The following is a 57,671-nucleotide window of genomic DNA, read 5'->3' as shown; positions in this document are numbered from 1 at the left end:
AAACACCGTTTTTAACTCTTATCCCTCCTCCGAATGCTGAACTTGCAGCAGCAGAATCCGTTACAATAGAACTGGCTGATGCAGTATCCATCAATGCACGTGATACTTTTCTCTCATGATACAAATTGAGCCAGTTACTTCCTTTTCCCAAAATATTCCTGGAATACAGATCCGCCATTGACAATGTTCCGGTACTCATACCGTCGCTGATCATGAATATAATATTTTTAGCCTTCCCTGCAGATTGCTTAGTCCCTTTTTGGGAACTCCAGAGATCAGAAGGAGAAAAGGATAATAATCCCGAAAGTAATGCTGAGCTTTTTAGAAATTTTCTTCTGTCCATATACTGTAAAATAATACCGCAAGTTATTTGATCTATCCTTTTATTGCAGTTTTGTTGCATTAATAAAAAGTTAATTTTTAAATATGTACTGGAAAAGGATCTTCAAATTCCTGATTCCGGTCAAATCCATATTTTTCTATATCTGTAAGGAGACAGTCTGTGAGATCTTTAAGCATCCGGGCCTGATCCAGATTCTGCCCGATAAAAACAAGTTCATTAATTCTGTCTCCCCAATCCTTGTCCCATCTGTTCTCTATAAAATCCTGGTTTTCTATAAATGAAGGATAATGTATTCTGTGATGTAAGGGCATACTACACCACCATACTCCTGCTTTTTCCAGACGGAAAGAACCTCCTGCCTGCGAAAAGTTAAGAGCATCATCCGGTCTTGAAGCGAGCCAGAATAAGCCTTTGGCCCTGAGAATTCCCTGAGGGTAAAAATGATTCAGGTATTTCCAGAGCCGGCCGGGATGGAACGGCCTGTTGTTCCTGAATACCAATGAAGTTATGCCATATTCGTCAGTCTCCGGAGTATGATGGGCAGATTGTAATTCCTTCTGCCAACCGGCAGAAGATTGAGCTTTCTCAAAATCAAACAGTCCGGTATTTAAAATATTCTTAGGATCAATCCTCCCAAATTCAGCATAATGAATCAGCGCATCCGGATTTAATTTTCTGATAGCAGCTTTTAAAAATCCAAGTGTATCCTGATCCACAAGGTCTGCTTTATTAAGAATGATAATATTTGCAAACTCAATCTGATCGGTAAGAAGATTCACTATAGTCCGCTGATCCCCTTCCATATCAGTAAGATTCCGGTCCGTCAATAATTCACAGGAAGCAAAATCTTTCATAAAACTGAAGCAGTCAACTACGGTCACCATTGTATCTATATAACTGAACCTTGAAAGATCTGTTCCACTTTTGTCATCCTTGTATGTAAAGGTCTGGGCAACGGGAACAGGCTCGCTGATTCCGGTACTCTCTATCAGCAAATAATCAAAACGATCTTCCCGGGCCAACCGCTCTACTTCAATCATCAGGTCTTCTCTAAGAGTGCAGCAGATACACCCATTACTCATTTCCACCAGCTTTTCTTCTGTTCTGGAAAGAGTATTCTTATTCTTTATGAGGCGGGCATCTATATTTACCTCACTCATATCATTAACAATTACGGCTACTTTCAGACTTTGCTTATTGTGCAGTATGTGGTTCAGTAAAGTGGTTTTTCCGGCTCCGAGAAAACCACTGAGCACAGTGACCGGCAGTTTTTTGATCATTGGTTCCACTAATGTTTATGATTTTTAAAATTGATAATATGTCCGGTGATCAATCCTGCTGCTCCTGCATAAATAAGCGGGACATGAACTTCAAAAATAAGATCGGTTACTACCGATATGGAAATTAGAACAATAGATACCCAAAACAGAGCTTTCAGTCCGTTACTCTCTATCTGCCTCGTTATTCTGGAAACAACCAGCGTTCCTATAACAAGAAACACAAGATCAATATAAGGATTATGAGATATCCCAAAAGGAATGATTATCAACAATGGAAAGATAATACAGTGAATTAAACATAGGACAGCAGCAGAAATTCCGATGGTATCCAGAATTTTTGATTTCATAAAACAGGGATTTTAAATTTCTTATTGTAACTTTGTTGCAAAAGTAAATATAAATTTTTAAATAACGCAACTTTGTTGCATTAAAAAAATGAAACAAATCAGAAATACTCAGGCAAAAACTGAAATTTTAAACCTTATTAATGCTTCGGATGTGGCTCTTACCCACTCTGATATTCAGAAAAAACTGGGTGATTTATGTAATAGAGTTACTATTTACAGAGTATTGGAAAGGCTTGAAAATGAAGGAGCAATTCATAAGATCGTTAATATAGACGGGGTGGTTAATTTTGCTAAATGCAGTGGTAAGTGTACCCATGAACAACATTTTCATAACCATGTTCATTTCAATTGTAAAGAATGTCACTCAGTGATATGTATCGAGAATGCCATTCCCGAAATCAGCCTGCCCGAGCATTTTATTGCACAGGAATATAACTTTATCATCAGTGGACTTTGCCCGAAGTGTACCGGAAATTAAAAAGAAAAGCACCCTGAAGGTGCTTCTCAGTTTTAATAAATATGCTGATGATTTATCCATATGCTGCGGAAGCTTCTTTGGCCGCTGCTACCATTTCAATTAATGCTTTTTCAGTTTCTTCCCAATGTCTGGTCTTTAATCCGCAGTCCGGGTTAACCCATAACTGTTCTGCAGGAATTACCTGTTGAGCTTTAATAAGCAATTCTGTCATTTCATCTTTAGAAGGCACCCTCGGAGAATGAATATCATATACGCCCGGACCGATCTCATTAGGATATTTAAAATCAGCAAAAGCATTTAACAGTTCCATTTGTGAGCGGGAACATTCAATGGTAATTACGTCTGCATCCATCTCCGCAATGTTCTTAATAATATCATTGAACTCAGAATAACACATATGGGTATGAATCTGGGTTGCATCTTCTACTCCACCTGCTGAAAGCCTGAAAGCCTCTACTGCCCACTTTAGATAATCCTGCCATTCTGCTTTTCTCAATGGCAGTCCCTCCCTGATAGCAGGTTCATCAATTTGGATAATTCTGATTCCTGCTTTTTCCAGATCCACCACTTCGTCGCGTATCGCCAAAGCAATCTGCCTGCAGGTTTCTGAACGGGGCTGATCATCACGAACAAACGACCACTTCAGGATTGTAACGGGCCCTGTTAACATTCCTTTTACCCATTTACCGGTTTGTGATTGAGCATACTGTGACCAATATACCGTCATTGGGGCCGGACGTGAAATATCTCCGAAAATAACGGGAGGTTTTACACAGCGGCTGCCATAACTCTGCACCCATCCGTTTCTGGTAAATATAAATCCCTCTAATTTTTCTCCGAAATATTCCACCATATCATTACGCTCAAATTCTCCGTGAACGAGAACATCTAATCCTATTTCCTCCTGCCAGCGGATTGTTCTCTGCGTTTCTTCTTTTAAAAGACTGTCATATTGTTCACCGGTAAGATTTCCTTTTTTAAATCCGGCTCTCCAGCTTCTTACCTCAGCAGTCTGTGGAAAAGATCCTATCGTTGTCGTAGGAAACAGCGGAAGCTGCAAAACTTTATGCTGTTCTTCTTTCCGGATTTTAAATACATTTTTTCTTTGTGTATCCTTCTCAGTAACAGCCAGGGCCCGTTTCTTCACCTCATCATTATGAATAAGGGCGGATGTTTTTCTGCTTATAACGGCTTTCTTATTATTTTCAAAAGCTGATAAAATGATATTGTCCCCTGTTTCTTCCGCCAGTTCTTTAAGAATTACTACCTCAGATACTTTTTGCCTGGCAAAAGCCAGCCAGTTTTTAATCTCAGAATGAAGTTCAGTTTCAAAATCCAGATCGCAGGGAGCATGAAGCAATGAGCATGATGGCGCAATAAAAACCCTTTCCGAACCAAGCCTTTCAACCGCTTTTCTGATGAAGCCCAAAGATTTCTCATAATCATTTTTCCATATATTTCTTCCGTCCACAACACCTAATGATAATCCCTGGCTTTCAGGAATTATATTTAAAACCTCATCAAGCTGTTCAGGATTTCTTACCAGATCAATATGCAGAACAGCAACAGGTAATGAAACTGCCAGAGATAGATTGTCTTTTAATCCGTCAAAATAGGTAGCCAGAATGAACTTCAATTTAGGAAATTGTTTACTAAGCTGCTGATATACGTACAGATATATTCCTTTTGCTTTTTCCGGTAAATCCAAAGCTAAAAAAGGTTCGTCAAACTGAATCCATTCTGCTCCCTGCTCCTGCAGTCTTCTTATAATTTCTATATATACAGGAAGCAGATTTTCAGCAAGATCCAGCTTATCAAATCCGGATTCTTTTTCCTTTCCCAGAAGAAGGTAGGAAACAAGCCCGATAATAACGGGTTTCGCTTTGATTCCGGCCTGAACGGCCCCGGAAAATTCATTAAATATTTTATCCGAACTAAGCCTGAACTGCTGGTTTTTATAGAATTCAGGAACAATATAGTGATAATTGGTATCAAACCATTTGGTCATCTCCATGGCTGTAATATCCAATCCGTCTTTCTGATACCCTCTTGCCATAGCAAAATAAAGATCAAGCTCTGAATTGCTTTTTTTGAGCGCGACTTCATGATAACGTACAGGAATAGCTCCTACCGTGAGGCTCATATCTAAAACCTGATCATAATAGGAAAAATCATTACATGGAATAAGATCTACTCCGGCTTCTTTCTGGATATTCCAGTTCTGGTTACAGATATTTCTTCCCGCAGAAAGAAGTTCTTCCAAAACAATTTTGCCTGACCAATATTGCTCACAGGCTTTTTTAAGTTCTCTTTTACTGCCAATCCGCGGATAGCCCAGAATGTGTGTTTGCATTTTGTATAACTTTTTAATTAAACTGAGTTTCTGCAAGTTCTTATATTAATGCCTCGTAATGCTTTTTGCGGATATAGCTGATAAAAGTTAATGACATACCCGGGACATCCCATTTTATGTTTTATAAAATGTAGCCGAATAGATCATCTTTATGACTCAGGCTTCAGACCGCGAAAGCACTGTCAATTCAGTAAAGGCAGGTCTCCTGACTTGTAACGGTTTTATCGTCCTTCCCGCTGTGGGCAGTGGAACACAGGGACAAAACCTTTGATGTTACTTACAGTTGCGCGACAGTTCGTGATTTGCACACGATTCCCTATTAATTTACCTTAAGTAAAACCTTTTCTGGCTGATGAAGTATTTATGAAGAACTTTATCTTATGCAACTTATAGCTGCCATAAATAAAGATTTTAATTTTGTGTAAAATTACACATACAGAATAAATAAGTAATATATAAATAAAAATATAGAAAATTAAACTTTCATATATTATTTTGGAAGCATATAATCCTGTATATTTGGATAATTTTAATCCTTAAAAGAATAATTTCCTGTGGACTACCTTGATGATAAAGATATGCAGCTGCTGAGACTGCTTCAAAAAAATGCTAAACTTACCGTTAAAGAACTTGCCGGAGAAGTAAACCTTTCCACTTCTCCTGTTTTTGAGAGGGTAAAAAGACTTGAACAGGAAGGTTTCATAAAAAGATATGCCGCAGTTCTGGATCCTGATAAGCTTAACCGAGGTTTTACCGTCTTCTGCCAGATCAAATTAAAAATTCATGACCGGTCGGTAGGATATGATTTTGTAAAAGAAATCATGGAGATTGAGGAAGTGGCGGAATGCTATAATATTTCCGGGGATTTTGATTTCCTTTTAAAAGTCCAGGTCAGGGATATGAAGCATTACCAGGATTTTGTGTTTAATACACTGGGGTCGGTAGATTCTATTGGCAGTACCCATAGTACATTCGTAATGGCTGAAGTAAAAAATACGCATGGCCTTACCATTTAGACTAATACTTCAGACGGCAAAAAATACATTTCAGTAACCTTAATTGACACTTGATTCATAAAATGGTTTTATCCCCCGGAGAAAACCAGTTATTTTGTAAGAAATAACGACCATCTTTATGCCCAAAAGAAAACTAAGATTTAAAGATAGATTAGGATTTTTCTTATTAGGTTGTGGAATAATATGCTTTATAGGAGTTCCTGTACTTTCATTTCAGGACGTTCCTGATAAAGCTGCCACCGTTCTGACGGTGCTTATTATCAGTGAGATTTTCTTTCTTGTTACAATAGCTTTATTAAGATAAAGGAGAGCAATTCTAAAGTTCAGGAATCTTGTCATTGTTATTCAGAATGGATATAAATTCCATGCTGTTCACCTGCATCCGTTGGGTAAAGTAAATAAAAATATTAATTTTATCACCCGATAAAGAAAGACTAATTATGCCGACTGATGCTTCTCATAAGCTGATTCCGATGACCACTTTCGTGCTGGAATATTATTCACACGAAGGATATGCCGATCTTCAGATTTTGAATCTGATGAATAATTATGCCAATTTCTTAAAGAAGCGTTTGACTCTTGGAATGTTTGTTCCCGTAGACCGTAAAGGAAATATTCTGAAAGAACCTAAAAATTACAAAGAATGGAAATCCCTGGACCATAATGACGGGAAAAGAACAGATGTTGTTGGATTTGAAGAATATGCCGAATATCAGAAGGCAGAACAGAACTGTATGTTTGAAGGCTTTAAGGTAGATTATAACGGATATTCAAAAGTGAGGATCATCGCTTCATATGACCCTTCCATTGAATTATCTTTTAATAAAAATGATCTGATTCCTTTAGGATATAATGATGTGGAATCGCTTACCGTTTTTGACGATATTTTTTTAACATCCAGTGCATTAAAAGCGATCGGAATAAAAAGGTAAAACTTGAGATATATAAAAACAAAACGTTTATCAGTATGATAAACGTTTTGCTTTTTTGATATACTACCGTACACATTCTCCTGAATGACAGTGATAGCCCGAAGGACACAACCCGTTAATGCAAGGGCCGGCAGCATCAGGATAGCATCTTTCATCTGCCCGGCAATGAGAATGAGGCGGACATAGAGAAAGCAGGTTTCCAAGGCAAACACCTACCGGAAGAGGAAGATTCAGTTCTATACCTATTTCCCCGATAATGTTCTTCAATGTTTTTCTGTTTAATTTTTTCATGGTTTTTGTTTTAAAGTGTTATTGATTCTTTACTATATTTTCAAGTTGTATAATGAAATCTTTCTGTGCTGTATTAATGCGCTGTTGTGCTTCTTCTGAAGGAAACCATTGCCATTGATCTACTTCCGGGATTTCCATTATTTTACCGGATTTGGGAGGCCATTCCAATGCAAAGGTATTGCTGTAAAGATCTGCAGTGTCAAGATCGCTTTCTAAGGCCCAGGCATAAACGGTTTTTCCTCCTTTCTGCTTAATGGCTGACAGTTCAATAAACTTCCCGTCTATGATTTTACCGGTTTCTTCTTTAAATTCTTTCAACGCCCGATCCAATGGGTTTTCATCGGGAAGAATCTCACCTTTGGGTATAGACCATGAACCCAGATCTTTATTTTTCCAGAAAGGACCGCCGGGATGTACCAAAAAATAATACAGACTGTTTTTTTCTTTTTTAAAAAGCAGAATGCCAGCACTCGTTTTCATGGACGTAAAGATTTGATTATTAAAGATATGAAAAAATATATAATCCGGACGATCAATATGATATACTTTTCTTTTTAAACGCAGAGGGTGACATTTGCTTATACGTTTTGAATATTTTATTAAAGTGGCTGGCATCATTGAAACCCAGCCTGTCAGCAATTTCACTGATATTATAACGGCTTTGAAGCAAAAGCTTTTCAGCAGTTTTTATTTTATGCTGCATAACGTGCTGCTGTATGGAGAAACCTGTCTCCTTTTTGATATAAATACTGATGTAATTGGGAGAAAGCATAAATTCTTCAGCCAGATTCTCAACTTTCATTTTATCCGCATCCAAAGCATTAACGTTGATATAATACAGTATCCTTTCAATTCTGCTGAGATTTTGGGTTATCCATTCTTTAGCAGTAATATTATTCATTGTATTCCGGATCAGAATGGTCATGAGCCCCGAAAAAAGATCAGCAGTGATCTCTTTATTATAAGTGTTTGTATGGCTGAACTCATGTAGAAGTATCCTGGCCAGCTGCAGCAGATGTAGTTTATCCGTTTTACTTTTAATTACCGATTCATATACGAAGGAATGGTCTTCCATCAGAATCTGTACTACTTTTTTAAGCTCATTATTGTTGTGGGACAAAAGGTTTTGCCAGATATACTGTTCGGTAAATTTTATATAAATGAAACGTGTTTTACCTGTAATGGTGAATTCATGGGCATCACTTGGCCTCAAAAGGAAAACATCTCCTTTTTTATATGGAAAAGTGATATTGTTGAGGTGATGATATCCTTTCCCATGCTCTATAATAATCAGTTCATAAAAGTTATGGTTATGATACTCAACGTCCCATATTTCCTTTTCAATACTGAAGACATTAAAAGAATTAAAATTAACGATTCGTTTCATTCAGGAATGGATTTTTACAAATTTACCATTAATTTTTACAATATAAACCGATTGATTATTGATCAATTTTGCCTTATCAATACATTCAAAATGAAATATATCAAACAATCAGTATTGTTGCTGGCTTCAACAATCGTTTTAATGTCCTTTTCTGATCATCGTGACAAGGATAAAAGAGAGAAAAAAGAGCCGTCTCAGATACAGGTTTCGACCAAAAAACACTGGCCTAACGGAGCTCAGCTGGTCATTTCAGTTTCCATGCAGTTTGAAACAGGCGGACAGCCTGAAGGCGCTGAAAGTCCATTCAGCGGAACTCCTCTTCCCAAAGGACAACCTGATCTTCCCGCAGAAAGCTGGTACCGGTATGGTGGAAATGAAGGAATTTACAGGATGCTGGATTTATGGAAAAAATACGATATCAAGGTAACTTCCCATGTGGTAGGAACTGCTGCTGAAAAGTACCCTGATGTGGCTAAAGCTATAGCAAAAGGAGGTCATGAAATTGCCGCTCATGGCATTGCCTGGGATAATCAATGGAATAAAAGTTATGCTGATGAGCTGAATTTTGTAAAACAGGGTGTAGACGTTGTTGAAAAGATTACAGGCCAGAAAGCAGTAGGTTATAACTGTAATTGGCTGAGAAGAGGACCGAATACGCTTAAAGTATTACAGGAATTAGGATTTTTATATCATATAGATGACCTGAGCCATGATGAGCCTTTTATTACAAAGGTAAAAGGGAAAAATTTTGTAGTCATTCCCTATACGCTACGCAACAATGATATCGTTACTATAGAAGGAAAGCATTGGAGTCCGGATCAGTTTCTGGCCCAGCTGAAATTTGAATTCGACCGCCTTTATGAAGAAGGAGCTTCTAAGAGAAGGATGATGAGCATAAGTTTTCATGACAGAATTGGCGGAACGCCGGCAATGGTACATGCCATAGAAGAATTCATCAGATATGCCAAAGAAAAGCAAGGCGTTGTCTTTATGAGAAAAGATGATATTGCCAGAATGGTGATAAATGACCCTGATACTCCGATTGATAACAGTGAAGAAAAGTTTAATAAATAATAAGGAAGGAAGCTGCGGCCGGAAAAAGGGAGGTATTGAAGTCCGTAAAAACAAATTACAGAATAATTGAAATAAATAATAAACACAGTAAAAGTGAATCATAACAGATATATATCTTCCCGCTTCCATCCAAAAAACATCTCTATGAATAATACAAAAACAGCCTATTTTTTCCTTCGTGTGTCGATGGGAATCAATTTTTTAGGACACGGATTGGTCCGACTGGTAAAATTACAGGACTTTGCATCAGGAATGATGAAAGGTTTTGAGAGCAGCTGGCTTCCACAGCCATTGGTACACCTGTTTGGTGTCATTCTCCCCTTTCTCGAATTTACAATTGGTCTGCTGCTGATCATTGGTTTTAAAACACGTGTTGCCACGATGGCTGGAGCGTCACTGATTATCTTACTTCTTTTTGGAAGCAGCACCGTTGAAAACTGGGAAGCAATGGGCATTCAGATGATTTATGCAGGTTTGTTCTACATTCTGATCAGCAGAATTGAGGATAATTACCTGGCCTTGGATCGAAAATAAAAACAGTAAGGCTGAAAAAAGTAAAGAATTACCTGATTATTATAATTTTTTTTACTCTTTATCCAACCACAAAAGTCACAAAAGGTTTCATTTTAATACACTTAAGTTTGTTTAGGTAAAATGATATCGCAGGAAAGTTCACATAAGATGAAAATCTTTGATTTTCACAAAACTTTGGTGTACTTATTACACACAATGTTAGGCTCTGAAAAAATTGAAGTATTTAAAACTTTTGTGCCTTTTGTGGTTAAAAATGATTCAATGCTGTATTTTTATTTTCTCAGCCAAATTATTTCCTGCTTTTTTACATTGTTCAGAGATTATGTTACAACTTCCTTAGATTCAGTTACTCTGTTTTTATAGTTATGCCCGAATTTTGTATCAGAAATAAAAGAAACTGAAAGTATTGGGTTTATTTTCAGTGAAATAGGTAACCCTCAAAATTTAAAAATGATGCAAACTATATTAGGAGCCAACGGCCAGATTGGTGAAGAGCTGGCAAGAGAACTGAAAAGGAATTATACTTCAGATATCCGTATCGTCAGCAGAATGGCAAAAAAAGTAAATGATACAGATACTGTTTTTTCCGCAGATTTATCAGACAGGGAGAAGGCAGTTGAAGCTGTGAAAGGAAGTGAAATCGCTTATTTTACCCTGGGACTTCCTATGGATACCGATTTATGGGAAAAGCAGTTTCTGACCATCATGAAAAATGTTATTGAAGCCTGTAAAATCAATGGTACCAAGCTCGTGTTTTTTGATAACACCTATATGTATCCTCAAAATAATGAAGTTTTAACCGAACAAACCCGATTTGTTCCTGTCGGAAGAAAAGGAACTGTAAGAAAACAGATGGCCGAAATGCTTTTAAAAGAAATGAAAGCAGGAACCATAGAAACCGTCATCTGCAGAGCTCCAGAATTTTATGGTCCCGGAAAAACACAAAGTATTACCAACAGTCTTGTTTTTAATGCCATTAAAGAAGACAAAAAGCTGAAAGTCCCTTTAAGAGATGATAAATTACGAAGCCTGATCTGGACTCCCGATGCGAGCCGTGCCACTGCTTTGATCGGAAATACACCGGATGCATATGGACAAACATGGCATTTACCTGTAGATGATCATAAGCTGAATTATAAGGAATTCATTGCACTGGCTTCAGAGATTTATGGAAAAGAGTTGAAATATTTGGTTATTCCAAAGCTCGCCTTTTCAATCGGATCCTTATTCAATAAAAATGCAAAAGAGCTATTAGAACTGCTTCCTAGATATCAATATGATAACCTGTTTGATGATTCAAAATTCAGAAAGAGATTCCCGGAATTTCATGTAACTTCTTACAGACAGGGAATTGAGCAGATCAAAAAAGAACAGCAATCAGCAAAATAATTCTGTTAAAATAAGTAACTTAGAGACACCATCACCACAACCGAAGGGTAAAATATTCTCTTCCTTCGTGGTAAAAAAAAATAAAATGAAAGCTCCAGAAAAAGTAACCTCTATCACCGCATTACACAGGTATCTGAATCTGAAAAGGCCGTCTAATCCTTTGATCAGTGTGTTTGATTTTAATGAAGTGACTATAGATCCGAAGACTGTTCTGAGTGCTGTGACCACAGATTTTTATGTGGTTTCCCTTAAAAAAGATTGTGCAGGGAGATGTAAATACGGACAGCATTATTATGATTTTGAAGATGGGATCATGTATTTTATTGCTCCCCATCAGGTATTACAGTTTGAAGATATTCTGCTTTCCGAAGTAAGAGGAAGTGTACTGGTTATTCATCCGGATTTTTTACAAGGTTATCCATTGGCCACTATCATAAAGAATTATGGTTATTTTTCATATTCTGCTAATGAAGCTTTGTATCTCTCCGAAAAGGAAGAAAAATCCGTAACGGATATCATGGATAATATCAGCAGGGAGATAGAAGCCAACATGGATAGTTTCACCCAGGATTTACTGGTTTCCAATATTGATTTACTGTTAAAATACTGCGACAGATTTTACAACCGCCAGTTTTTAACGCGGAAAAAGGTGAATCATGATCTTTTGACACAGCTTGAAACTTTACTGGATGATTATTTTAAAAATGAAAAACTACTAATTGACGGGATTCCGACTGTACAATTTGTGGCAGCTCAAATGAATATCAGCCCCAACTATCTGAGTGATATGTTAAGGGTACATACGGGACAGACCACACAGCAGCATATTCAGAACAGAGTGATTGAAAAGGCTAAGGAGCTGCTTTCCACTACCACTTTATCTGTTTCTGAAATTGCTTATAATTTAGGATTTGAACATCCGCAGTCATTTCATCGTTTGTTTAAAAACCAAACCACTGTTTCACCGTTAGAATTCAGAAAATCTTTTAATTAATCGCATCATGATGAAAAAAATATTGCTAATCGTAACAAATATAGATCAGTATGCCAGTGGTAACTTTAAAACAGGTTTATGGCTGAGCGAGCTTACCCATATATATCATGCGGCAAAGGAGAAAGGATGGCAGGTCACCATAGCTTCTCCAAAAGGAGGAAATACTCCTGTTGACCCGGAAAGTCTGAAACCTCTGGTCCTTGATGGAATTTCAAAAAAATATTATGAAAATCCTGAATTCATGAATGAACTGGCCCATACAAAAAGTCTCAATGAGGTAAAGAATGAATCTTTCGACTGCATTTATCTGGCCGGTGGACATGGAACAATGTATGATTTCCCTGATAATACTACTTTACAGACCATGCTCAGAGATCAGTATGAAAACAATAAGATGGTTGCTGCAATCTGTCATGGGGTTGGAGGATTGTTGAATGTAAAGCTCTCAGGAGGAGCATATATGATTAAAGGTAAATCGATCACTGGATTTGACTGGTTTGAAGAAACCCTGGCCAGAAGAAAAAATGAAGTGCCGTTTAACCTGGAAGCCGCTCTTAAAGAACGGGATGTACATTACAAAAAAGCTTTTATTCCAATGACTTCCAACGTTATTGTTGATGGACATTTGATTACTGGACAAAATCCGTTCAGCTCCAGGGAAATGGCTAAAGTAGTAATTCGTGAACTTGAAAAATAAAAACGGGCAATGATATAATGTATTTAAAATTCTTTAGAATATGCAAAAGCAAAACGCAAAGTTTAAAAGATATAAGCTTTTTAAAAAAGTGATCAAAGATTACGACTGTGTCGTTGATTAAGCTTTTGGCTATATCCTATCAATTTATTGATTCCTGTTTTTACTTCCTCGAAATGATAAGTTAAGAAATCAGATTCTTTGTGTTTTTAAAAACATTTAAAAATAAAAAAACGCAAAGTTTTAATGGTTCAGATTTTTACTAAAAATGAGTAATGATAGTGCCAATACACTGCATCATTAATTTTCCCCCTGATGCCTCAAAACAAAGTAAAACATTAAAATCTCTGCGTTTAATACTCTCTTTATAATTTTATTTGTTCTTATGAGAAGATTGATTTTGTTATCGTAATCAGGCTCATGGCAATAACCACCATTCCTACCACCACAAACATTTTCTTTGTTGGAAGTTTTGCCGTAAGCATCGCAGAAAACGGAGCGGTAAAAACACCTCCCAGCAAAAGCCCCAAAACAATATTCCAGTGGTGGATACCTATCGTAAAAATAAAGGTAATAGCACTGGTAATGGTTAGTAAAAACTTTGCAACGGTAGAACTTCCCACTACATATCGGGGAATCCTTCCCTCTTTGATCAGCGTTCCGGTTACCAAAGGTCCCCAGCCGCCGCCGGCAAAAGAATCTATGAAGCCGCCAGCCAATCCTAATATTCTGAGATTGGTTCTTCTTTTGGTTCTGATTAACCCTGACTTTTTATCTTTGAATGCATTTTTTAAAATATTAATTCCAAGATACAGAGTATAGCAGGCAATAATTGGTTTTACAATATGCGCATAATGTTCGCCGTAATGAGACAAAGTTAAAGCTCCGATGACAGAACCCACAATAGCCAATGGAAACAGTACCCAGACCATTTTTTTATTGACATTTCCGAGTTTATAATGACTGAAACTACCGGCTGCAGTAGTAAAAGATTCTGCAGAGTGGATGCTGGCACTTACAACCGGCGGTGGAACATTCAATAATAGAAGAATCGTAGTACATATCACTCCGTAGCCCATTCCCATAGATCCGGCGACAATTTCTGCCATAAAGCCTGCAAACAGCATCCAGTAAAAAATATGGCCATCTTTGTTCAGAAAATGCTGAATATCATCAGATAAATTGAATTGATACACGATAAGGCCAAATAACCCGAAAAGAAGTAAAACACCAATGACGGCAAGATAAATATTGGCTTTTCTCTGGGCTGTTTTGGTGATACTGATCAGCTTTTGAATTTCCATATCCGGTTTTGAAGAAGCTTTTCCGTCGGACAGATATTCTGTTGTAATCTTATTAAGTTCTCTTACTTTATAATTGAAATCGCCTGTTAGTTGATTACGGATATGCTGCATATTGTCCAGTACATGATCCATTTCGTCAGGAATCACTTCGGTAAAGGTTTCTCTTAATCTTTTAGCGATGGTTGGAGATTTTCCATTGGTGGAAATAGCTATTTTAAGACTTCCCTTTTTAACAATGGATCCTAAATAAAAATCACAAAGATCAGGTTTATCCGCAATATTGACCAGTACACTTTTTTGCTGGGCTTTTTCTCTAATTTCCCCGGCCAGATCAACATCATTTACCGCAATAATGGCCAGATCAGTATCGTTAAAATCGTGGTCATGATATGCTCTCTCATGAAGTGTTATATTGGAAAACTGATTTTGTAAAGTTCTGACCTCCGGAATGATTTCTTTGGCTACCAGTCTGATGGAAGTATCCGGGGAGTTTCCCAGTACTGACTCCAGCTTTTCAAGGGCAACCTTTCCGCCGCCAATGATCAGCAATGACAGGTTTTCAAGTTTTAAAAATATGGGATATAATGAATTACTCATCCTGATTACAGTTTTAAGTCATAAGTAAAAGCGAGATAATAAAGCCCTCCGATTTCAGGACCTGCTGCATACTGGAAGTAACGGCGGTTCAGCAAATTGGTAGCTCCAATCTTAATATTGGCATGGATTTCAGGCAGTTTCCATGTTGCCTGTGCATCAATGGTGTAATAAGCGGGAATTTCTCCGGATGCTAAGGGGCTTTCCCACATAAAACCACTCTGCCATCTGGCCACAAGGGTAAACCCTATATTTTTAACAATTTCTCTGTTTCCTACACTTACATTCACCATCCATTTCGGGGTGTTGAAAGCTGTAATAAATAGGTCTGAGTTATTATTGGAAGCAAGATCATTATAAGAAACATTAGTATTTACATTATAATTTCCTGTGATATTATAACGAATTCCTAAAGAGGTTCCATAGCTTTTATACGTACTGTTGCTGTTGGTATACACCCTGTATCGGTCCTGTTTACTTCTGTCGAGCATCGCAAGTACGGCTGCATTGCTTCCTACCTGATTATTTTTAGGAACGGCCACTTCTACCTGGCCAAGGAAACCTTCATAAATATTGTAATAAAAATCCCAGTCCAGCACCAGTTTATTATTGAAAAAAGTAGATTTGTACCCTACTTCAAATGAATTGATCTTTTCCGGCTGTAATTTCTGAAGATTCGCTACCGTTAAAAGCTGCTTGTTATCCTGAGCTGCCTGAGCCTGAGTTTTTCCTGCGTCAACATCAGCGTTTACTGCTGAGGTAAATGTATCGATGGATGCCAGCGTATAAGAGTTTTCCAGATAACCTAATCCGTCATTTACTTTGGACAGGCCTCCTACTCTTCTTACGTTTCCGTTGTTGACGAATGAAAGGGCTTCAAATAACGAAGGGAAACGATATCCGTTTTGAAAAGATGCCCTGAAATTATGCTGTTTTACCGGAGAATAAACCACACTTATCCTTGGATTTAGTTTAGCTTCAAATTCCGGATTTCTGTCGATCCGTAAAGCGGCATTGATTTTTAATTTATCATCAAAGAAAAGCTTGGTAATCTGTGCAAAAGCCCCATATTTTTGATAGATAACATCTTTCCCGAAAGTACCATTGGCTAAAGGAGTGTTTCTTTCATTCACGGGACGGTTAAAATCAACAAAGTTATTTCCATCCGGAGTAATGCTGTACAGGCGGTAATCTACACCAGCCAGAAGGCTGAATATCTTCACAAACCTGCTGAAGTCATAGGTAAGTTCACCCTGGTAAAAGCGGGATTTCTGTTCCAGTTTTGCCCCGCCTGTTGCCGGAGCTCCTGCTACTCCTGCATTGGCCGAATCCCAGTTATTAATTCCGATAATGGTATTTTTTAGCTGTTCAAAGGCCGCCGTTCCTGGAACAACTCTGTTTTTATCAGCTTCCTGACGGGCGAGAATAAATGCTTCGTTAAGATTGGTTCCGGCATTCAGGCTGTTCTGAAGCGCAGTCTGGAATATATTTTTCCAGTTGGCATTGGAAAGATTGGTCAGATCAAGATTATCTGCTAAAGGTTTCAGATTATAGGAATCTCCTGTATTTTCTATGGATACATACGCTCTGAAGGTTAATTCTCTTCCTGTCAGTTCTACTTTATGGTTCTGAACTGTGGCATTCTGCAAACGGATTTTATTCCCTCTCTGGAAAGTTCCGTCCAGCAAGCCGTAGCGATAAACGTAAGATGTTTTCCACTGGTCTCCGAAACGATAATATAAACCTGCATCGAACTTGATATTTTTCACATCAGGGCTTACCAGATCTTTTTCCAGATATCCTGTCCGGGAAACATTGAATGTGGTCGGTTTTCCATTGTAATCCACTTTTACGGCAACGCGGTTGTTTCTTTCATCTCCATACTTATTCCAAAGGTCTTCAGCAGGATTATTGGCAAGAGCAAAATTAGGATTAGCGGTGACTAATGATCCTGAATTCTGATCTGTCAGGTTGTTTGAGATCCAGTCGGTTCCACTGAAATAAGAGGCATTGACTTTAACAGCAAAATTTTTATTGATCACTTTTGCAAAGCGGATGGCACTTTCTCCCAGAGAACTTATTTTATGATTCACATTGTCTACATGATTTACTCCGCCACGGAAATAAACACTTATTCCTTCCGAGGTAAACGGATCTTTGGTCTGTAAACTTGCCAGCCCGTTAATGGCATTCATTCCATACAACGCTGAAGCAGCTCCGGGAGTTACTTCCATTGACTGGATATCCAGTTCCGTTGGCCCAATGGCATTTCCCAATGGTACACCTAATGTTGCAGATTGTACATCAACGCCATCAACCAACTGCATGAAACGGAAATTATTAGGTGAATTGAACCCTCTTGAATTAGGGATCTTTAAAGTAAGGCTTGATGTTAAAAGCTGCAGTCCTTTTACATTTTCCAGTGTTTCATAGAATGAAGCTGCCGGACTTTCCCTGATGGTTTTAATATCAATTTTTTCAATCGCTATCGGTGATCTTAATATCTTTTCCGGAACTCTGGAGGCTGAAATCACCACATCATCAATGATCGTGTTCTGAGGATTAAGTCCTACCGTTATTTTGTTGGAAGGTGAAAGTATTTCAACCGTCTGGCTGGTGAACCCATCTTTCTGAATCACCACCCTGAATGGTATAGTAACCCTTGTTCTGATTTTAAAATTACCTGCCTGATCCGTCAATGCGGTATCCTGTGTATTTTCGATCTGTACTTTTACGGAGTCAAGACCTTTGTGTGTACCTGTATTTTTGATGCTTCCGCTGAGCTCTATGAGTTGCTGCTGTGCTTCTGCCAGGTTAAAAAATAGAAATGTAAATGCGATAATACCTGCTTTTGGCAGAAAATTTCCCTGCTTTTTGTTTTTCATTTTTTCTTCATTTTTAAGGTTGAGAATGAAGCTGCCTGAATTTTTACATTGATTATTTTTACCACAAAAGGCACAAAAGTTTTCATTTTAAAACACTTTAGTTCAATTATGTAAGTTTAAAATGACACTGTAGAAAAGCTCACATTAGATGAAAATCAAAGATTTTTACAAAACTTAGGTGTACTTATTATGCACAAAGTTTGGCTCTTAAAAAGCTTAAGTGTTTAAAACTTTTTGTGACTTTTGCGGTTTTGAATCGAAAAACTTCAAACAGCTTTGTTTGTACTGTTATTTGAGAATCAACAACACATACACATTCGTCCGCTTAAATGAAGAGGTTGAGTTTTTTTGTTTTTTTTCAGATCATAATGAAAATCAGCCATATAATTAATTTAAGGTATGTAAGTAACGGTATGAAAAATCACCAAATGCTTCCTCTGCAAGTCTTTTCTGTACATAAATCCCGAAAAGCTCATCCAGGGTGGTCAGAATTTCTTCTTCACCAATATTTTCTTTAAATTTTGTATTCAGCCGCATTCCTAAGCGGTCTCCTCCGATGTGAAGATTGTATTTTCCATACGCGGTCCCCACAAATCCGATTTCAGCGTTTGGAGATCTTCCGCAGCCGTTAGGACAACCGGTCATACGGATCGTGATATCTTCTTCCAACAGACCATATTTTTCAAGGATAGGTTCTATTTTGGTGACCAGTGAAGGCAGATAACGCTGGGCTTCAGCCAGAGCCAGTGAACAGGTATTTAAAGCTACACAAGCCACAGAGTTTTTACGTAAAGCACTTGCTCCGTCAGTATGTTCTGAAATACCATATTCTTTTAAAATATGTTCAATTTCAGCTTTGTCTTTTTCTTCAATATCAGCCAGAATAAGGTTCTGGTTGCAGGTAAAACGGAAATTCGCTTTTCCTGTCTGCGCAATTTTTAGTAACCCTGATTTTAAAGGATATCCTTCAATATTAAGGATTCTTCCATGCTCTACAAATACAGTGTAAAACCATTTTCCTTCATGATTCTGTATCCAGCCGTAGCGGTCTTTTCTTTGTGTAAACTTAAATTCACGGGCCGGTTCAAAACTGAAGCCTGTTCTTTTTTCTACCTCAGCTCTGTACTGTTCGATACCTAATTTATCAATCGTATATTTTAATCTTGATAATTTCCGGTCGCTTCTGTTTCCAAAGTCTCTTTGTACCGTAATAATTTCATAGACCGCTTTCAGTACTTTTTCCTCGGTATCCACAAATCCAAGGATAGAAGCAAGACGGGCATAGGTGGCTTCATTTCCGTGAGTGGCACCTAATCCCCCTCCGGCGGCAATATTGTAACCTACGATTTTATCATTTTCGATAATCGCAATTAAGGCAATATCATTGATGAATACATCCACATCATTATTGGGTGGAACGGCTATTCCGATTTTCAGTTTTCTCGGAAGATATCTGTCCTGATACAAAGGATCTTCCTCTGCTTTACGGTCTACCAGAAGTTCGTCATCAATCCAGATATCATAATAAGCTTTGGTTTTCGGAAGACACATTTCACTGATTTTACCTGCCAGTTCATAGGCTTCCTGCTGTAAAGGGGATTCCGAAGGATTCGCTGTACAGGTTACATTTCTGTTGACATCTCCACAAGCGGCAATAGAGTCCAGATGCTGAAGATTGAAGCTCTGAATGGTGGGTCTTAAATGAGATTTCAAAATCCCATGAAGCTGAATCGTTTGTCTTGTGGTTACTTTAATGGTTCCTGTGGAATGATCTTCAGCCGTTTCATTCAATCCTACCCATTGTTCCGGAGTTAAAAAACCACCAGGAAGCCTTAGGCGGATCATGTAAGAATACAACCATTCCAGTTTTTTGGCGACACGCTCTTCCCTTCTGTCTCTGTCATCCTGCTGGTACATTCCATGAAATTTGATCAGTGTCTGGTCATCTTCCCTTATGGCTCCGGTAAACTGATCAGCAAGGCTCTCTTTTAAAGATCCTCTGAGCCCGTTACTGTTCGTTTTAATCCTTTCTACCGGGGAAAGGTTTTCTTTATCGTTGTTCATAACTGTTTCCTTTAATTTTTACGACTACTTTTTAATACACATCTTTAGCATATCTGCCGCTCAGTTCCATTTCTTCCAGGTAGGTTACAGCATCTTCTTTGCTGCGTTTTCCTTCATTCTGTATAATCGTGAGAAGCGTTTGTTCTACATCACGGGCCATTGGTTCTTTAGCACCGCATACATACACAGATGCTCCGCCTTCAAGCCAGTAAAATACTTCCTGAGCTTTTTGTTCCAGTCTGTGCTGAACGTATACTTTTTCATTCGTATCCCTGGAAAAAGCAAGATCTAAATGTGTTAAACTGCCCGTTTTAAGAAAATCCTGAAGTTCTGCCTGGTAAAGGAAATCTGAAACAAAATTCCTGTCTCCGAAAAACAGCCAGTTTCTTCCTTCTGCACCTGTGGCATCACGTTCCCAAAGGAATGACCTGAAGGGCGCTATCCCTGTTCCGGGACCAATCATGATGATATCTTTATCAGCTTCCGGCAGTTTGAAGTGTCCTGCATCCTGGATGTAAAACTCCACTTCTTGCCCTTCTTTGAATTCACTCAGAAAACCACTGCATAATCCATTATGTTTCTGATGGTCAATAAAAAATTCTGATTTCGCAACGGTAATATGAATTTCCGTATCACCATGGGCTTCCGGAGAAGAAGAAATGGAATACAGACGGGGTGCCTGAGCGGTTAATATCTGTAAGATTTCTTCAAACTCATCGGCATTTTTTACGGGATAAATTCTAAGAAGATCAAGAAGACTTAATCTGACTTCCGGAATGGAATGTCCTGTTATTTTTGCATATTGAGCCACTACGGATTTAAGCAGATAGCTGATGTTAAGATGCTTGTGCAGGAGTTCTTCCACAGTGTCTGTAACTTTTGTTGTTTCAACCTGTTTTTCAGGATTAATTCCTGTGAGTGTAATAATCTCATGTACAACATCTTTTGAATTGAAAGGGGGCACTCCCAAAGCAGCACCGGGGCGGTAACTAAGCTCTTCTTCTGTTTCAATTTCAATATGATAGGTTTCTTTTTCTGAGGTAATATCGTTCAGATTGATGATGGCTGAAACCTTTCCCTGATATCTTTTTCTTCCGGCAGAAACTTTTGGCGCTGAAATATTTTTTGTACTCTGCCCCGCATTTTTATTGACTGTTTCAAATACATGCTCTATCCAGTGGGAAGCTTCCTGTTCGTAATCAATGTCACATTTCTTTAATGGAATAATACGCTTGGCACCTAATATTTCAAAGCGTGAGTCCACATCTTCTCCAGTCTGGCAGAACAGAGGGTAGCTACTGTCTCCCAATGCCAGAACTCCGTATTTAAGTCCGCTGAGATCAATTTCATTTTCATGAATATAATCGTAGAATTTTTTAGCAAGAGCAGGCGGTTCACCTTCTCCCTGAGTGCTGATGACTACAAAAAAGAACTCTTCTTTGGCAAGATCTTTTGGCTTGTATTGGGAAAGGTCAGCCAGCTTTACCTGAAGCCCTTTTTTCTTCACGATACCTGCCAGTGCAGTAGCCAGTTTCTTACTGTTTCCGGTTTCTGTACCATAAGCCAGCGTTATTTTCTTTACGGCATTCTGTGAAATGCTATTGGTTTCCTGTGGAGGAAGAACGGCTGCTAATGATGATCCTCCTGCAATACCCGCAAGGTACCCGCTTGCCCAGATGGCTTCGTCTCTGGAGAGGTCTCCGGAAATTTGTTTTAATACATTTAATTTAGTTTCAGACAGCATATTCAAAGAAATTTTGAGTTGTAGGAATCAGACTTCCGTTTTCTACTGATTTGAAATAAAGGCCTTCCTGTTCTGCATTTTCAAGCCATGAAAATTCTTCATGCAGATTGACGATTTTGCCAACCACAACCAATGAAGGGGAAGCAAAGTTTTTGTCTCCGAATTTTTCATTAAAATCATCAAATGATGAAGTGTACACCTTTTGAAAAGGAGTCGTAGCCTGTTCAATGACTGCAATTTTTTTATCACCTGAAATCTGAAGTGCTTTCAGTTTTTCCACAAGAGGAGTAAGATTTCCTTTAGACATGTAGAAAACAAGGGTATCTTTGGTTAAAGCAAGCTCTTTCCAGTATTCTTCACTTACGATTTCCGATTTATAATAGGTCAGAAAACGAACAGATGTAGAATAACCTCTTGCTGTTAAAGGCATCCCTGCAAACGCTGCTGCTCCTAAAGCCGCTGTAATTCCCGGAATGATTTCGTAAGGAATATGATGTTGTTTTAAAGCCTGTAACTCATCCAGAATATTCGAGAATATGGAAACATCTCCTCCTTTCAGCCTTACAATCGTTTTATTCTGACGGGCATATTCCACCATTAAAGTATTGATATGAGACTGAGGGGTGGAAGCATTTCTGCTGCATTCTTTTCCTACATAAATGACTTCTGTGCTTTCATTAACGTAGGTTTCCAGAATCTCGGGACTTACAAGACGGTCGCATAAAATGACATCTGCTTCTGCAATTGCTTTTACTGCTTTTACAGTGATCAGTTCAGGGTTGCCGGGCCCTGCACCGATAAGGTAAACCTTTGGTGATTTTATATTTGTTTTCATTGAAGTAGTTGTTAATTAAGGAATTAGAAAAGTCCTTCTACCGACAGATATCTCTCTCCGGTATCGTAATTAATCGTCAGGATTTTAGCGTTAGGTGATATTTCCGGTAAATGTTTGGCAATGGCTGCTAAAGCGGCTCCTGTGGAAACTCCGACAAAAAGACCTTCTTTTTTAGCTGCGTTAAGGGCATATTCATAAGCTTCTTCTTTGCCTACTGTAATCACTCCATCTAAAAGGGTAATATCCAGGATAGAAGGAACAAACCCGGCTCCTAATCCCTGCAATGGATGCGGTGCAGGATTTCCTCCGCTCAATACAGGAGATAATTCCGGTTCTACAGCAATTACTTTTATGTTAGGAAATTTTTCTTTAACCACTTTTGCTATTCCGGTGATATGTCCTCCGGTTCCTACTCCTGTAATGATATAATCAAGTCCTTCCGGAAAGTCTTTTAAAATTTCCTGAGCAGTGGTTTCTATATGTACTTGTACATTGGCTGGATTGTCAAACTGTCTCGGAATCCATGAATTGGGCGTTTCTTCAGCAAGCTCATTGGCTTTTTCGATAGCACCTTTCATTCCCTTTTCTCTTGGGGTAAGCACAAATTCTGCTCCGTACGCTTCCATGATTTTACGACGTTCTATACTCATGCTTTCAGGCATAACAAGGATTAGCTTGTATCCTTTTACGGCAGCAACCAAAGCGAGTCCTATTCCTGTATTTCCGCTGGTAGGCTCTATGATGACACTGTCTTTATTTAATAATCCTTTGGCTTCCGCATCTTCAATCATCGCCAGTCCGATTCTGTCTTTAATGCTTCCGCCCGGATTGTTTTTTTCAAGTTTGATCCAGACTTCATGATCTGAACCGAAGAGTTTGTTGATTTTCACGACGGGTGTATTCCCAATCGTTTCTAATGCATTCTGAAATTTCATATCAATGTACTTTTTATTTTTGTTTTTTTAGATCACAAAGGTTAATGATTCAGGTAATGAAGAATTATCCTTTATTTTTATTTCACTTTTGTGGTAGACCAGAGAGTTGGCAGGAACATCCTGTGTAATCCAGACATTTCCTCCGATAATACTTTCCCTGCCTATAGTGGTTTCGCCTCCCAGAATAGTAGCTCCCGAATAGATAATCACATCATCTTCAATATTGGGATGTCTTTTCTGATGGGCTTTTTCTTTGGAAACATTCAAGGCTCCGAGGGTTACTCCCTGATAGATTTTGACATTGTTTCCGATAACCGTTGTTTCTCCGATCACAATTCCTGTTCCGTGATCAATGAAAAAAGACTTTCCGATGGTGGCTCCCGGATGAATATCAATTCCCGTTTTACTGTGGGCATATTCTGAGATAACCCGTGGTAAAATTTTCACTTCCTGACTCCAGAGCTGATGCGAGATACGATAAACATACGTGGCAAAAAAGCCGGGATATGCCAGGTATACTTCTTCCAGCGAGTCAGCAGCAGGATCAAATTCCAGAATGGATTTTGCATCCAGCACCAGCTGATCATAGAGTTGTGGTAAAGCTTCAAAAAAACGATCAACCTGTTTTTCGGTAATAATTTTATCTCCTGTTACCGTATTGATAAGGTCTGAAAGTGTTTCCTGGAGCGCTTCAAAATTTCTTTTCAGCTGATCTTCAGTATTGTCATCCTGAGGAAGGAAGAGTGTTTCATACAAATCCTTGACCCATTTTTTGGTCTTTATTTTATCAAAGAATCCATGAATACTATTGTGTTTGGTCTGATGAATTCTTTCTATGAGTTGATCGGAAATTGCCATTTTTTCTATTGAATTATGCAGGCTGCTACCGTTGAATTGGACGTTTCATCCACCAGAATGGCAGAGCCCGTTGTTTTATTATTGGTAAAGCTGTCATAGACCAAAGGCTGTGCCGTTCGGAGGGTAACTTTCACAATTTCATTCAGTTTGATCTCTCCATCGGTCTGTTCACGGATGAGCGTATTAACATTGATCTTGTAATCAATCTCTTTTACCACTGCTTTAATAAGTCTGCTGTTCTGTTGAAGAAGATATTTATTTCCTGGCTGCAGTGGTTTCTGATCAAGCCAGCATAAAAGGATTTCAAGATCTTTTTCAACGGCCGGAACATGTTCTTCCGTGGCAAAAATATCTCCTCTGCTGATATCCAGATCATGAGCAAGGTGGATAACGGCTGGCTGGCCTTCAAAGGCTTCTTCTTTTTCAACGCCATTGATCTCAATCTTCGTAATTTCTGTGCTTAGATCTGCCGGAAGAATATGGATTTTGTCTCCTTTAGTAAATTTTCCGCTTAATATTTTTCCGGCGTATCCTCTGTAATCATGCAGCTCTTCGGTTTGAGGACGAATCACATACTGAACCTGAAACCGGCTTCCGTTATTTTTTTCTTCATGTAAAGTTACTTCTTCAAGATATTCCAGTAGGGAATTTCCTTCATACCAGCCTGTTCTGGAAGATTTTGAAACAATATTATCTCCTTTTAACGCAGAGATCGGGAAATAACTTACATCATTCAGCCCCAGATTTTCTGCAATTTTTGCATATTCTGATTTTATATTTTCAAAAACTTCTTCGGAATAGTCTACCATATCCATTTTATTGATGGCTACAGCTACTTTCTTCAGCTGCAGTAAAGAAGCAATGATGGAATGCCTTCTGGTCTGTTCAATCACTCCTTTCCTTGCATCAATCAGAATAACCATCAGATCTGAGTTGGATGCTCCGGTAATCATATTACGGGTGTATTGTACGTGACCGGGAGCATCGGCGATGATAAATTTTCTTTTTGCCGTTGAAAAATAGCGATAGGCAACATCAATGGTGATTCCCTGTTCCCTTTCTGCGCGAAGACCATCCGTTAAAAGAGCAAGGTCTACCCCGTCTTCATTTTTGTTTTTAGAATGTTTTTCAAGGACTTCCAACTGGTCCTGCAAAATGCTTTTGCTATCGTAAAGCAGTCGGCCGATAAGGGTACTTTTACCGTCATCCACGCTTCCTGCTGTTATAAATCTTAATATATCCATCCGAATTTTAATTATAAATAATGAGTAATTGGTAATGAGTAATGTTCTGTTGTTAAGAAGTAAAAGCTGTCTATTCTTTATTTATTACTCATTGTTAATTGCTTATCTAAAAATAGCCTCCTTTTTTTCTGTCCTCCATAGCGGCTTCTGTTACCCTGTCATCAATTCTGGTTTCACCACGCTCTGAAATTCTTGTAGCTACAATTTCTTCAATGACAGCATCTATTGTAACAGCGTCAGATTCTACAGCTGCAGTACAGGTCATATCTCCTACGGTACGGTAACGTATTTTTCTGGTGGTAATAATATCTTCCGGTTCCAGTACAACATGTGAAGAATTGGCCAGCCACTGTCCGTTGAAGTCGATCACTTCCCTTTCATGCGAGAAATAGATGGAAGGCAGTGCAATTTTTTCTCTGCGGATATAGTTCCATATGTCAAGTTCTGTCCAGTTGCTGATGGGAAAAGCTCTTACATTTTCTCCTTTGTGGATTTTTCCGTTAAAAATATTCCACAACTCTGGACGCTGAAGTTTGGGATCCCATTGTCCGAACTCATCACGAACTGAGAAGATTCTTTCTTTGGCTCGGGCTTTTTCTTCATCTCTTCTGGCTCCTCCGATACAGGCATCAAATTCAAATTCTTCAATGGTATCAAGAAGCGTGTAAGTCTGCAGCCAGTTTCTGCTTGGGAATTTTCCTTTAGCCTCGGTTAATTTTTTACTTTTTATCGTGTCTTCCACTTTCCTCACTACCAGATTGACATCTAACTGCTGTACCAGCTGATCACGGAAATCCAATACTTCCGGAAAGTTGTGGCCTGTATCTACATGAACAAATGTAAACGGAATTTTTCCGTGGAAGAAAGCCTTTCTTGCCAGATGCGCCAGTACGATACTGTCTTTTCCTCCACTGAATAATAAAGCCGGACGTTCAAATTGACCTGCTACTTCTCTTAATATATAAATAGATTCAGCTTCTAACTGATCTAAATAATTTAACTGCTGTATTGACATGTTTTTCTTTTTTTATTGATGAATATGCAGACCGCATTCTTTTTTATTGGCATCTTCCCACCACCATCGGCCTGCCCTGAAATCTTCTCCTTCTTTAATTGCTCTGGTACATGGTTCACATCCTATGCTGACAAATCCCTTTTTATGAAGATGATTATAGGGTAAGTGATGATCTTTTACATAAGCTGTCACCTGCTCTGTCGTCCAGTGAAGGATGGGATGGAATTTTATGATCTTATTATCCGGATCCCATTCCAGCTGAGGCATATTCTGTCTGTTGGGAGAATGCTCAGCTCTTAGTCCTGTAATCCACACCTTATACCCTTCCAGTGCTTTTTTTAAAGGATGAACTTTTCGGATGGTGCAGCATACTTTTCTTTTTTCTACAGATTGGTAGAAAGAATCAGGGCCATTTTCTGTGACAAATTCTCTAAGCTCTTCCGTGTCCGGATAATAGGCTTTGATATTCTTTTTAAAGAAAGCTTTTGTAGAGGTCCAGGTTTCATAGGTCTGTTCAAAAAGTCTTCCTGTATCCAGGGTGAAAATTTCAATATTTAAATCTTTTATCAGATGAGTAATGACCTGATCCTCGTAACTGAAACTGGTGGAAAAGATCACCCTGTCAGGGAATTTTTCAGCCAGTAATTGCAGTCCATTAGTTTGAAAAGAAGCTTCATCAGCCTCTTTTACAAGATTTTCGAATTCATTTTTCAGACTGTTTTCCATTTTGAATTGAGATTTAAGTCTTGCAAATATATATAAAATTCTATAAATCCTATCAAAATAGTAGAATTTAAATAAAAAAAATTTTATTCTTTATTGATGAACTTGGTTAAAGTGGCTTCCATCATGCTTTTTCTGGTCTTTTCACGTACAATCATCAATTCTTTTCTAAGGTAACAGACTGCCTCATCGACACAATCATCGCATGCTTCGTAAAAGTTTAAAGAAACGCAAGGTGTAAGAGCAATAGGACCATCGAAAATACGGTAAATATCTGCTAATGAGACCTCATCGGGTGATTTCAAAAGATAATACCCTCCTATTTTACCCTGTTTGCTGTTGACCAGTTTAGCTCTTTTAAGTTCCAGAAGGATTTGTTCCAGAAATTTCTTGGGGATGTTTTCGTCCTGTGCAATAACTGAAGTGGGCAGATAACCTTGATTGTAATTTCTTGCTAATCTGACCATTGCTTTAAGTGCATATTTGCAACGTTTTGACATCATAATTTCTGCAAGTTATGATATTTATCTGATAAATAAAATGCTTTCCGGGAAATACAGGGAAAATAAGGAATTTCAGATCCCGGCAATCATTACTTTGAAATCACTTCTTTAGCTTATAATTAAGTTTCAGCCCCGTTACGATTATATTACAATCTAGTATTGAATTTTGAAATATTTTAAAACTTCTTTATAGTTATCCTGAGCGGTGAGACAAGTATCTAAAAGATATCCTCTGACATTTTTCCATTCCTGTAATCCCCTATAATAAAACAATTTCAGATCTTCATCAATAATAAAAGGTACTATATTGTTCGCAAGACATTCTTTAAACATAATTAATCTTCCTACTCTCTCATTTCCATCCTGAAAAGGATGGATAATTTCAAAATTATAATGAAAAGCAATTATATCCTCGATCGTTTTATTTTTAATGGCATTATAATCAGTTAATATCTCTTTCATTCTTGCAGCCACATGTTCAGGTGTCGTTGTCTCATTACCGCCAACCTCATTTGGCAGTTTTTTGTAAGCTCCTACATTGAACCAATCTTTAGCACTATCTGATGTTCCGGATTTTAGTAAGAAATGGAGTTCTTTAATTAAAGATTCTGTTAATTTAGATTTGGCTCTTTCAATAATTACGTCAATAGCTCGAAAGTGATTTGTTGTCTCAATAATATCATCAACATTGATACTTTCCCCTGATACTCCAATGGTATTGGTTTCAAAAATATATCTGGTTTGGTCGTGCGTAAGTTTGCTTCCCTCTATTCTATTTGAATTGTATGTTAAATCGATCTGCGTTCTATGATAAATTCCACCTTTAAGTTTCATTTCTTTTTCTTCTTTCAATCTATTTAACAGAATATTGTTGCTAAATCTACTTTTAGCTTCCTTATTTGGAGGTAAAGCATCCTCGGGTATATTCCAGGTTTTACCAGTCAAAAACGCTCCTTTGATTCTACCCTGTGAACAATAATTTCTTACTGTTCGTTCAGGTATATTCCATTTTTTGGAAAAATCAGATACAGATATATAATTCATGAAGATATAAGATGCCGTTGTCGGCAAAAAATAGATATTAAACAAAAGTAAATTTAAGGATTTTTGCCGATAAAGGCAAGTTTACAATATAATACTTAATTTAAAAACTAAGGTTTCTGGTAAAAGTCAACAACGGGAGGTCGGAAACATTTGAGTCCAATCCTGTCATCTTAAATGGCAGAGGCTAATTTCATAAATAAACCATAATTTACAGAAGCCAGGCTATATAAGAACATCCTGAATTGCCATCACAAGAAACCGAAACGACAACACAGGCTAATAGTAGAATTCATTGTACACTATATTATTATTACAAAAATATATACCTCAATCATAGATAAATACGGTTATCCGTAATGATGGAAACTCTATATGTTTTTAATTATTCATCATTGTTTATTGGAAATTTCATTTTTGAGGTATAAAAAAGCGGAATTTCTTCTGCTCTTTTCTAACTGATTATTAAAATAAAGATTAACATTATTCAAATTACTGATAATCTTTCCTCCACAATACCAATCATGCGTGATAATGTATAGCTTTTGGGGGAACTATATATTTTTAATATACAAATACTATTATTAATTTAGCAGTATAGAAATTTGATTATAATTAAGGATATGAAAAAATTAATCTTACTGAGTACTGTAACAGCTTTTTTAATAAATTGTAATAAAAAAACTGAAGCTCCTGTTTCTAAAGCTGAAACGGACACTGTTGCCATTGCTGAACCTGTAATAGATACGCTCGGGCCAAAATCGTTCTGTTATCTGGGAGCTACTGGTAAAGACAGTGTTTTTGCATCAATTGATGATAACCTGGGAACAATTACCGGAAAGCTGGCTTATAAAAACAATGAAAAAGACAGCTCAACGGGAGATGTTACCGGTTTCAGATCCGGTGATACACTGAAACTGACTTATGAATTCGCCTCAGAAGGAAAAAAGAGTAAAAGAGATATTTATTTCCTTCAGAAAGACAATACTTTGACGGAAGGTATTGGTGACCATAAAGAGGAAGATGGACAGTCCAAATATGCAGATGAGAAGAAAATCAGCTATAAAGACGGGCAAAAATTAAATACAGCAGACTGCAACATAGTCAATAAAGCCTTAAAATAATTTTATCAATAAAAAACAGCCTGAAAGGGCTGTTTTTTTATTATAAGTTATCCTCAATAACATCAATAAATTGGTTTACCGGGGCATCACCGGTATTCCATGAAGTGATAAGGCGGATTGCAGAATAATTGTCGTCTATCTTTTTCCAGATATAGAATTCAAAATTTACGGACAGTATCTGAATAAGATCATTATTCAAAATGGGAAAAATCTGGTTGGTATAGGTATCGGAAAGAAATTTTACTCCCTTTGCCTGAAGAGCATTTTTAATTTTCATGGCCTGTTGATTTGCATGTTTTGCCAGATCAAAATACAGGTTTCCTTTCATCAGTTCCAAAAACTGTATTCCTAAAAGTCTTCCTTTTGCCAGCAAGGCACCCTTCTGTTTGATATTAAATGCGAAATCTTCCTGAAGAGCAGCATTATTAACAATAATAGCTTCTCCTAACAAAGCTCCGTTCTTAGTCCCCCCCAAATAAAAAATATCAGTGAGCCCGGCAACTTTATCCAGGGTAAGGTCACTGATCTCTGACATCAGGCCATGTCCCAATCTTGCACCATCCATAAACAGGTATAAATTATACTGCCTGCAAAAAACAGAAAGTTCTTCCAGTTCTTTAGACTGATAAATAGTTCCTAATTCTGTAGAATTAGAAATATATACCAATTTCGGCATGACCTGATGGGGCACATTTTTATGATTTTCAAGGACCGGGATTATATCTGAAGGCCTAAGCTTTCCATCTTCAGTTTCTATACTTAATATTTTATGCCCGGTGGCTTCAATAGCTCCTGTTTCATTATTCAAAATATGTCCCGGAGAGGCGGAAATCACACATTGATAAGGCTTTAATACCGAAGAAATAACAATTAAATTAGCCTGCGTTCCTCCGGAAACAAAATAGATTTCAGAATCAGTTTTTTTTATCTTTTCTTTAATGAGTTCCTTAGCTTTCAGAGAATATTCATCTTCACCATAACCTGCCTGCTGATCAGCATTATATTGTAAAAGAGCCTGTAATATATCTGGATGGCATCCTTCGGAATAATCGTTTTTAAATGAGAATTTCATAAAGTAAAATTAAAAAAAGTTAAAAGAACAAGAGTCATCCTTTGTTATTATTTTGTTAGATTTGTATTGAAAATCATCTAACATTTTGAAAACAACCTTAACAGAAGAAAATTACCTGAAAGCTTTGTTTCATTTAGTTGACAACGAAGGAAAGGTGACCATTAATGAACTCAGCAAATTTTTAAATGTAAAAATGCCGAGTGTCAATAATATGATGAAGAAATTTGCTGAGAAAAAATGGGTGATCTACGAAACTTATAAACCCCTGGTTGTCACAGAAACCGGAAAACGGGAAGCAGCACTGGTAGTACGGAAACACAGGCTTACCGAAATGTTTCTGGTAAAAAAGATGAATTTCGGATGGGAGAATGTACATGAAATTGCAGAACAGCTAGAGCATGTCCATTCACAAGTCTTCTTCGATAAAATGGATGAGATTCTGGATTATCCTAAATTTGATCCACATGGAGAACCTATCCCTGATAAAGATGGAAATATCATTTCCCAGGACCTGCAAAAATTAAGCAGTTGTGAAACCGGTGAAATTGTTGTCTTTGCTTCTGTGACCCTTTCTGACGATGCCTTTCTGAGCTATCTGAATGATAGGAAACTACTGCTTGATACCCGGATAAAGATTATTAAAATAGAGCCTTTTGACAAATCAATGACCATAGAAATCGGTAGTAAAAAAGAAATTCTCAGTAAAAAAGCAACCGAAAAAATATTGGTTAAAAAATAAATCAAGGAGATTCTATTTTCTACAACTGTTAAAAAACGGTTAAATTCTTTTTCATAAAATTTCTACTGATTAAATTTTATTACGTTTGTACACTCGGTCCGGATCACTTTCGGCAAACAATCAAATTTTAATTTTATTCTAAAAAATTATGAAAAAACACATTCAGCTTTTTATTATTTCGATGCTGCTGAGTCCTTTTGTTAGTGCTCAGGTAAAAGATTTTGTTATCGAACCTCCGATCAAGAATAATTTATACATTTACAAAACTTTTGGAGTATTCGGTGGAAAAGAATATTCAGCGAATGCAGCCTATCTTGTAACTAAAAAAGGAGTCGTTTTATTTGATGTTCCATGGGAAAAAGCACAGTACCAAAGCCTGATGGATACCATCAGAAAACGTCATAGTCAACCTGTCATTGCTGTATTTGCCACTCACTCACATGATGACAGAGCCGGTGATCTAAGCTTTTATAATGAAAAAGGAATTAAGACGTATGCCACAGTAAAGACCAATGAGCTGCTGAAGAAAAAAGGAAAAGCCACCTCAACACAAATTATTAAAACCGGAAAGCCTTACCGCATTGGCGGAGAAGAATTTACTGTCGATTTTCTGGGAGAGGGACATACAGTTGATAATGTTGTCGTATGGTTTCCGAAATATAAAGTCCTGGACGGAGGATGTCTGGTAAAAAGCAGGACAGCCACAGACCTGGGCTATACAGGAGAGGCGAATGTAGCGCAATGGCCACAAACCATGGAAAAACTTAAATCCAAATATTCACAGGCAACCCTCATCATTCCCGGACATGATGAATGGAAAGGAGGAGGACATGTAGAGCATACTTTAGAACTTCTGAACAAAAAATAAGTAAAAGACCTGAGGCAATATCTCAGGTCTTTTTTTAATAAATACTTTAGAACGCCAAAAATTCTAATACTTTTTCTATTTCCCCGATGCCTAATAATAAAATTTTACATAAAAAAATCCCGAACAGAGATCCGGGATTTATATTTAATGTATCATTATTAATCAAGTACGCTCCATCCCCGCTTAGGATTTGTATTGGTAGAAACTTCCTGTTCATTAACAATAATATTTTCTTTTCTCTGACCGATATAATCAAGCTCACTCAGTTTAGAAAAAATGGTTTCCAGGCTTCTCAGCATTTGCTGGATATAGATTAATGGCTCACCACAGTTGTGATGATCATAGTTTGTTTCTGCAACAATTGAAAGCTGATTCAATAACGTATGCGGTGCAATTTCACTCCATTCCAGACTGTAATTCAGCATTTCCTCAAGTTCTGCAGGAACAAGCAGCTGTGTGGAATTGTATAAATGAAGTGCCAGTTTAGCAAAAGACTCAATCAGGAATACCGGCGGTTGCCATGGGGTAATATTTCTAAACTGAAAATACATATCCCCAAATGTATTGATCATTGTGGTACATAAAAACTTTACATTTTGTGCTAAAGCTGTGTTCTGGTTTTTATGGGTTGTTTTCTGAATAATTTTAAATGCATATTGCTGCAGGTTTCCGATAGATTTTGCAAAACTGCTGTAATAATCTATCAGGGCCGGGTGGCTCTGAACAGAGGTACACGGAGGAATAAAATTAGAATCCACCTGGGCAATATTCCCTCTCAGGTCAACTTTACCAATGATCAGATAGTTTCCTCCTGAATAGCTGCTGTTAAGTGAGGTCACCGGAAGTAGCTCAATATGATGGTTAGGCTGTGCATTAGGATGACGGGGAGGAATTTCTTCGGGATCAATATCTCCGAAAGGAACTTTATCAAACGGGTTTACAGAGATCAGAATATAATAATCTCCGTCTGCCTGTTCTTCATTCATTGTTTTTGCTAAAGATTTTACGCTAATTCTTCTGTCAGTAAGCTCTATCCGGTATCCGGCCATTGTAACAGCGCTGCATCGTTTGATAACCAGCTGTACATCATTGGTCGCAGTGTTATGAACGTCAAAAATAGTCCGGTCTGTATATTCGTTTGAAATAGGCAGAAGACCATAGTTATATGTAGTAATTCCAAGCGAATTGGAATCCCTGATAGTATCAATTAAGAAATTATCCTGATCATTAAGGTGCCTCTGGGAAACTTTCATTCCATCCACCCAATTGATTGCAAAATGTTTAATAGGCTGTATCATGTTTAATACTTTTAATTTTTTGTGATTATGATTTTCTTAAAACTCCCTCCTCTTCATGCTGGATAACCCTTTTACAGATTACAACTTCATTTTCTGAGATGTTGTTTGCAGAAATATCCTGGTCAAAATCAATATACTTTCTAAAGCTGAAAAAAGATTTTTTAGTATAGAATATCCAGTAATAAGGTTCATTTTCCTGATCTGAAAGATGAATTACTGATCCCGGATTTTTATGGTTATAATCATCCACTACTCTGTAAAACCAATCTCCGAAAGTAACTCCGGTCGGAAGGGTTTTAGCTTTAATTCTGAACCTGTTGCTGTCCTCTAATTTTTTACTGAGTTCAACATTCAGTACCATCAGTCTATCAAAATCTGCGCCTTCAAAGTCCGGAAGTTTTTGTTCAGGTGAGTATTTCCAGGTTTTATAAATATCAAAAGGAATGCTGATCAGCTGGATATAACAGTAATAAAATACCATTGGAACCACAAAAATCACCATGCTTGTCGCTGCCATTACAGCATATCCTGTCCCTTTACTCATCCAGTTAAACAAAAGGGTAAACAAAAATCCTCCGAGTGTCATACACGTTAAAGAGAGTATGGATTCAAACAGAATACTCATTCCTACGGAATCAATATGTTTCTTAAAATATTTGTGCATCAAATTAACATGAATGATCCCAAAAATAAGGTAAATAACCTGGGCAATAAGATACCAGTATGGATTAAATAGATTTCCGGCAAACCCAAAAACACCGGGAATAGCCAGACATAAACTGCATAAAAGAACATACACAATAATTACTTTAATCTTTATCGCAGGTTTGTTTCTTCTGATAATTCCCAGAATAAACATCATAATAATTGCGATTAAAGGCATTAAAATGTACCTTAAAAAAATACCCTTTACTGAAGAAATTTCCATTTGTTTCTTTTCAAATTTATACTTTGTTGGTAACTGTAAATATAATAAAATAATTTAGAGGAATGTAGAATATCCGAGACGGCTGGCATTTCTGTGATCATCCTCAAGGCTGAATGAATACTCCTGTTTTTCCGTTATGAAATTTTCTTCTACATCTACGGTAACAGGAAGGAAATAATCGTATAAGGCCTGAAGTACTTTTCTGAACGGACTTCCCGGGATATACTTTTTCATCTCTTCGTATGGAATCGGCCCGATGTTAATTACCCAGTTCCGCTGGCCATCCATATGTCTTCCACTCGGAATATAGGTTACCCCCAACCTCGAGTTTCCCAGTAGCATAGAATCATTGTCTTTTTCGATCTCATCAATGACATTGGGTGAGAAAGTAACTTCTACCGGTACCTGCAGAAAAGCGGTAATACATCTCTCAAACCATCTTTTATCGCCTCTGATCTGATGAAAAAAAGGTAAAATATGCATAAAGATGTAGGCATTCTGTCTGTCAAGCATATTCACCAGCGGCCAGAGTTCACTCACGGTCTCCAGTAATGAATCAGTATTACTTGTAATATCAAACTCCGATTCTTTCAGGAGAGCGCTGATTTCGGTAAAGAATACTTCCAGCTCAAAAGGACGGAAAAATTTCCGTGCATCCTCTTCCACTCTCTTCTGTTTACGGATTTCCCGTACAACAGAATCTACATTCTTTCTTGAAGCCCCGAGAGACGGCGGATGAAAAAGCCCTTCAGGAAGATAATCATAAATTCCTTCCCTGTAGCTTTCTATAGTGAATACTTCCTCATCAAATCCCAAATAACTGCTCGAAATACTTTTTATATCTTTCAGATAGGCCCTGTCATTCACTCCGATCCGTTCAATAAATATATTACTTACCGCCCTGTGATATTTCAAAAGATTAACCGCTACAGCCTCAGCCTTAAAATCTGTCTGCAGTTTATTGTAATCCATGTCTACAATATTATTCTCATGCATAGTGTTTCCTGTGATTATGACTTGTAAAGATAATATTTCTCGTAACTTTGATAAAATATTTTTTTAATAATTTTATTCTAAAAGTACTAATTTATTGACACTAAAAGGAATAGTTTCAATCAAATTCCGTGAAAATACGGTAAAAAGAATTAATATTCATAACATAACATTTTATAATTAAAAACTCAAAATCAAAATATTAAAACTTTTTGTATTATGATTTCCAATTGTATTCCAATATTAAATATTATTCTTTTTTTTATTTATTACCTGTACATTTTTCCACAAAAATAAAAACGTTGCAAATTTAAGATAACACCTGTTTTATTCAGATTAAATTTTATTAATAATATATTATAGAAGAAATTTCTCATAACATAAGGTCCTTTCAGAAAGCGGCCGTATCTTTGCAGATTGAAAATTGTTATTTATAATGAAAAGTATTTATTCTAAAATTTTGATTTTAGCATTTATTTCCTCTTCAATTTACTCATATGCATGGGGATTGACAGGACACAGGGTTATCGCGGAGATTGCAGAAAACCACTTGTCCGGAAAAGCAAGAAGAGGCATCAAAAAGATAATGGGTAAAGAGCGTCTGGCATACTGGGCAAACTGGCCGGACTTTATCAAATCCGATACTACCGGTGTCTGGAAGCAGGCTTCATCCTGGCATTATGTAAATATTGACCCTCAGGTTGAATTTAAAGCTTTTGAACAGGATTTAAAAGCTCAGGCAGGGCCAAGTCTTTATACTCAGGTAAATACATTGTCAAGCCAGATCAAAGATGAAAAAACATCTGAAAAAGACAGAAAAATTGCCCTGATCTTCCTGATCCATATTATGGGAGACCTGGCACAGCCCCTGCATGTGGGGAGAGCTGAAGATCTGGGAGGAAACAAGATCAATGTTACTTATTTCGGAGACAAAACCAATCTTCACTCAGTTTGGGACGGAAAGCTGGTTGATTCCCAGAAATACAGCTATACAGAATACGCAAGGCTTCTTGATATCAGATCTAAGGAAGAGGTAAAACAAATTCAGGCAGGCTCCCTGGAAGACTGGTTGTATGATTCTCACAAAATTGCCAATAAAATCTATGCCCAGACCCCTGACGGTTCAAAATTATCTTACGATTACCAGTACAAATTCAATGAAACACTTGAAAGACAGCTTTTATATGGAGGTTTAAGACTCGCAAAAGTATTGAATGAACTGTTTTAATGGTAACAGATTAATCCCGGCGGACAACTGCCGGCCGACAAAAATATAATCAGCGGAAAAACGAAACTCAGGTTTCGTTTTTTTATTTATAAATTTAAATATCAGATCTTTAGTTTATTACTCCATTTATACCTAAATCTTACCTTAAACCTGCTTACGTACATTTTTATACTGTATTTTTTACATTTTATATTTTGCATTGTATAAAAAAATTACATCCTGTGTAACCTTTTTACCTTTTCGTACGTATACTATATAGTAACTCTTTTTTGAGGATAAAAATAAATGAGACAATTAAAAATCACTAAGCAGGTTACCAATAGGGAAACTGCTTCATTAGACAAGTATTTGCAGGAAATTGGTAAAGTGGAACTGATCACTGCGGACGAAGAAGTAGAACTGGCACAAAGAATACGTGCGGGCGACAGAGCTGCACTTGAGAAATTAATCAAAGCCAACCTTCGTTTCGTAGTTTCCGTATCAAAACAATACCAAAACCAAGGTCTTTCTTTACCCGATCTGATTAATGAAGGTAATTTAGGATTGATGAAAGCAGCAAAAAGGTATGATGAAACTAGAGGTTTCAAATTTATCTCTTATGCAGTATGGTGGATCCGTCAGTCAATTTTACAGGCGCTGGCTGAACAATCAAGAATTGTAAGGCTTCCATTGAACAAAATTGGCTCCATCAATAAAATTAATAAAGCATACGCTCACCTTGAACAGGAAAATGAAAGACCACCTTCTCCGGAAGAATTGGCTGAAGTTCTTGATATGAGCGAAGAGGATATCAAAGAATCTATGAAAAACTCCGGAAGACACCTGTCTATGGATGCTCCTTTAGTAGAAGGAGAAGATTCTAATCTTTATGATGTATTACGTTCAGGAGAATCACCAAGCCCGGATAAAGACCTGATGCTTGAATCTCTTCAGATTGAAATTGAAAGAGCATTGAATACCCTGACCCCGAGAGAAGCTGATCTTGTAAGATTATACTTCGGACTGAACGGAAAACACCCAATGACTTTAGAAGAAATTGGTGAAACTTTCGATCTTACCAGAGAGAGGGTTCGCCAGATCAAAGAAAAAGCAATTAAGAGACTAAAACACAATACCAGAAGCAAGATCTTAAAATCTTATCTGGGTAAATAATTTTTAGCGCAAGAATTTTATAACGGAGTCTGAAACAGGCTCCGTTTTTTTTGTAACAATATCAAAGAAAAATTCAACTAATTAAGCAAAATACTTTGTACAGGGCACCTGAACTATTTAATGTAATGGAACTAAATCCTTATCACCTATTATTATTATCATGAAAAAAATATTTTTTATATCTGCTTTGACTTTTTCCATAATTTCTTGTACAGAAAATAAGTCCCAAGACCATAATATTGTAGAAAAGGCTGCTGAAAATACAGTGTCAAGTATTCCTATAAAACGACTAAGTAAAACACAGGATATATTTAATGGCATTTATTATGAAAAAATCAAAAATGATCAGGAACTCAAGAAAATAGATGAGAAAATCTCTTTAATGCAAGAAGATGCTCACAAAATGCAAAGTATATATAACAGCATTATTTTTAATTCGGAAGATTATTATTTAATTGCAAAAAATCAGGCAAAATCTATTAACGATTCGGTTTTAAGAAAGGAAATGATTGCCCTCATCAAAGAAAGTTCAGATAACTATTATCTGAAAATTCAAAAAATAAAAGAACTTAAGCATACAATTAATCGTAACAAGCAAAGTATCTATAGCTTATATGCTGCTTTCAAGATCAGAAAAACCCTCCCTGAAATTGAAAAGTATCAAAAGGCCCATCCTCTGAAAACAGACAGTCTCAATCAATTCATTAATAAACAGAACCAACTGCTGGAAGAGCTGAAAAAATTAAAATAAACACCATCACATTCCATGGAATATACAACAAAATGGCTTACTGATAAAACCCGCGTCAAAGAACTGGTAGACTTTTTTATTACCCATAAGACAGATTCCTACATTTCTCATGGTGAAATTATTTCCGGGAGAGCATCAGATTCTCATCATTGGAGTCCTGATCTGGAAACAATTCTGACCGAACAGTTGATTACCGATTTTAACTCTGACGGAAGTTCCGGACTCAATATTCTGATTGCAGAAAGCGGAAACGGAGAAATTGTAGGAATGATGGTTTTCAACGTGATCAACAGTCCTTTTAAAAAGTACGCAATTTTAGAGGACATGCTTCTGAATCAGGCTGTACGTGGACAATCGCTTGGAAGCAGATTATTAGAGCAGGCTGTACTGGAAGCCCGAAAATGGGATATCAGTTTCATTATGCTCGAAAGCGGTATACATAATCACGGGGCGCATCATTTTTTCAGCAAATATGGCTTTAAAAAAGTTTCTGAAAATTATATTTTACCATTACAAACAAAATCATTAATTTAGGTTAAACACATAATAATTGTAATATGGGTCAACGCAAGAGAATAGAGATACTCTCTGCATTTGATTAAGTCGGCAATAATAACTACAGATTAAGCAGTGATGATGAATATGATTTCAATAATTGGCGCCGGAATTGGTGGCCTTACTCTCGGAAATATCCTGAAACAACACCAATATGATTTTACCCTGTATGATTCTGCAACTGAAATAAAACCGGTTGGAGCAGGAATTATGATGGCCGTTAATGCCATGCAGGTATTTGATCATCTGGGCTTAAAAGAGAAAATTGAGAACGCAGGAAATAAGATCCACAGGATTACTATTGCCAATGAATCACTACAGCCTATTTCAAAAACCGAGATCCTGGAACTGGAAAAAAAATATAATTGCTGTAATGTAGCAATACACAGAGCTGAGCTTCAGAAAATACTTGCACAAAATATAGGATATGAGCATATTGAGCTTAATCATTCATTACGAAAAATAGAGAAGAAACATGATTATCTGCTGAGTTTTGAAAATGGAATTCAAAAAGAAAGTAAGATTGTTTTCGGGGCTGATGGTATAAAATCACAGGTGAGAAACCAGATATTCAATACAGGAATTATCAGAAATACAGGGCAGAAATGCTGGCGCGGCCTTGTAAAGTTTGACCTGCCCGAAAAATATGATCAGGAAGCTATTGAAATATGGGGTAAAGGGAAACGTTTTGGGTTTGTTAAAATTTCAGGACATACCGTATATTGGTATGCATGTATCAATGAAAAAAGCTTTGGCAGCAATCTGACTCTGACCGATATTTTTCATGATTATGAGCCTTTTATTCTGAACCTCATTGAATCTACTCCGAAAGAAAACATTGTATGTCATGCAGTTACTGACCTTACCCCCATTCCAAAATGGCATACAGATCATCTTTGTCTTATCGGAGACGCAGCTCATGCTACAACGCCAAACATGGGACAGGGAGCCTGTCAGGCTGTTGAAGATGCTTATATTCTTGGTAAATTACTGGAGAAAAACCATGATTTTAATACTGTTTTTGAAAAATTTCAAAAAATCAGAAGAAAAAAAGTAGATTATATTGTCAATACAAGCCGTACCATCGGAAAAGTATCCCAATGGGAACGTGGCAATGAACTTCGAAATATACTGATGGAGATGATCCCTGAGGCTATCAATCAGAAAATTGCCCATAAAATTATAGAACTGGAAATGTAGCAAGTATCTAAATCCGCATTCAGCTTTAATAAAGTAAATACCCTAAAATACCACCCAGCAATACAAGCCAGGCACTGTTTATTTTTTTAAATCTGAGAGCAATTATCAAACATAATATGGCAATAAAAACTGTACGCCAATCTGCAATACTTTCTCTTGCCATTGCATAACACACAGAAATGATAATTGCTACAGAAGCTACGTTCACAGCATCCAGGAATACTGAAAAATAAGCAGAGTTCCTGATCATCTTTACAATAGGATTTAGCAGAGCTACAAATATAAACGACGGAATAAAAACGCCAATTGAAGAAAGAATTGCCCCTGTCCACCCATTAATCTGATAGCCGATAAAAGCAACTGATGAAAATACCGGACCGGGTGTAAACTGTCCTACAGCAATTGCATCTATCAGTTGTCTTCTGGACAACAACCCGTTTTCCACCAGTTCCGCATCCAAAAAGGCAAACAATACATACCCGCTTCCATATAAAATGGCCCCAATTTTCAGAAATATAAGAAACAAGTTGATATTGACAGATGAAAAAAAATTAAAGTCAGGAACTGAAAGAAAAGAAGCCGGGATCAATGAATTAACAGTTTTTCTACGGGAAAACCATAATAACCCCATCATCAGAATTCCGGAACCAAATAAAAGAAAAATTTCATTTATTCCTGCCAGGGACAATATTAATACAACACTTCCAATGATTCCAAGCTCCAGGCTTTTTAATGATTTTTTAGCAAGAGGAAGGATGGCTGTTAAAATAACGGATATTATGGCAGGCTTAATACCATATACAAGCGGATAAACTTCCGGAAGCTGTCCATATTTCTTATAGAGCCAGGCAAAAAACAGAGTAATAATAACTGCAGGTAAGATAAAACATAAACCCGCAACCAACAATCCTTTCCATCCCGCTTTGTCCTTCCCTATATGAATGGCCATTTCAGTACTGTTAGGCCCGGGAATGAGGTTAGTTGCTCCCATCAGATCCAGAAAATGTTCTTCGGTCATCCATTTGCGCTTATTTACAATTTCTTTCTGCATCATGGAAATATGTGCTGCGGGCCCCCCAAATCCGGTAATCCCCAGCATCAGAAAAACAGCTGCAAGCTCTTTTAAAGAATTATTTTCATTCACCGTTTTTTATTGTAAGAAAGCTCTGATCTGAAAAATATTAACCTTGATCTGCTTACTATTTATTAATGTAAAAATACATATTTGTAATATAAAAAAGGAACTCAAATTGAGTTCCTTTGTATTAATATATTAAAGTAATTCCGGCACCCCAGCCCATTTCATTATCATAATTTCCGGATAGTGATAACCATTTCTGCAGGATATACCTTATTCCTGTGGAAAATTCTCCGTCAGAATTGACACTGAAATTCCCTCTCAGCCTCCTCGAAAGCGGGATATCTTCCCTGCTCAGCTCCAGTAAAACCTTTCCGTTCTGATCAATACTTGCATCCGCTGTGATCAGCATTGGTAAAACATACTGCATACCAATGATGAAAGCATATCTGTTTTTTGCTGCCTTTTGCTGGCCAAACCAGGTCTTTTTACCGTGAAAGTCCATTCCCATATCTTCAGCCATCTGCCTTTCCATGATTTCATGATTTTTCTGAAACCTGAATCCGGCATATGGAAGTGCCCATTGGAACTTGCCTAAAAAACGGCCTACTTTCACATTTCCTTCAAAGTGATTGAAATCCCAGTTGGAGTGAAACTCATTAAGGTTAGCCCATCTCGGCCCGAACATGGTCATCGTTTCGGCATGCATCTTATTGCTTGCTACATCCAGCATGGCCATTGAACTGATCATTCTATTATCTTTCAGGAAGTTTTTCCAGGCAAGCTTCCGGTTTGGAAGTTGTGGATTTGGTTTTGAATTTTCATAACTGAAGATCCTTCCCATTCCGGCCATCATGTGATAAAGAATATGACAATGGAAAAACCAGTCACCATCCTGATTGGCTGCAAATTCGATAGTTGTTGTCTCCATTGGCATAATATCAACCACATTTTTCAATGGTGAATATTCTCCTTTAGAGTTAATCAGTCTGAAATCATGACCGTGAAGGTGCATTGGGTGACGCATCATAGAATTATTATACAGCTTAATCCTAAGAACTTCTCCCTTCTTTACCAGAATCTTATCGGTCTCTGTTACGGTTTTATTATCCAGCGTCCACAAATAATGATTCATATTCCCTTCCAGCGTAAACTTCATTTCACGAATACTGTCTGCAGGCAGAATTGTTTTCTCAGGAGACTTTAAAATATTATAAGACAACCTCTTGATTGTTTTCTCCTCTTTCATATCCATTCCTGCATGCCGGGAATGATCTTCCTGCTTGTCTTTTTCTTTTGTTTTTATCCCCATCATCTCATTCATATGCTTCATTGTCATTTTCCGTTGACTTTCTGATATTTCCGGATACATTACTTCATTCATATCCATCATCTGATTTCCCATCGTCATATTCATCGGCTTCATGTTTCCACTCATCTCCATCATACCGTTCATCATCTTCATTCCTTCAAAAAGCATCAGCCTTGGTAAGTTAGGAGCTTCTACCTTTTCACCGGATCCCAGCCAAAGTGAAGCATGTCCTATCCTGTCTTCTGAAGTAGCCCGGAATTCAAAGCTTTTGCTTTCCGGAACGGTTACCTCGATATCATAGGTTTCAGAAACCCCGACAATCAGACGATCCACTTCTACCGGAACCACATCATTTCCATCATTCCCAACTACTTTTATTTTTCCTCCTCCATAATTCAGCCAGAAATAAGTAGATGAACCTCCGTTTGCAACTCTCAACCTGACTTTATCACCGGCTTTAAGATTTGAATAATCTGAACTGGGAACTCCATTGATCAGAAATTTATCATAATACACATCACTGACATCCATCGCCTCCATCCTTTTCCATTCATTCAGTGCTTTCGTCCCAAAATTTCCGGATTTAATAGCCTCCCAGTAACTTTGAACTGCATTTTTCTTTATGGCATACCAATCCGTATTTGCCATATGAAGCCTTCTTGCAATCTGCATCGGATCTTCATCACTCCAATCTCCTAATAATACAGGAATCTCGGCATTGTATTCGGTTTTAGGCTCTCCTTCCCTTTTTTTAAATACAAGAATACCGTTCATTCCGATCTGCTCCTGAAGTGCTTCATGAGAATGATACCAATAGGTACCATTCTGAGATACTCTAAACTTATACAAATGGGTTTCTCCAGGGTGTACGGGTTTTGTAGTAAGGTATGGAACTCCATCATGTTCATTGGGAAGGATCACCCCATGCCAGTGAAGTCCTGTATTTTCCTTAAGCATATTATGCAGGTAAATTTCTGCAGTATCTCCTTCCGTAAAATATAAGGTTGGAGCCTGAAGCTTTCCATTAATAGCTATTGCACGACGGTTTTTTCCCGTAAAATTGACAATCGTATCTTTTACATACAGGTCATAACGAACGGTTTTTCCTCCAAAAGTTACTTTTCCATTTTCAGAATTCCTTTTTAATACAGTTCTTTGGCCTGGCTGATTTTCAACAGCGGTATGTTTATGGTCTTCTTTTTCAACCAATTCCATTCCGCATTTAGGACACTTCCCAGGTTTATCAGAAACCACTTCCGGGTGCATCGGGCAAGTGTAGAGTTTTTGAGCCTGTGATTTGGGCTGGGCCTGAAATATCCGCTTGCTTTCAGAATCAGACTTTACAGCTTTTACTTTCTCAGTCTTCTTTACCTTTTTAGCTTCAGTTTTTTTTTCTGGTTTAATTTTATTTATTCTGATTTCTGCCGGTTTGGCCGGTTTAGGTTTTGTTTCTGCTCTTAATACAGGCTTTGCCGCCACTTTAGGCTGTATGACAGCCGTCTTTTTAACCAAAGTCATTTTACATTTTGGGCAGTCTCCCGGTTTTGAAGATACTACCTCAGGGTGCATCGGACAGGTATAATACGTCTTTGTTGTTTGTGCAAAAGTGAAAACAGAAAACAAAAGTAACAGAAACATGATTAGTCTTTTCATAATATTCCGAACTTTTACCAACTGCACAACTTAAAGTTAATTAGAATTTAAGCTATGCAGTTGATTGTTTTAAAGGTTAATACAATATTTATTTAATTTCAGACTTTACGCTTCCACATGAAAGCATAGCCTTCCCATAATAAGGATTAACGATCTGTTTTTCGTCACTTAACCAGCTTCCGTCAGCCATTGGGCAATATTGTACATATACGGGTTTTTCAGAAAGCTTAAACTCTTTTGTAAGAGCAATCATATTATCTGAAAGGTTATAAAAAGTTTCTCTCTGTGCAGCCACAGTTCTGGCCTCAGAAATAGCAGAAGCATCTTTTCTCAGAATATTGAGATTCCCTTCAGAAATCAATTTGTAATCAACCGTTGAAGCGGTTTTGATAAATTCTGTTGCAGCTTTTGAGGTTTTATCTGCATCATCCGAAGCCAATGCTGTTTTGATAGCAAGATAATTTTGGTACAGCTTTGAAACCTGCGCGTCTTTTTTGGATTGTGCTGAAAGTGAGATAATTGATAATAGCGTTAAAGCTGCTGTAATGATATACTTTTTCATTGTTTTAAATTTTAGAAATTAATTTTAATAAAGAATAATAAGTAACACATCGTTAAAATGTGTCAGGACATGTCGCTATAACCGATATTGAAAATAATCGAAAACGACTGACGGATTCTAAATTCTAAAATTACAATGATGAATATAAATAGGTACCGGACTTCGTTCCGGTGGTGCATTAATCTGAATCTGAGTAAATTTTGAAGCAGAGAAAGATTTATCTGCAAAGAAGAACTGATGTTTCGCCGGTAATTCGGAAAACAGGCTTAAAAAATTAATTTTCAGCAGATCTGATGTTTGAGCGTCATCAACTTTAACAACTTTGATCTCCGTTTTGCAACATCCTTTTTTCTCTTTAACTCCGCATTTTCCACAGATATCATCTGTTTTCTGACTTACGGAAACAAATTCCTGCATACAATAATGAACGCTAAATGCTGCTCCGGAAGAAAATCCGAAATAGAATATAGAGAATAATATGGCAAGAATCTTTTTCATTGATACCGCAAAGTTAAAAATATCCTGAAAACCTTTGTTATAAAATTCTGTATTGTTGTTATAAAATTCCGGAAAATAAAAAAAGCTTCTGAATATTTGTCAAAAGCTTTTTTATTCCTATATAGAAATGGCTTACACCAATCCATAAAAATATTTTATAACTTGAATTCCAGTTTTACATTAAAGAAACGCCCTGTAAGACGTACAGGTACCGGATACATATAATTTGTATTATAATCTGTAATCCACTGGTTAGCCACCGTATTATTAATATTAAAGGCATTAAACACCTGAACTCCTAAAGTCAGTTCCTGAAAGTTACCCCAGAACCCATATCTTTTCTTTTTATCTTTTGGATCAATAAATACTTTTGAAAGTCCTATATCTACCCTCTTGTAAGCCGGCAATGTAGTCTGGTACTGGTACGGATCTGTAAAAACAGGTGCTCCGTTCGGAAGTCCCATTGCATAGATCAGGGTAAGATTTACACGCATTGACGGGAAACTCGGCATATAATCCTGATAGAACATTGCAAATCTGAAACGCTGATCTGTAGGTCTCGGAATATTGCCTCTTCCATCTATATTTTCGTAAACCCTGGCGTAACTTGCGGATAGCCAGGAATCCACTCCCGGAACAAATTCTCCGAAAAGCCTGGTATCAATACCATATGCATATCCTGTAGCATTGTTTTGACCTGAATATCTGATTCTAACATTGTCCATATAATATGGGATCAGGTTGTCCATTTTTTTGTAATACAACTCTGTAGTTAATTTAAACGGCCTGTCATACATATGGAATTCATAATCATTGGCGAGGATCAGTTGTATAGAACGCTGAGATTTTATATTGGAATTAAAGTTACCTTCAAGATCTTTGATCTCTTTATAGAATGGAGCCTGATAATAGATTCCCCCGGAAAGTTTAAACAACATATCTGTTTCCCAGTCAGGCTTTATAGCGAACTGAACCCTTGGTGAGAAAATAGTTTCTTTATTGAAGCTCCAGTTTGCCACTCTGGCTCCTGCATTAACAAATACCTTACTGGCTCCCCAATAGAATTTTTGTGAATATTGTGCATACGCAGACAATCTGGTAGGTTCAATATTATTGGCCCCGGCAATGTAATACGCCAGCTTAAGATCTCCTGTTCCCCCTGTTCTAGGATCTACAATCGGTCTTGGAAGACTGTATCCTGTTGAATCTACAAGTTTCCATTCGTTGGTAAGATCTTTAAGGTTTTCTTTTTCAAATTTAAATCCTACTTCAATATCAGTATTTACATTCGGAGAAAAACGGGCTCTGAACTGTGTTCCATAAGTTTTCACAAAAAGATCATTTCTGGCGTGGTCTATTTGTCCCCCTACATCAAAACTGGTTACCGGATCACCGGTTATTGCATCAAATGTCTGTAACTTATAATTGGAATGGATGGTATAATATTCCTTTTCCCTGTTCTGATATGCAAAACTGTCTAATGTCAGTCTCCATTTATCGGATGGTTTATAATTCATGGAAAATGTTCCCATCATATTCTTATACTGGTCATTTTCCTTACCCAGGTACCCTATGAAAACATTAATAGGCTGCTGAAGTGTACCAAAAGTTACATCTTTTTGCTTAGGAAACATTTCATAGTCATTCTTTGAGTAATATCCGATGAAGGACATGGAAAATTTATCACTGATATGATAATTCAGGTAAGACTGAAAATCCCAGTATGTCGGATTAAAGTCTGTATCTTCATTCAAGGTATTTAAAACAAGATTGGTATTTCTGTATCTTCCTGAAAATAAAGCTGTAAATTTTTTATTTTTTGAAGCGAGCCCTGTTGTAAGCCTCCCGCCAATTAAGCTTGCTTCACCTGAAACCTCAAATTTTTCCGGCTCACGGTAATAAATATTCAATGCAGAAGACATTTTATCACCATATTTGGCTTCAAATCCTCCTGCTGAAAAGTTGACTGCAGAAACCATATCCGGATTAATGATACTCATCCCTTCCTGCTGGGAATTTCTGATCAGAAAAGGCCTGTAAATCTCAATATCATTAATATAAATAAGGTTTTCATCATAGTTTCCACCACGTACCATATATTGGGAAGACAGTTCCGTATTGGAGTTTACAGAAGGAAGCGTTTTAATCAGACCTTCAATTCCTCCACTTATGGAAGCTACAGCTTTAGCCTCTTTTGCTGAAATCTTAACATTCGTAACATCATTTGTTCTTCCTGTTGCTTTTTTCTGGAATACAACTTCCTCAATATCGGTTACTTTAGTTGTTGCCGTATCCTTTTTTCTGGATTGGGAAAAAAACAATACGGGAACCATAAGGCTTAGCGGTAAAACTAGTTTTTTCAAAAGAAATGTTTTAAGAATTTCTAAAATTAATGTTTTTTTAACAATTACAAAATTGATTCTCTGATTCTTGTTAATTTTTGTAATAAATCTTCTAATAAATCCAGTCTTAGCATATTCGCACCATCAGATAACGCTGTTTCCGGAGTAGGATGTGTTTCGATAAAAATACCATCTGCACCTACGGCAATTCCAGCCTTAGCAATCGTTTCAATAAGATCCGGTCTGCCTCCCGTTACACCAGAACTCTGGTTAGGCTGCTGTAATGAATGGGTAACATCTAAAATTACCGGAGCATATTCTCTCATGGTAGGAATTCCTCTGTAATCTACAATCAGATCTGTATACCCGAAAGAGTTCCCTCTTTCAATGATAGCCACTTTCTGATTTTCCGAATCCGTAATTTTCTGAACTGCAAATTTCATAGCTTCCGGAGAAAGGAACTGGCCTTTTTTCAGAGTAACACATTTACCGGTTTTTGCAGCGGCTACGAGCAGATCTGTCTGACGTACCAAAAATGCTGGAATCTGCAAAACATCTACATATTGAGCTGCTAAAGCGGCATGCTCATTCTCGTGAATATCTGTTGTTGTAGGAATATTAAAGGTTTCCCCGACTTTTTTAAGGATCTCAAGAGATTTTTCTTCTCCAATTGTTGTGAAAGAATCTACACGGCTTCTGTTTGCCTTTTTAAAACTTCCTTTGAAAATGTATGGAATATTGTATTTATCTGTAATGTTAATTACTTTTTCCGCAATTCTAAGAGCCATATCTTCCCCCTCAATAATACAAGGTCCGGCGATAAGGAAAAAGTTTTTTGAATCTTTGTGATGAATATTATCTAAATACTGAATCATTTTATTATAATTAAAAAGTTCAGTAAAAATACTTATAAAGTTTCAGACTTGGAAATTATTTTCCATTGTCATTAGAGAGAAGGCCGGGATGATTATTATAAAAAACAATTTCCTGCAATTAAGTTCTTTGGTAAAAGGTTTCATATTGTCTGTATTAATATAGATAAACCCTTTTATTTTTTTTAATTCATCTTTTTTAGCACTTTCTCAAAAGTATTGATATTGCGGCTGGTAAATTGATCCTTAAGACTTTTTTTACCCAGAACCTTTCCAAAAGTGGAATCCAATGTATTGCCTTTCGGAACCTGCCAGTAAAACAGTCCATTTACAATTTCTGCTTTTTCATTTTCAACCTGAGATGCTTTCCCAAATTCTTCCATCAATATGGTTTCTACTCCGGGACCCCCTACAAAAGCATAAATATGGAAATCATCACTTTTTTCAAAAGGAACGTTATTCCAGAATGATGCGGTTTCTTCCCGGGACTTTACAAATAAAAATGCTTCGTACGAAAAGTGTTCTGACATTGCTTTTTCAAGTATCATTTTTAATTCTTCAGCTTTTTTATCAGATGAAAAAACAATATTTCCAGAAGCCAGAACAGAACTCACCTCCTCCATTCCCGCATTTTTAAATACCTGGCACACTTCTGCCATTTTCATATTGGTTCCTTTGACATTTACGCCGCGTAGAAAAGCACAGTATTTCATTTTAAGATATTGGTTTATAAATAACAGAGTATTCTCACACTTCATTAATCCAGTCTGATATACAAATTATAATCTGTTCCTGACGGTTTAAGTTTATAGATCTTCTCCAGAATTTTATAATCACTTTTCAGGTGGTCTTTTACTCTGAATTCTTTCAGGAGTTTATAATGTGTTTGATAGTATTCTGAATTATTCCCATCATATAGGTTTTTATAAGAAAGCAGGTATTTGGGTTTCCTTGTCTTTACAGTATTGATCCAGTAGTTGGTTTTATCTTTTTTGATTTCTTCCTGAATCTGTTTATCTACCAATCCAACTTCATCAATTGTTTTTAAACCTGAAAAGTAAGGGACATAACCCGCCGGTTCCAATAAGATCCATTGATTTTTATCCTTCTCATATTGATTCAGGAATATACCAATGGTTCTCCGGTAATTCCATTCTCCGTTTCCGGTGGCTATAGAATGAACCGTTTGAAATGCCAGCATCGGAAGAATATAAAATATGATCAACAGTGAAAGCCATACATTTCGCTTCTCTTTCTGTTCCAGTATAAATATAAGCACAGGTACAAAAAGCAACAGCTGCGGAACCCAGTAATACCAATCAAACAAACTTTTCTGGGAAATAAAAATGATCTGTTTTACCCATCCGAAAATAAAGATCATCCACAGGAAATAATTTCTGTTTTGTTTCTGTCTGATCAGATAAACGAAACAAACCAATTCAAAAAGCAATACAATAATGGTTATCGGATTAAAATTACCCGGAACTTTCAGCATTCCCCAGAAATTACCAAAACTGGCAAAGAAATAACTGAGATGCTGACTGAATGTAAAATCCTGTTCGTAAAGTAGTTTTTTTGCTGTAATTGTATTATTGACAAGCTCTCCGAAATAGAACCAGTTAAAAGAAAGCGTAAATAAGACGCCCAATATTCCCCCGAAAATATAGTTCCATCTTATTTTTCTGTTCCAGAATAGGTCAACCAGGAATACAATACCCAGAAATATAACCGTATCAATCCTGGTAAACATGATCAGAACCGGAAGTAAAACAAGGACCGTTTTTTTGCCTTTGTAGAACCCATAATATAATAATACCATCTCCAGGAAAAATAAAATCCCGTACTCCATTCCAAGAATTGAAATCTTAATAGCCGGAGGCAAAATACCTATTAAAAATATAAAAATAGCTTTATGCCATGGGTTTTTAAGGAGTAAATGGGAAAGCAATAACGTTCCTGTAGTAAATAATATGGAATTAAAGATCAGCAGAGGTTCAATAAAATACTCTTTTCCAAAAACCAAGTTGAAAATATAGGACACAAAAACATACAGGTGTGTAGTTGACGCTGAAATCTTTGTATCTCCGTTAAATCCGATTACTCCGTAATCCAGTAAATTCTGAGCTACCCGCCAGGTGATAAAAGCATCCTCCTGGATATAATGGGTTAATAAAAAAAGAAGTTTAAAAACTACTGTAAAAATTGCAGCGTAAATCGGGAATCTGCTATTCTTTGTTTCAGACATTATGTATTTTTAGTTTCACAAATATAATCTTAATATTCAGGATTCCCAATAATAAAAAAACGGAACCGAAGTTCCGTTTTAAAAGTATTTTATTGTGTTACCTTAATTATGGCTGTAGTAATCTGATCTTCTTTCTCTTTTGAATACGTGGAATCAAAAGGTTCCATCACATCAAAAAGATACTGATAGAATGGAGTGATCTGTTGTACATTCTCAGATTCTTTCATTGCTTTCTCTTTACCCATCTGTTGAAGCTCTTTAATAAAAACATTGAACTTTTTATCAATAGGCTCAATGGATTGTACCAGATAAGCATATGCCTTTTCTTTCTGCCCGATTCTTGTATAGGCATCAGTAACTGCAGAAACGACAAGGGAATATTCCATCGGTTTTGTTCTCATTTGTCTTCTCAGATAACTCTGATCTGCTTTTGACAGGCTCAGGTAGTAATCATACTCTTCAAAAATTCCTTTCTTAAGTACTTCTGCCAGCTGAAGCCCTTTCTGTTCCTGGCCGGCAATAATATATCCGGAAACAATTGAACTCAATGAACGCGGATCATTGTATTTTTCAGCGGGAATTTCTTTGGCCGCAAGATCAAGGATTTCCAGAGCTTTCGCTTTCTGCCCACTTAATGCAAGGGCAGCTGCGGCTCTGCTTGCTGACATTCTATAACTGATAATGTTGGAAGTTGCCGTCTCATCAAAGTGAACATTTAAGTCCTTAAAGTTCCCCCATCTGAAGTTCTTTACCACATTATACAATGAATTGGCGTCTACTCTTCCCATATCACCGTCAGGAGTCTGTGGAGTGTGGATCGGGATCAGCCTGTAGCTGAAACCATCAAACTGCAGATACTCATTCAGGTAGAAAATGTTTTCACTGTCATAAATACCTCCTGAAGAAAAATTAATCGGACGTTTCCAGTCAAAGTTTGCCAACAGATCCAATAAGATCAGGTTGTTTTTATAAAGCGTATTCCCTTTATAAGTAATCATAATCTGGTTCACTACATTCGGAAGATCAGACGGGTTGATAATTCCTGCTTTTAATGCATTTTCTTTATTAACCGGAAGAATAAATTTGTTCACCGGAAGAATGTTGTATTTTTCATATTTCTCTTCTCCGAAATACATTTTCAGTAATTCATCTTTTTCAGGTGACTTGAATTTAATGAAATCAATAGCTTCTTTCAATGTTAAAGAATCCTGGGTAAGATATTTTCTGAATGACTGGAATTCTGTTTCCGGTGCTCCCTGTTCTTTCAACATAGAAAATACACCCTCCCAGTCTTCTTTTTTCATCATATAAATCTGATCGTTTACCCCGTCTCTGTAATCTTCATGAGTCAGCTGGCTTGGAATTCCCATTGCATTGTAGGTCCTTCTTTTAATCTGGTCCAGGTTCCATGGTGTAGAAGCAAGAGTAAAGTTCACCACTTTTACATCATCTCTGAATCTTTCTGTCTCCTGAATTGCCCAAACCGGATAGGTATCATTATCTCCATACACAAATAATATATCATTTTTGGGCAGTGATTTTAATACAGAATATGCATAATCATAGGCTGTATACCGGTTACTTCTGTCATGTACATTATAATTCTGGAATCCCATCATAAAAGGAATGCCCAGCAAAACTACTCCTAAAGCAATATTTGCACCATTGGATTTAATTTTGGATTGTAAGAACCATAAAATAGCACCGGCTCCCAGTCCGATCCAGATGGCAAAAGCATAGAATGAGCCTACCATGGCATAATCTCTTTCTCTCGGCTCAAAAGGTTTTACCCCTGTATAGAAGATAATCCCTACGCTGGTTAAAATAAATAAAGAAAGTAATGCATAGAATCTTCCGAAATCCCTGTTCAGCTGGAAAAAGAATCCGATCAATCCTAAAATTAAAGGAAGGAAGAAAAATGTTACCGTACTTTCATTTTTGAACTTGGCAGGCATTTTATCCTGATTGCCTACCAATGCATTATCAATAAAAGAAATACCTGATATCCAGTTTCCTTTGGTACTTTCCATATTCCCTTCCAGGTCATTCTGTCTTCCTACAAAATTCCACATCAGATATCTTACAAAATAATATCCGTTCTGGAAAGAGATGAAATAATCCATATTCTGAAGGAACGAAGGTTTTTGAACATTGATCAGATTATATGGTTTTACTTTCAGATAATCTGAAGCGGTAATTGATTTATCTTCGTATTTGGTTCTGAGTTCATCAAAGATCTGCTTAGCCTGCGGGTTATCTGCCACGTCTTCATTAGCATAGTTAAATGTAAAATCCGGAGCGCCATACATAGAAATATAGTTGGACATTACATCTTTATCTTCATTAAACATTCTTGGCATTAAGCTCACCTGAGACTTATTGAATACATAATTAAAACGGTCTCCGGTTTTCCTGTACGTTCCGGTCTTTTCATCTTTCTCATAGATTTCACCGGTTTTTTGTGTTTTAAAACTTCCATCCTCGTTTTTTTCAATTCCGTTTGCATCAAGGAAAGCAGTATAATTTTGTCCGTAGATCGTAGGCCAGTCTCCATATTGTTCCCTGTTATAATAATCCAGCATTCCGATTGCCGTATCAGGATCATTAAGGTTCATAGGAGGATTGGCATTTGCCCTGATCGGGATTACCATCCAGCAGGAAAATCCAATCATCATGAATACAACAGATAACGCAATAGTCTGATATACATTTCTTTTTGCTTTTCTGGCATATTTAATGATAAAATAACAGATCGCTACCATTAAAATAAATGCAGCAATTGTTCCTGAATGGAAAGGAAGCCCAAGTCCGTTTACAAAGAATATTTCCAGTCTTCCGAATAGGGTCATAATCAGAGGGAAAATAATTTTGAAAACAATAATCAGAATTCCCAGTGTGATAAGGTTGGCCCAGATAAAGTTTTTCCAGGTAAACGTATAATTTCTTGCATAATACACAAGGCATACAGCAGGAATAGCCAGCATACACATCATATGTACTCCTACGGAAAGGCCAAGTATAAAGAAAATCAGAATAATCCATCTTTCACTGTCTGCAGCTTTATATTCATTTTCCCATTTAGTGATCAACCAGACCAACAGCGCGATAAACATGGAAGCCATGGAATACACTTCCCCTTCTACTGCAGAAAACCAGAAAGTATCTGAGAAGGTAAAGCAAAGTGCTCCTATAGCTCCTGCAAATAAAACAGAGATTTCCTGATGTCTGGTAATCTCTTCAAAATCTTTGTTCAGGAGCCTTCTTACAAAATGTGTAATTGTCCAGAACAAAAATAAAATAGTCAGCGCACTGAACAATGCAGACATCGCATTAATTACAATGGAGTAATTTTCGCCTTTCCCTAATGCAAAAATGGCTGCCACGGCACCCACTATCTGGAATAAAGCAGCTCCCGGAGCGTGCGTTACTTCAAGTTTTACTGCAGAAGAAATGTACTCACCACAATCCCAGAAACTGAAATTGGGTTCTATTGTGGACAAGTACGTAAAAAATGTAATGACGAAAATCACCCATCCTAAAACGGTGTTCCATTGCCTAAAAGTCCAATTTTTCATAGTATTAAATCAATTATGCGAAAATAAGGCTTTATATAGAATTTTATATTGTTTTTAACAAAATTTAAAAATTTGGCGTGGATTTTGCGATTATTGTCGTGTCAAAACTGTAAACAGGAAAATAAGTTTTACAAATTGGACTTCTAGAATTCAAACAAAAGTTTAGTAATTATTTATTTTTTTGTATTTTTGCAGTCAGATTTTTATTGAAAATAACAAGTAATGAGTAATGTTTACGATAATATCCTTGGCCTGATAGGAAATACTCCTATGGTGAAGCTAAATACTGTCACAAAAGATATTCCAGCAACCGTTTATGCCAAGTTAGAGTCATATAATCCTGGACATTCCACCAAAGATAGAATTGCTCTTCATATTATAGAAAACGCAGAAAAAAAAGGTTTATTAAAGGAAGATTCTGTAGTTGTAGAGACTACTTCCGGAAATACCGGATTCTCTATTGCAATGGTATGTATCATTAAAGGATATAAATGTATTCTCGCAGTAAGCGATAAAACCAAACCTGAAAAAATAGCTTACCTGAAAGCTTTGGGTGCTACGGTGTACATTTGTCCGGCTAACGTACCGGCAGATGATCCGAGGTCCTATTATGAGGTAGCTAAAAGAATTGCTTCGGAGACTCCTAATTCCATTTACATCAATCAGTATTTTAATGAGCTGAATATTGATGCACATTATCAGACGACCGGTCCCGAGATCTGGGAACAGACCAATGGTAAGATCACCCATCTTTTTGCCTGCACAGGAACAGGAGGAACTTTATCAGGTTCTGCCAAATTTTTGAAAGAGAAGAACCCTGATATCAAAATCATTGGAGTGGACGCAGATGGTTCTATATTGAAAAGCTATCATGAAACAGGGGAAATTCATAAGGAAGATGTTCACCCTTACCAGATTGAAGGAATGGGAAAAAATTTGATTCCTTCTGCCCTTCTTTTTGATAAAGTGGATGAATTTGTACGGGTTAATGATGAAATGTCCGCTTACAGAACCCGTGAAATTGCCTTGAAAGAAGCTATCATGGGAGGCTATACTACCGGCGCAGTAACCCAGGGATTAATTCAGTATGCACAATCTCATGAATTCACTAAAGATGATCTTGTTGTTTTAATTTATCCTGATCATGGTTCAAGGTACATCACTAAAGTATACAGTGATAAATGGATGGCTGAACAGGGATTTGTTAATAATTGTGTTCACAATTATGATGAAGTTTTCAAGACAGAATTTATCAAATAAAAATATATAAATCACAATACAAGTCAAGCCTTTTGTGTGTACTACAAAAAAGGCTTTTTTACTTAAAAATCACGATACAATGTTGGATATTTTTGAAAGAATAAAAGAAAATCCAGGACCTCTTGGACAATTTGCAGATTATGGAGAAGGATATTTTATTTTCCCAAGGTTAGAAGGCCCTATCGGTCCCAGAATGCAATTTCAAGGTAGAGAAGTAATTTTCTGGAGTGCCAATGATTATTTAGGATTATGTAACCATCCTGAAGTAAAAGAAGCGGATGCCAAAGCGGCTGCAGAATTTGGAATGTTCTACCCAATGGGAGCAAGAGCCATGTCTGGTGAAACAGATCAGCATCTTCAGCTGGAAAGGGAATTGGCAGATTTCGTACAAAAAGAGTCAGCATATTTATTAAACTTCGGTTATCAGGGAATGGTGTCTACCATTGATGCCCTGGTAAACAGAAATGATGTGATTGTTTATGATGTGGATTCTCATGCCTGCATCGTGGATGGAGTAAGACTTCATTCCGGTAAGAGATTTACCTACAGACACAACGATATGGCAAGCCTTGAAAAAAATCTTCAGAGAGCAACTAAAGTTGCTGAGGAAACCGGAGGTGGTATCCTGGTAATTACTGAAGGAGTTTTCGGAATGAGAGGACAGCAGGGAAAACTTAAAGAGATCTGCGAGCTTAAATCAAAATTCAAATTCAGACTTTTAGTAGATGATGCCCATGGATTCGGAACACTTGGAAAAACAGGTGCCGGAGCCGGAGAAGAACAGGGATGCCAGGATCAGATCGATGTATATTTCTCTACTTTTGCAAAATCCATGGCCGGTTTCGGTGCATTCCTTGCAGGAGATAAAGAAATTATCAGATACCTGAAATTCAACCTCAGATCACAAATCTTCGCAAAGTCTCTTACAATGCCAATGGTAATCGGAGGTTTAAAAAGACTGGAATTATTAAGAACAAGACCTGAAATCAAAGCAAAGCTTTGGGAAAATACCAATAAATTACAGAACGGATTGAGAGAGAGAGGGTTTAATATCGGTGACACCAATACTTGTGTAACTCCGGTAATGATGCAGGGAACTCCTGTAGAGGCTACTCTTCTGGTAAAAGACCTGAGAGAAAATTATGGTATTTTTACGTCAGTCGTCGTATATCCTGTAATTCCAAAAGGAATGATTCTTCTGAGACTGATTCCTACCGCTTCACATACAGATGCGGAAATTAATGAAACACTGGCTGCGTTTGAAGCCATTCACGACAAATTAGTAGGTGGTTACTATAAAGAGCAGGAACAATTATTACTGCAGGAACAAGGATTAAGTTTTAAACCGATTTAATTCATACCAAGATAAAAAAACCACTGACTCATCAGTGGTTTTTTATTTTTATAATGTGTCTCGTCCTGAAATAGCGATACACAAAAAAGAATCGTTATGGCAGAAACATTAACATCCACGTACATTAAACGTACCCAGAAGGATTACAGTTTAAG

Annotated in this window: 51 protein-coding genes and 1 riboswitch (1 of these 52 running past the window's edge); of the genes, 19 read left to right on the top strand and 32 right to left on the bottom strand. The window is 37.1% G+C overall.

Annotation, left to right across the window (positions count from 1 at the left end; translation table 11 throughout):
* The 3 genes from DRF59_RS16980 to DRF59_RS16970 form a co-directional block, all read right to left on the bottom strand.
* Positions 1–343, bottom strand: the beginning of a protein-coding gene (locus tag DRF59_RS16980; RefSeq protein ID WP_115962943.1) for an alkaline phosphatase. The gene continues 1,049 nt to the left of window position 1, outside the view; 343 of the gene's 1,392 nt are visible here — the first part of the coding sequence; its start codon is at positions 341–343; its stop codon lies beyond the left edge, outside the window.
* A 77-nt stretch (positions 344–420) separates the two neighbouring features.
* On the bottom strand, positions 421–1,623 hold the full coding sequence (locus DRF59_RS16975) for a GTP-binding protein (RefSeq protein ID WP_115962940.1): 1,203 nt from the start codon (positions 1,621–1,623) through the stop codon (positions 421–423).
* 8 nt (positions 1,624–1,631) lie between these two features.
* Positions 1,632–1,970, bottom strand: coding sequence for a MerC domain-containing protein (locus DRF59_RS16970; RefSeq protein ID WP_115962938.1), 339 nt, complete (start codon positions 1,968–1,970; stop codon positions 1,632–1,634).
* Positions 1,971–2,058: 88 nt separating this feature from the next.
* Here DRF59_RS16970 and DRF59_RS16965 point away from each other — a divergent pair, with 88 nt between their 5' ends.
* On the top strand, positions 2,059–2,448 hold the full coding sequence (locus DRF59_RS16965) for a Fur family transcriptional regulator (RefSeq protein WP_115962935.1): 390 nt from the start codon (positions 2,059–2,061) through the stop codon (positions 2,446–2,448).
* A gap of 52 nt (positions 2,449–2,500) precedes the next feature.
* Here the strand turns inward: DRF59_RS16965 and metE are convergent, their stop codons facing one another.
* Positions 2,501–4,801 carry a 5-methyltetrahydropteroyltriglutamate--homocysteine S-methyltransferase gene (gene metE, locus DRF59_RS16960; protein ID WP_115962932.1) on the bottom strand — a complete coding sequence of 767 codons (2,301 nt, stop codon included), beginning with the start codon at positions 4,799–4,801 and terminating at the stop codon, positions 2,501–2,503.
* Between the two features lie 178 nt (positions 4,802–4,979).
* Positions 4,980–5,160, bottom strand: a riboswitch (cobalamin riboswitch).
* Between the two features lie 195 nt (positions 5,161–5,355).
* Here metE and DRF59_RS16955 point away from each other — a divergent pair.
* From DRF59_RS16955 to DRF59_RS16945, 3 genes are all read left to right on the top strand, one after another.
* Positions 5,356–5,817 carry an Lrp/AsnC family transcriptional regulator gene (locus DRF59_RS16955; protein ID WP_115962929.1) on the top strand — a complete coding sequence of 154 codons (462 nt, stop codon included), beginning with the start codon at positions 5,356–5,358 and terminating at the stop codon, positions 5,815–5,817.
* Between the two features lie 118 nt (positions 5,818–5,935).
* Positions 5,936–6,121, top strand: a complete 186-nt coding sequence (locus tag DRF59_RS16950) for a transporter suffix domain-containing protein (protein WP_115962926.1) — start codon at positions 5,936–5,938, stop codon at positions 6,119–6,121.
* 136 nt (positions 6,122–6,257) lie between these two features.
* Positions 6,258–6,749 carry a hypothetical protein gene (locus tag DRF59_RS16945; RefSeq protein ID WP_115962923.1) on the top strand — a complete coding sequence of 164 codons (492 nt, stop codon included), beginning with the start codon at positions 6,258–6,260 and terminating at the stop codon, positions 6,747–6,749.
* 63 nt (positions 6,750–6,812) lie between these two features.
* On the opposite strand, the gene DRF59_RS16940 is transcribed toward DRF59_RS16945, so the two are convergent.
* From DRF59_RS16940 to DRF59_RS16930, 3 genes are read right to left on the bottom strand one after another with little or no spacing between them, the layout of a single operon-like run.
* The gene (locus DRF59_RS16940) at positions 6,813–7,040 is read right to left on the bottom strand and encodes a hypothetical protein (RefSeq protein ID WP_047423096.1); all 228 of its coding nucleotides are present in this window, start codon (positions 7,038–7,040) and stop codon (positions 6,813–6,815) included.
* Positions 7,041–7,058: 18 nt separating this feature from the next.
* Positions 7,059–7,520 carry an NUDIX hydrolase gene (locus DRF59_RS16935; RefSeq protein ID WP_115962920.1) on the bottom strand — a complete coding sequence of 154 codons (462 nt, stop codon included), beginning with the start codon at positions 7,518–7,520 and terminating at the stop codon, positions 7,059–7,061.
* A gap of 52 nt (positions 7,521–7,572) precedes the next feature.
* Complete coding sequence (locus DRF59_RS16930) at positions 7,573–8,427, bottom strand: AraC family transcriptional regulator (RefSeq protein WP_115962917.1); 855 nt, start codon at positions 8,425–8,427, stop codon at positions 7,573–7,575.
* Between the two features lie 90 nt (positions 8,428–8,517).
* On the opposite strand from DRF59_RS16930, the gene DRF59_RS16925 reads away from it, so the two are divergent.
* From DRF59_RS16925 to DRF59_RS16905, 5 genes are all read left to right on the top strand, one after another.
* Positions 8,518–9,501, top strand: a complete 984-nt coding sequence (locus tag DRF59_RS16925) for a polysaccharide deacetylase family protein (RefSeq protein ID WP_115962914.1) — start codon at positions 8,518–8,520, stop codon at positions 9,499–9,501.
* A 144-nt stretch (positions 9,502–9,645) separates the two neighbouring features.
* Positions 9,646–10,035 carry a DoxX family protein gene (locus DRF59_RS16920; protein WP_115962911.1) on the top strand — a complete coding sequence of 130 codons (390 nt, stop codon included), beginning with the start codon at positions 9,646–9,648 and terminating at the stop codon, positions 10,033–10,035.
* A 453-nt stretch (positions 10,036–10,488) separates the two neighbouring features.
* Positions 10,489–11,424, top strand: coding sequence for an NAD-dependent epimerase/dehydratase family protein (locus DRF59_RS16915; protein ID WP_115962984.1), 936 nt, complete (start codon positions 10,489–10,491; stop codon positions 11,422–11,424).
* A gap of 85 nt (positions 11,425–11,509) precedes the next feature.
* Entirely contained in the window at positions 11,510–12,418 is a 909-nt protein-coding gene (locus DRF59_RS16910) for a helix-turn-helix domain-containing protein (RefSeq protein WP_115962987.1), read from the top strand.
* Between the two features lie 7 nt (positions 12,419–12,425).
* Positions 12,426–13,115, top strand: coding sequence for a type 1 glutamine amidotransferase domain-containing protein (locus DRF59_RS16905; protein ID WP_241505619.1), 690 nt, complete (start codon positions 12,426–12,428; stop codon positions 13,113–13,115).
* A 380-nt stretch (positions 13,116–13,495) separates the two neighbouring features.
* Here the strand turns inward: DRF59_RS16905 and DRF59_RS16900 are convergent, their stop codons facing one another.
* The 12 genes from DRF59_RS16900 to DRF59_RS16845 form a co-directional block, all read right to left on the bottom strand.
* A complete protein-coding gene (locus DRF59_RS16900) occupies positions 13,496–15,013 on the bottom strand; it encodes a TSUP family transporter (RefSeq protein ID WP_115962908.1) in 1,518 nt (505 codons plus the stop codon).
* A gap of 5 nt (positions 15,014–15,018) precedes the next feature.
* A complete protein-coding gene (locus DRF59_RS16895) occupies positions 15,019–17,895 on the bottom strand; it encodes a TonB-dependent receptor (RefSeq protein ID WP_115962905.1) in 2,877 nt (958 codons plus the stop codon).
* A 387-nt stretch (positions 17,896–18,282) separates the two neighbouring features.
* Entirely contained in the window at positions 18,283–19,959 is a 1,677-nt protein-coding gene (gene cysI, locus DRF59_RS16890; protein WP_115962902.1) for an assimilatory sulfite reductase (NADPH) hemoprotein subunit, read from the bottom strand.
* 31 nt (positions 19,960–19,990) lie between these two features.
* Positions 19,991–21,703 carry a diflavin oxidoreductase gene (locus DRF59_RS16885; protein WP_115962899.1) on the bottom strand — a complete coding sequence of 571 codons (1,713 nt, stop codon included), beginning with the start codon at positions 21,701–21,703 and terminating at the stop codon, positions 19,991–19,993.
* Positions 21,693–22,538: a uroporphyrinogen-III C-methyltransferase gene (gene cobA / locus DRF59_RS16880; protein WP_115962896.1), complete on the bottom strand. Its 846-nt coding sequence runs from the start codon at positions 22,536–22,538 to the stop codon at positions 21,693–21,695. The genes DRF59_RS16885 and cobA overlap by 11 nt, the downstream gene beginning before the upstream one ends.
* A 23-nt stretch (positions 22,539–22,561) precedes the next feature.
* Positions 22,562–23,473: a cysteine synthase A gene (gene cysK, locus DRF59_RS16875; protein ID WP_115962893.1), complete on the bottom strand. Its 912-nt coding sequence runs from the start codon at positions 23,471–23,473 to the stop codon at positions 22,562–22,564.
* 27 nt (positions 23,474–23,500) lie between these two features.
* Positions 23,501–24,331 carry a serine O-acetyltransferase EpsC gene (gene epsC, locus DRF59_RS16870; RefSeq protein ID WP_115962890.1) on the bottom strand — a complete coding sequence of 277 codons (831 nt, stop codon included), beginning with the start codon at positions 24,329–24,331 and terminating at the stop codon, positions 23,501–23,503.
* 5 nt (positions 24,332–24,336) lie between these two features.
* Positions 24,337–25,575, bottom strand: coding sequence for a sulfate adenylyltransferase subunit 1 (locus DRF59_RS16865; RefSeq protein WP_115962887.1), 1,239 nt, complete (start codon positions 25,573–25,575; stop codon positions 24,337–24,339).
* 106 nt (positions 25,576–25,681) lie between these two features.
* Positions 25,682–26,590, bottom strand: coding sequence for a sulfate adenylyltransferase subunit CysD (gene cysD, locus DRF59_RS16860; RefSeq protein WP_115962884.1), 909 nt, complete (start codon positions 26,588–26,590; stop codon positions 25,682–25,684).
* Between the two features lie 12 nt (positions 26,591–26,602).
* Positions 26,603–27,316 carry a phosphoadenylyl-sulfate reductase gene (locus DRF59_RS16855; RefSeq protein WP_115962881.1) on the bottom strand — a complete coding sequence of 238 codons (714 nt, stop codon included), beginning with the start codon at positions 27,314–27,316 and terminating at the stop codon, positions 26,603–26,605.
* An 83-nt stretch (positions 27,317–27,399) separates the two neighbouring features.
* The gene (locus DRF59_RS16850) at positions 27,400–27,816 is read right to left on the bottom strand and encodes an RrF2 family transcriptional regulator (RefSeq protein ID WP_115962878.1); all 417 of its coding nucleotides are present in this window, start codon (positions 27,814–27,816) and stop codon (positions 27,400–27,402) included.
* Positions 27,817–27,969: 153 nt separating this feature from the next.
* A complete protein-coding gene (locus DRF59_RS16845; protein ID WP_115962875.1) occupies positions 27,970–28,860 on the bottom strand; it encodes a Fic family protein in 891 nt (296 codons plus the stop codon).
* A gap of 620 nt (positions 28,861–29,480) precedes the next feature.
* Between DRF59_RS16845 and DRF59_RS16840 the strand changes: the two genes are divergently transcribed.
* Entirely contained in the window at positions 29,481–29,981 is a 501-nt protein-coding gene (locus tag DRF59_RS16840) for a hypothetical protein (protein ID WP_115962872.1), read from the top strand.
* A gap of 40 nt (positions 29,982–30,021) precedes the next feature.
* On the opposite strand, the gene DRF59_RS16835 is transcribed toward DRF59_RS16840, so the two are convergent.
* Positions 30,022–31,053 carry a threonine aldolase family protein gene (locus DRF59_RS16835; protein WP_115962870.1) on the bottom strand — a complete coding sequence of 344 codons (1,032 nt, stop codon included), beginning with the start codon at positions 31,051–31,053 and terminating at the stop codon, positions 30,022–30,024.
* An 85-nt stretch (positions 31,054–31,138) separates the two neighbouring features.
* Here DRF59_RS16835 and DRF59_RS16830 point away from each other — a divergent pair, with 85 nt between their 5' ends.
* Positions 31,139–31,792 carry a metal-dependent transcriptional regulator gene (locus tag DRF59_RS16830; protein WP_115962868.1) on the top strand — a complete coding sequence of 218 codons (654 nt, stop codon included), beginning with the start codon at positions 31,139–31,141 and terminating at the stop codon, positions 31,790–31,792.
* 148 nt (positions 31,793–31,940) lie between these two features.
* The gene (blaIND, locus tag DRF59_RS16825; RefSeq protein WP_115962866.1) at positions 31,941–32,660 is read left to right on the top strand and encodes an IND family subclass B1 metallo-beta-lactamase; all 720 of its coding nucleotides are present in this window, start codon (positions 31,941–31,943) and stop codon (positions 32,658–32,660) included.
* A gap of 158 nt (positions 32,661–32,818) precedes the next feature.
* Here blaIND and DRF59_RS16820 read toward each other — a convergent pair whose 3' ends face one another.
* Genes DRF59_RS16820 through DRF59_RS16810 form a run of 3 tightly spaced genes read right to left on the bottom strand, consistent with a single transcriptional unit; the run spans position 32,819 to position 35,858 of the window.
* Positions 32,819–33,958 carry a hypothetical protein gene (locus DRF59_RS16820; RefSeq protein ID WP_115962863.1) on the bottom strand — a complete coding sequence of 380 codons (1,140 nt, stop codon included), beginning with the start codon at positions 33,956–33,958 and terminating at the stop codon, positions 32,819–32,821.
* Between the two features lie 25 nt (positions 33,959–33,983).
* A complete protein-coding gene (locus DRF59_RS16815) occupies positions 33,984–34,886 on the bottom strand; it encodes a TssN family type VI secretion system protein (RefSeq protein WP_115962860.1) in 903 nt (300 codons plus the stop codon).
* A 54-nt stretch (positions 34,887–34,940) separates the two neighbouring features.
* On the bottom strand, positions 34,941–35,858 hold the full coding sequence (locus DRF59_RS16810; RefSeq protein ID WP_241505617.1) for a type VI secretion system baseplate subunit TssG: 918 nt from the start codon (positions 35,856–35,858) through the stop codon (positions 34,941–34,943).
* Positions 35,859–36,315: 457 nt separating this feature from the next.
* Between DRF59_RS16810 and DRF59_RS16805 the strand changes: the two genes are divergently transcribed.
* From DRF59_RS16805 to DRF59_RS16785, 5 genes are all read left to right on the top strand, one after another.
* Positions 36,316–37,107, top strand: coding sequence for a S1/P1 nuclease (locus DRF59_RS16805; protein WP_115962855.1), 792 nt, complete (start codon positions 36,316–36,318; stop codon positions 37,105–37,107).
* Between the two features lie 285 nt (positions 37,108–37,392).
* The gene (locus DRF59_RS16800; RefSeq protein ID WP_002979276.1) at positions 37,393–38,259 is read left to right on the top strand and encodes a sigma-70 family RNA polymerase sigma factor; all 867 of its coding nucleotides are present in this window, start codon (positions 37,393–37,395) and stop codon (positions 38,257–38,259) included.
* A 160-nt stretch (positions 38,260–38,419) separates the two neighbouring features.
* Positions 38,420–39,010: a hypothetical protein gene (locus DRF59_RS16795; protein WP_115962852.1), complete on the top strand. Its 591-nt coding sequence runs from the start codon at positions 38,420–38,422 to the stop codon at positions 39,008–39,010.
* Between the two features lie 15 nt (positions 39,011–39,025).
* Positions 39,026–39,544 carry a GNAT family N-acetyltransferase gene (locus DRF59_RS16790; RefSeq protein ID WP_115962849.1) on the top strand — a complete coding sequence of 173 codons (519 nt, stop codon included), beginning with the start codon at positions 39,026–39,028 and terminating at the stop codon, positions 39,542–39,544.
* 108 nt (positions 39,545–39,652) lie between these two features.
* Positions 39,653–40,765: an FAD-dependent monooxygenase gene (locus tag DRF59_RS16785; protein WP_241505616.1), complete on the top strand. Its 1,113-nt coding sequence runs from the start codon at positions 39,653–39,655 to the stop codon at positions 40,763–40,765.
* Between the two features lie 25 nt (positions 40,766–40,790).
* Here DRF59_RS16785 and chrA read toward each other — a convergent pair whose 3' ends face one another.
* The 9 genes from chrA to DRF59_RS16740 all read right to left on the bottom strand — a co-directional run bounded on the left by chrA (position 40,791) and on the right by DRF59_RS16740 (position 54,902).
* Complete coding sequence (gene chrA / locus DRF59_RS16780; protein ID WP_115962846.1) at positions 40,791–41,909, bottom strand: chromate efflux transporter; 1,119 nt, start codon at positions 41,907–41,909, stop codon at positions 40,791–40,793.
* Between the two features lie 121 nt (positions 41,910–42,030).
* A complete protein-coding gene (locus DRF59_RS16775) occupies positions 42,031–44,793 on the bottom strand; it encodes a multicopper oxidase domain-containing protein (protein WP_115962975.1) in 2,763 nt (920 codons plus the stop codon).
* A gap of 103 nt (positions 44,794–44,896) precedes the next feature.
* Positions 44,897–45,370: a DUF3347 domain-containing protein gene (locus DRF59_RS16770; RefSeq protein WP_115962843.1), complete on the bottom strand. Its 474-nt coding sequence runs from the start codon at positions 45,368–45,370 to the stop codon at positions 44,897–44,899.
* A gap of 117 nt (positions 45,371–45,487) precedes the next feature.
* A complete protein-coding gene (locus DRF59_RS16765; protein ID WP_241505614.1) occupies positions 45,488–45,868 on the bottom strand; it encodes an HYC_CC_PP family protein in 381 nt (126 codons plus the stop codon).
* A gap of 155 nt (positions 45,869–46,023) precedes the next feature.
* Positions 46,024–48,231 carry a TonB-dependent receptor plug domain-containing protein gene (locus DRF59_RS16760; protein ID WP_115962840.1) on the bottom strand — a complete coding sequence of 736 codons (2,208 nt, stop codon included), beginning with the start codon at positions 48,229–48,231 and terminating at the stop codon, positions 46,024–46,026.
* A 44-nt stretch (positions 48,232–48,275) separates the two neighbouring features.
* Complete coding sequence (gene kdsA, locus DRF59_RS16755; protein ID WP_115962837.1) at positions 48,276–49,085, bottom strand: 3-deoxy-8-phosphooctulonate synthase; 810 nt, start codon at positions 49,083–49,085, stop codon at positions 48,276–48,278.
* Between the two features lie 182 nt (positions 49,086–49,267).
* Positions 49,268–49,795: a DUF1697 domain-containing protein gene (locus tag DRF59_RS16750; RefSeq protein ID WP_115962969.1), complete on the bottom strand. Its 528-nt coding sequence runs from the start codon at positions 49,793–49,795 to the stop codon at positions 49,268–49,270.
* A gap of 44 nt (positions 49,796–49,839) precedes the next feature.
* Entirely contained in the window at positions 49,840–51,327 is a 1,488-nt protein-coding gene (locus DRF59_RS16745) for a hypothetical protein (RefSeq protein ID WP_115962834.1), read from the bottom strand.
* A gap of 89 nt (positions 51,328–51,416) precedes the next feature.
* Entirely contained in the window at positions 51,417–54,902 is a 3,486-nt protein-coding gene (locus DRF59_RS16740; RefSeq protein ID WP_115962831.1) for a glycosyltransferase family 117 protein, read from the bottom strand.
* A 222-nt stretch (positions 54,903–55,124) separates the two neighbouring features.
* Here DRF59_RS16740 and DRF59_RS16735 point away from each other — a divergent pair, with 222 nt between their 5' ends.
* Positions 55,125–56,162 (top strand): PLP-dependent cysteine synthase family protein, encoded by a 1,038-nt coding sequence (locus tag DRF59_RS16735; protein ID WP_115962828.1) that lies wholly within the window; start codon positions 55,125–55,127, stop codon positions 56,160–56,162.
* Positions 56,163–56,244: 82 nt separating this feature from the next.
* Positions 56,245–57,516 (top strand): aminotransferase class I/II-fold pyridoxal phosphate-dependent enzyme, encoded by a 1,272-nt coding sequence (locus DRF59_RS16730; protein WP_185144931.1) that lies wholly within the window; start codon positions 56,245–56,247, stop codon positions 57,514–57,516.
* Positions 57,517–57,671: the final 155 nt, after the last annotated feature.

Origin of the sequence: Chryseobacterium flavum, assembly GCF_003385595.1 — a bacterium.
GTDB classification, from domain to species: Bacteria; Bacteroidota; Bacteroidia; order Flavobacteriales; family Weeksellaceae; genus Chryseobacterium; species Chryseobacterium flavum.
The sequence above is the reverse complement of the archived record's forward strand: the minus strand, read 5'-3'. Positions and strand labels throughout refer to the sequence as shown.

Coding starts and splice junctions, on each gene's coding strand:
- DRF59_RS16975 (WP_115962940.1), bottom strand. CDS start 1,623: ATGATCAAAAAACTGCCGGTCACTGTGCTCAGTGGTTTTCTCGGAGCC.
- DRF59_RS16970 (WP_115962938.1), bottom strand. CDS start 1,970: ATGAAATCAAAAATTCTGGATACCATCGGAATTTCTGCTGCTGTCCTA.
- DRF59_RS16965 (WP_115962935.1), top strand. CDS start 2,059: ATGAAACAAATCAGAAATACTCAGGCAAAAACTGAAATTTTAAACCTT.
- metE (WP_115962932.1), bottom strand. CDS start 4,801: ATGCAAACACACATTCTGGGCTATCCGCGGATTGGCAGTAAAAGAGAA.
- DRF59_RS16950 (WP_115962926.1), top strand. CDS start 5,936: ATGCCCAAAAGAAAACTAAGATTTAAAGATAGATTAGGATTTTTCTTA.
- DRF59_RS16945 (WP_115962923.1), top strand. CDS start 6,258: ATGCCGACTGATGCTTCTCATAAGCTGATTCCGATGACCACTTTCGTG.
- DRF59_RS16940 (WP_047423096.1), bottom strand. CDS start 7,040: ATGAAAAAATTAAACAGAAAAACATTGAAGAACATTATCGGGGAAATA.
- DRF59_RS16935 (WP_115962920.1), bottom strand. CDS start 7,520: ATGAAAACGAGTGCTGGCATTCTGCTTTTTAAAAAAGAAAAAAACAGT.
- DRF59_RS16930 (WP_115962917.1), bottom strand. CDS start 8,427: ATGAAACGAATCGTTAATTTTAATTCTTTTAATGTCTTCAGTATTGAA.
- DRF59_RS16925 (WP_115962914.1), top strand. CDS start 8,518: ATGAAATATATCAAACAATCAGTATTGTTGCTGGCTTCAACAATCGTT.
- DRF59_RS16920 (WP_115962911.1), top strand. CDS start 9,646: ATGAATAATACAAAAACAGCCTATTTTTTCCTTCGTGTGTCGATGGGA.
- DRF59_RS16915 (WP_115962984.1), top strand. CDS start 10,489: ATGCAAACTATATTAGGAGCCAACGGCCAGATTGGTGAAGAGCTGGCA.
- DRF59_RS16910 (WP_115962987.1), top strand. CDS start 11,510: ATGAAAGCTCCAGAAAAAGTAACCTCTATCACCGCATTACACAGGTAT.
- DRF59_RS16905 (WP_241505619.1), top strand. CDS start 12,426: ATGATGAAAAAAATATTGCTAATCGTAACAAATATAGATCAGTATGCC.
- DRF59_RS16900 (WP_115962908.1), bottom strand. CDS start 15,013: ATGAGTAATTCATTATATCCCATATTTTTAAAACTTGAAAACCTGTCA.
- DRF59_RS16895 (WP_115962905.1), bottom strand. CDS start 17,895: ATGAAAAACAAAAAGCAGGGAAATTTTCTGCCAAAAGCAGGTATTATC.
- cysI (WP_115962902.1), bottom strand. CDS start 19,959: ATGAACAACGATAAAGAAAACCTTTCCCCGGTAGAAAGGATTAAAACG.
- DRF59_RS16885 (WP_115962899.1), bottom strand. CDS start 21,703: ATGCTGTCTGAAACTAAATTAAATGTATTAAAACAAATTTCCGGAGAC.
- cobA (WP_115962896.1), bottom strand. CDS start 22,538: ATGAAAACAAATATAAAATCACCAAAGGTTTACCTTATCGGTGCAGGG.
- cysK (WP_115962893.1), bottom strand. CDS start 23,473: ATGAAATTTCAGAATGCATTAGAAACGATTGGGAATACACCCGTCGTG.
- epsC (WP_115962890.1), bottom strand. CDS start 24,331: ATGGCAATTTCCGATCAACTCATAGAAAGAATTCATCAGACCAAACAC.
- DRF59_RS16865 (WP_115962887.1), bottom strand. CDS start 25,575: ATGGATATATTAAGATTTATAACAGCAGGAAGCGTGGATGACGGTAAA.
- cysD (WP_115962884.1), bottom strand. CDS start 26,590: ATGTCAATACAGCAGTTAAATTATTTAGATCAGTTAGAAGCTGAATCT.
- DRF59_RS16855 (WP_115962881.1), bottom strand. CDS start 27,316: ATGGAAAACAGTCTGAAAAATGAATTCGAAAATCTTGTAAAAGAGGCT.
- DRF59_RS16850 (WP_115962878.1), bottom strand. CDS start 27,816: ATGATGTCAAAACGTTGCAAATATGCACTTAAAGCAATGGTCAGATTA.
- DRF59_RS16845 (WP_115962875.1), bottom strand. CDS start 28,860: ATGAATTATATATCTGTATCTGATTTTTCCAAAAAATGGAATATACCT.
- DRF59_RS16840 (WP_115962872.1), top strand. CDS start 29,481: ATGAAAAAATTAATCTTACTGAGTACTGTAACAGCTTTTTTAATAAAT.
- DRF59_RS16835 (WP_115962870.1), bottom strand. CDS start 31,053: ATGAAATTCTCATTTAAAAACGATTATTCCGAAGGATGCCATCCAGAT.
- blaIND (WP_115962866.1), top strand. CDS start 31,941: ATGAAAAAACACATTCAGCTTTTTATTATTTCGATGCTGCTGAGTCCT.
- DRF59_RS16820 (WP_115962863.1), bottom strand. CDS start 33,958: ATGATACAGCCTATTAAACATTTTGCAATCAATTGGGTGGATGGAATG.
- DRF59_RS16815 (WP_115962860.1), bottom strand. CDS start 34,886: ATGGAAATTTCTTCAGTAAAGGGTATTTTTTTAAGGTACATTTTAATG.
- DRF59_RS16810 (WP_241505617.1), bottom strand. CDS start 35,858: ATGGATTACAATAAACTGCAGACAGATTTTAAGGCTGAGGCTGTAGCG.
- DRF59_RS16805 (WP_115962855.1), top strand. CDS start 36,316: ATGAAAAGTATTTATTCTAAAATTTTGATTTTAGCATTTATTTCCTCT.
- DRF59_RS16800 (WP_002979276.1), top strand. CDS start 37,393: ATGAGACAATTAAAAATCACTAAGCAGGTTACCAATAGGGAAACTGCT.
- DRF59_RS16795 (WP_115962852.1), top strand. CDS start 38,420: ATGAAAAAAATATTTTTTATATCTGCTTTGACTTTTTCCATAATTTCT.
- DRF59_RS16790 (WP_115962849.1), top strand. CDS start 39,026: ATGGAATATACAACAAAATGGCTTACTGATAAAACCCGCGTCAAAGAA.
- DRF59_RS16785 (WP_241505616.1), top strand. CDS start 39,653: ATGATTTCAATAATTGGCGCCGGAATTGGTGGCCTTACTCTCGGAAAT.
- DRF59_RS16775 (WP_115962975.1), bottom strand. CDS start 44,793: ATGTTTCTGTTACTTTTGTTTTCTGTTTTCACTTTTGCACAAACAACA.
- DRF59_RS16770 (WP_115962843.1), bottom strand. CDS start 45,370: ATGAAAAAGTATATCATTACAGCAGCTTTAACGCTATTATCAATTATC.
- DRF59_RS16765 (WP_241505614.1), bottom strand. CDS start 45,868: ATGAAAAAGATTCTTGCCATATTATTCTCTATATTCTATTTCGGATTT.
- kdsA (WP_115962837.1), bottom strand. CDS start 49,085: ATGATTCAGTATTTAGATAATATTCATCACAAAGATTCAAAAAACTTT.
- DRF59_RS16750 (WP_115962969.1), bottom strand. CDS start 49,795: ATGAAATACTGTGCTTTTCTACGCGGCGTAAATGTCAAAGGAACCAAT.
- DRF59_RS16745 (WP_115962834.1), bottom strand. CDS start 51,327: ATGTCTGAAACAAAGAATAGCAGATTCCCGATTTACGCTGCAATTTTT.
- DRF59_RS16740 (WP_115962831.1), bottom strand. CDS start 54,902: ATGAAAAATTGGACTTTTAGGCAATGGAACACCGTTTTAGGATGGGTG.
- DRF59_RS16735 (WP_115962828.1), top strand. CDS start 55,125: ATGAGTAATGTTTACGATAATATCCTTGGCCTGATAGGAAATACTCCT.